This is a genomic window from Paenibacillus massiliensis subsp. panacisoli DSM 21345, assembly GCF_000426545.1.
In the GTDB taxonomy this organism is placed as follows: Bacteria; Bacillota; Bacilli; order Paenibacillales; family Paenibacillaceae; genus Paenibacillus; species Paenibacillus panacisoli.
This window is the reverse complement of the sequence record NZ_AUFO01000009.1, coordinates 230686-288356: the sequence shown is the minus strand read 5'-3', so window position 1 is coordinate 288356 and position 57671 is coordinate 230686. Positions and strand designations below refer to the sequence as shown.

Below are 57671 nucleotides of genomic sequence, written 5' to 3'. Positions count from 1 at the left end.
TTATTGGGTTGACTCTTTCTTTCTCTGTCCCATCCTATGCTCAAAATAGTTTTGAGGAAGTAAATGATATTCAAAGTCAAGGTGTTATTGATCTTAATAATCTTGATGAGCTCGGTGATAATGTAACTGTAAAAGATGTTAGTTATGAAGAGGCAATGTTTAGTATAGCAGAGTTGCAAGGAATTTCCGTAGAGGAAGCCAAAAGTTTATACCCTGATAAAACAGCACAGAAATTACATAAAGATTCAGATATTCAACTGGCCAACTCATGGATTACGGAGATTAGTATTACGCAAAACGTTACAAGTGTATATAAACCCGTCTTGAAAATATATGCGTATTACTATAGTTCGGGCTCTTTTAGACAATTCCAAGAGTTGGTTAGTGTCCAGCTTGATCGAACTTCTACAGCTATACATTTCTTGACAAAACAGTTTGAGGGGAGTATTGAAGCAGAAATTAACTCTCGAAATGAAACGCAGATGTGGTGGCTTGTTAATGGTGATTTTTATGACAATGGTACGACCACGTTTTCAGGAAGTATTGAAGCAGGAGGCCTCGTTTGGAAAGGGACTGGTAGTATACAATATGCCACCAATCATTATGAATACTATTATAAGTCGGGAACTTATTCCTTGTATTAAAGTTCAATATAATAATTAGACACCATAAAACAGCGATCTTTTCTCGACATTTACTGAGGGAAGGTCGCTGTTTTATGGAATCTCTGGGCATTATCAATAATTATTTATTTCTGTATACCAGGTTAAAATACGTACTTTGGCCAATCTCCCGGAAGGGAGGTGATGCCTGTGGAGGTTTATCAAGCCCTGTCATTTGCGCATCCGAACGATCTGAAAAAGAAATAGACCCGCCTAGGTCAAGGTTGACGGTCTAATTCATAAATTACCTTAATACAGCCTCCCCCCTTAAAAGCGGCTATTGTGCCGAGGAGTTGTGATTCCAACACGGCTCTACTTTCTGTCCTCATATATCCCATATATAGCTTCTAATCAATTGATTAGCGAATGAACGAAGACTAATAATTGGAATTATACTACCTCCTACATCTATGTATCCTTCTTCATAACCTTAGATAATCAGGCCCGATGAAGGTGATAAATGGATTCTTTCAATTCGTTTCAATATATTTTCGAAAAATGGGATGTATTTTCAGGAAGACTGTGCTAACATACGGTTGGCTTATGAATTTACGCGAAGAAAGGTGACATCATGACCGCGAAAGCAGCACAGCCTGGATCGGCAGCGTCCGGCTCCAACCAGCTTAATATTGTTCATTTGACGTGGCCGATTTTTCTGGAACTATTCTTATTTATGCTGATGGGAAGCGTGGATACCTTCATGCTCAGCTCGGTATCGGATAATGCCGTATCGGGTGTAGGTGCTTCCAATCAGATTCTGTCTATTGCCATTCTCATTCTCGAAGTCATTGGTCATGGCGCAGCTATTGTCGTGGCTCAATATATTGGCTCTAAAAAACTACTGGAGGCCGCTCGGGTCACAGGTACAGCCATCACGCTGAACCTGATCGTCGGTCTGATCCTCAGTGTGATCTTCCTCGTCTTCGGCACACACATGCTGCAGCTACTGAATGTGCAGGGCGAGATTCTGGTGTATGCCAAATCCTACATGAGTATTGTTGGTGGAGCGATCTTCCTGCAGGCACTTATTAATGCTTTGGCTGCGACCATTCGTACTTATGGCTTCACAAAGGAAACGATGTACATCTCCGTCTTCATGAACGTTATTCACGTGGTCGGGAATTATATTCTGATCTTTGGTCATTTTGGTGCGCCTGCACTGGGTGTGGAAGGTGCTGCGATCTCGACTGTAGGTAGCCGGTTCATCAGTCTGTTGATCTTCTTCTGGCTGCTGTATCGGGTGACACCGGTTCGTATTCAAATAGAGCACTACCTGAAGCTGTCGAAGGATTATATTGTGAAGATTCTCCAGATCGGAATTCCATCTGCCATGGAATCCATCATGTATCAGTGCTGCCAGCTTGTGTTCACATTGTACGTGACCTACCTCGGAGCCGAAGCGATGGCGACACGTCAATATGCCGTGAACATCTCCAGCTATATCTATCTGTTCAGCATGGCCGTAGGCATGGGTACAGCGATTATCGTCGGCAGGCTGGTTGGTGCCAGACAGCCGGACTCCGCGTATACTCGCGTACTGACAAGTGTGAAGTGGGCCCTGGTGGTCACACTGGCCATTGATGCGCTGGTTATCTTGTTCCGTGTACCGCTCATGGGGATCTTCACCACGAATGAAGAAATCATTCGCTTGGGTGCACAGGTGCTGCTGCTCAGTATTATTCTGGAGAGCGGACGTACGACGAATATTGTCATCATCAACTCCCTTCGGGCGGCCGGGGATGCCAGATTCCCGGTATACATGGGCATCCTGTCCATGGTCTGCATGAGTCTACCGCTTGGCTACCTGCTCGTATTCCAGCTTGATATGGGATTGGCAGGGATCTGGCTAGCGATTGCTGCGGATGAGTGGACCCGTGCGATCATTATGTACTTCCGCTGGAAGAGCCGCTTGTGGGAGAAGCATGCATTGGTCGAGCCGGAAAAAGAAGAACCCGTACCTGCTCCAGCCGCAGCTCTGTAAGGGCTAGGTAAATAGGACAGTTCACAACCTTGAGTAGCGATATGCTACGATGAGACAAGGTGTGAGCTGTTTTTTTTATGAAATCAGGCCGATTTTGTGATCCTTGATTGTTATATAGAGTAGAACGGCAGGAGGTGAGGGTGACGGCACAGGAGGAAGCACGTATTGAAGCATGCAACGATTTGCGCAAAGAGGTAAGAAACGAATTATGCAACGAAGCATTCAATAAAGAACAGAATGAACAACAAGTCGAACAGCAGCATTTGGAGCAGATTCAAGAACCCATAGAAGAGGTTGTTGCCAGAGTCCAGCGCGGGGAGAGCGAGCAATTCGCCTACATTGTGGATAGCTATCAACAGCAGCTATTCCGGTATTGCTGCAGACTACTCGGCAATCAGCAGGATGCGGAGGATGCGGTGCAGGATATTATGGTGAAGGCCTATCAGAGCATTCGCAGGTACAAGGCCACTGTGAGCTTTAGCGCTTGGTTGTACCGTGTAGCCGGGAATCATTGCTTGAATCTATTGCGGAGACGGCGTGTATACCGGCAGGTGCTTCAATTGTTTGGATCAAGGCAAGTAACAGCCGGGCCTGAGGAGGAGCTGGCGGCACAATGGTACAGCTATCCGTTGGAAAAGGCACTAGCTCAGCTAACACTGCAGGAGCGAAATATTCTGGTGCTACGAGCACTGGAGCAGCGGTCTTATGAGGAAATGAGCGACATTCTGAACATTAGCGCTAATGCCTTGGCGAAAAGGATGCGCAACATCAAGCTGAAGGTACGTACAGCCATGCAAGCAGAGGAGGGGGTGACCACATGTCACGACACGGATTCGGTGATGAGCACCAAAATATGATAGATCAGGATATCCTGGATGATCATTGGTTGAGAGCTGCTGAGGATAAGAGACCTGTTCCAAAAATTGATGTTACGGCCCGAGTCATGGAGCGAATTCAGCATCAGCATACTTCCAGTTACACAGCCTTGCGGCGCCTGACTACCCCAATAGGAGCAGTGATTGCATTGTGTTCTATGCTATTTGCTGGAGTATCTGCATATGCGGCCGTGGAGTGGATTCAGATCCGCAATGCTGAAGGTGAGATCCAGGTCGAATATACCGCGCCCGAGCCTCGTGAGACGGAGACGAATGAGGACATATACAACAAATATGGGCGGCAGTCATTGATAGCGGCTAGCTACATTGCCAGCTACAATAAATATGAGCAACAGGCATTGGCAGCAGCCAAGCCAGGCGAGCTCATGGCTTATTACGTAACGGGGAAGAAGGAGATCCCGACGCGTGCCACATCCACAAATGCAGCGTCTCCACAAGCCGCTCCACAGCCTGCGCTGTACTTTGCATACAAGGAACGACTTTATACAGAATATGATAGGTTCCTGCAGGAAATGAAGCGGGTCGGTACGCCGATCCTTCCGGAACAGGCAGGGGAGTATATTTTTGATGTAGGCAGGGTAGGCCCGAGACACAATGCTTACTACACCACAAACACAGATGCTAGCAACACGGTCGAGGTCTTAGCCCGCGCTACATTGGCTGAGCTAATGACCAAGGCATATCAGGCTCCTGATGGTCAGATCTTCATGAAGCCGATAGCCTGGACGGAGCCTGGATTCTTCGAGGGGACCTACACCTCCAAGAGAGGGGACCATGTGGGAATTAGTGCTGTTTTTCTGTCTGGAGACAAGGTGCAGGTCTATCAAGAGAAGGGGAATTCCCCGGACGTCATCCAGGTTGCGGGGCGTAGTGTCATTTATAATGATGTTATGACGGACATAAGCAATACTAGGAACGAGAAGGTCACTTATCATTATCTGAATTGGTACAATGAGCAGCAGGATGCTTACTATACTATTAGTACTTATGGCGATCATACTCTTGATAAGGCAGGGCTACTTGAACTGGCGAGAGAACTAATACAAGCTGGATTGTAGAGCGCTACACAAGATTACGTGGCCTGTATTCTCTTCTTGGAGTGTAGCCCTGATGTGCGTTATGATAGGAGGCATAATTCAGGTTCTTACATACAGGGGGGCATCTTGATGGTCAAGCCAGCCATTGTCGACAATGTCATTCGCACACGTACCAAGCTGCGCCGGGATACGCTCATCTCGGTGCTGGAAGAGTTCGATGAGAAGCTTATGGAGCTGGATCGGGAGAAGCGAGCTGAGAAATACCGTAAAATGATGCAGACGCCGTTCTCTTTCTTCCGGGGAAGTGCCTATCTGTTCTACTATGATGCTACACGTCATTATTTTCCCTATCACACATCGGTAGAGCAGCCGACATGGATTCAGGGCGATCTGCACTTCGAGAATTTCGGGGCCTTCTGTGATGAATCGGGTCAGATTGTGTATGATGTGAATGATTTTGACGAAGGCTACATCGGCTCCTATCTGTATGATGTACTGCGGATGTCTGCAAGCATTGCGCTGGTCTGCCGTCAGCTCGGTTATGACCAGGAGCGCCAGTTCGCCATGCTGGAGCATTATGCGCTGGCCTATTACAAGCAGATTCGCCGTTATGCCAAGCACAAGGCTGATCCTGGCAAATTCGTGATGGACAAGCAGCATGCCAAGGGCTTGATCCGCAAGCTGCTTCGCAAGCTGGAGAAGCGTCAGCAAGGGCATTTTCTGGAGAAGGTGACCGCCGTCATGCAGACCGATCGAGTATTCCTGGAGAATAGTGAGCTGGTCGTGCCCACGCCAGAGGAGCAGCAGCAGTTGGAGGGGGCTTGGCCGATGTATCTGTCCACACTTCGTTCTTCCATGGAAGAGACAGGGTACTACCGGATCAAGGATGTTGCGATCAAGCATGGCTCAGGGACCGCTTCGATCGGGCTGGATCGGTATTATGTTCTTATTGAAGGGGGTCAGAGTCAGCGGGGAGAGGATGACATCGTGCTGGAGGTCAAGGAGGTACGCGTGCCCGTGCCAGCGTATTTTCTGCCTTATGCCGACGTGTTCTGGGATAGCTTCGATCAGCAGGGTAAGCGAGTGACTGCGACTCAGCAGGCGATGCATCACAAGGCAGATCCTTATCTCGGATACCTGACGCTGGAGGATAGGGACTTCTATGTGCGGGAGCGCTCACCATATAAGAAGCGGCTCAAGCTGGAGCAGATTCAGGATACGGAGGATATGGCTGACATCTTGTCTGCTATGGCGTGCCTGACCGCCAAGATGCATGCCCGCGCGGATGCGGATGTGGAGCAGGGAGTCCTGGCCTATCATAGCGAGTATGCCATCTATGAGGCGATGGGTAACAGTCCTGAAGGCTTCGTGAAGCACATTTCTCGCTGGGCGTTCGGCTATGCGAATCAGGTGGAGCAGGACTATCAGCTATTCTGCGAATGGGTCGAGAACTTCCAGACGGGTGAATAGAGGCTCTTTTAGCGGTAACTGTGGGGATCGGGTGCAACCGGTCCCTATTGCTATTCTTATGTTACCATACACGAATAACGTGATTACTACATTAATGAAGTTAGAGACGGGTAGCAGTATATCCAGTAGCCACATATTCACGTATGAAATCACTGGGCGCGGATCGCCTTAAACGGTGGTTTTTTTTGTATTTCTGAAATCATCTCTTATATATAAATCAATATATGGGTAATTTTGTTTTTATATGGTGAATTAAGGTATAATAATAGAGTTGGTATATACATATAATTTCCATTACATCATAAAAAAAGAAAATGGGAAGGAGGATTCCGTTGCATACAGCTACAATTCGAACAGAGGTCAGAGATTATCTGCTGGAGCATGACCTGAACATGAGTGAGTTCGGCGGGGTGGCGGGTCTGAATCCAGGTACGGTGAGCGGCATTGTGATGACGAACCGTTCGATCTCTGTGCACCAGATGGACCGCATTACCAAAGCGATGGATAAGCCTGAGGATTATTTCTACAGCCGATATGTACAAGAGTACATGCGGGATACCCCTTTGAATTGGCGAAGGGTCAAGCCTTTTTTGCAGCGTTGTATGGAGCTTAACAGACTGGATTGTATGGAACAGGTTGTAAGCATACTTATGGAGAACGTTACCTACTATGCTCCGCTGGTGTTCGAGCTGGCTGAGGATTTTTTTGGGCAGGAACGGTATGAGGCAGCGGCACTATTATATAAGAATATAGCATTTAGCGAGAAGAACCAGCATTCCGAGCGATTGGCAATATGTCAGTACAGGCTGTTCAAGATTCGCATTGGCGATGATCAGATACAGAATTTGAAGGCGGCTGTGGAGTTTGGTCCATATGCAGAAAGACTAGGTGAGCTGGAGCAGCTCGACGCCCTGAAGGATCTGGCGAATCTCTATCGTTCATTGGGGCACTGGGATACGGTCTTTGAACTGGCTCAGGACATGGGACAGAAAGCGAGAATTCAGTATGAGTTGAAGCAGAGATCTGATCGAGGAGATATGGATGCTCTATCAAGATTAAGCAGGCCATTATTTGTATATATTGCTTATGCCGATTTTCTATCAGCAAGTGCTTGTGATGAACGTGGAGTTTATGCAGAAGGGATGAAGCATATCCAAGCCTATGCCGATTTAAGTTGGGTCAAGGAGCAGGATGAGGATACCAAGAAGTGGATTGTATCCTTCCAGCAATGGACTAAAGTAAACCTGTGTGTGAATCGTCTGATGGCAGGGGAGATTCATGTACTACCTGAATATGTGGATTACATCGAAGGGGAAAATGAAATTTTTGCAGAACTTTTGAATGTGGTTGAAGCAGCTAACAAATACAATATAAATATAGATTCAATTCTGAAGAGGTTTGAACAGCAAATTGTTGATCCTCAGCGGCATAAATTTAATGATACGTACAATCAACAAGTTCTTTCTATAGAAGAGGCGCGTTTCTGGTATGAATTGTCTAAGTACTTTTTATGCAGAAGGGATTATTCTCATGGCTTTAAATGTTTAATGGATTGTTTGGAACTAGCGCATAAAATGAACAATAAGGTATTATTAATGAATTGTGTAGGTCTATTTGAAAATTTTAGATCAGTTGCGACAGCAGAAATGAAGACACAGTATAACGCTCTGATACGAAAGGTGTGGGAAGGGAATGATCAGAAAGGCGGCGTGCTTCTTAGTAGTTCATAGCCTGAACCTAGCATGTTTTTTAGCTCTAATGGAGCCACTCCAATTAATTAAGACAATTCAAGTTATGGGTCATATTGGTGGTGCATAATTGAGTTGACAACTTTTTGATTTTCTTAAAAGTAAAGACGCTCTATGTATATGTGATTTTGAATGAGCAAAGTCACTACATAGAGCGTTTCCTTGTACAATGGGGTTCTCTCTGAAATTTTCAGAGTCAGCTTATGTTTGATGGAAGGTGGTTTTTGGAATGAAGGAATGTCCTTTGTGTAATCTTGACTTGGTGGAGCAGCAACAAGTAATAATGCAAAATGAACATTGTATTTTCCTGCAAACTCCACAAGAAGTTTTAATTGGTTCAGGACTCATAGTTCCTATTAAACATCGTGAAACAGTATTTGACCTAACAGAAGAAGAATGGTCTGCAACATACTCATTATTACTAGAAGTAAAATCTATCTTGGATGAAAAACTTCAGCCTGAAGGATACAATATTGGCTGGAACTGTAATGCCGTGGGAGGTCAGCATATCATGCATTCACACCTACATGTTATTCCACGTTTTAGTGATGAACCTTATGCCGGAAAAGGCATCAGACACTGGCTAAAAAAAGCAGATAACAAGCGAAGTGTAGCATTCCGTTTTAAATAATTTTATAATATTGAAATTCGGTCCCTAGCAGATGAGAACAAAGAATTGCATTTCACATCAAAGGATTAAATTTATGGCTTTCAAGTAACAATAAATCTAGTAATGATATACGTGTAAGTCCAGCGGTGGCTCGAAGATCGAATCTCGGGTTTTGTAATTTGATAGAGGTAAACCATACCTGATCGTGCTTGGTCAAGGCGGTAACAGATATCCTATCAAAGCTCGATTGGAAATACTGAACAATATTCATAACTAGCTCATCATCCAGCACACACAAGGGCGTAGTGAAATATACGAAATCAGTCCCGTTCTCCTGTCTCACCCAATAATTCAACAAAAGCAGTTTAATAAGAGGATTGCCTATATTGCTGGAAATGGGTGTGTGCCCTCGATCAGCCTGTACTCTGTCATAAATAACGATATCTGTGTATCTGTCGTCAAAAGGATCATAGTCCTCTAATTTATCAAACTGTGAAAATAACTTAGCCCAATACACATATTCTTGTGGTAACTGTCTTGAGCGTAACAGGTCTTGAATGATCTGCCTGATCTCTTGCCTCAGATTAATAAGACTGATCTGATAGCAGTCCTCGTGCTTGTGAATTTGAACCTCGTTAAACAAACTTTGATAGCTTGTTATATTAAGTCTGTGTAGATCACTTGGTTCAATGTACAGATCGGTGCTATATTCATAAGTCTTATTGTTAACAAAATAGTGACTCATGATAATGTGAAGTGGATAAGAATAGGCGGAGAAGAGTGAAGTACCCAACCGCTTACCTCCTTCGTTAATAGCTATTATGTAGTTGGAATTATTATTGTCCATTTGAGAGTCCCTTTTTCCTTCTAATAATCAGTAACGTGCCCGCAACAATGCCAACCTCGGTGGAAGACAGTATTGCAATGGTGCTAGCCTTCGGTATAGATGACGAGATGTTTGCCAAACTCCCGCCTGATCTTGACTCAGAAGGATCGACATCGGCATTGCTCGCATCAACCTCGGACTGGTAAGCATCCAGCATTTCTTGAAACTCATGTATGTTTTATACTAAAAGGCTTTAAATCGGTCAATGCGCCGCTTTCTCTCAGGAGAACAGCAACATCCCTTCTCTCAGTGCCCGGCTTTTTCATTAATGAAGGGCTACGAATACGAACAATTGAAATGGGTCAGATTGTCAACTTCGCATAAGGCCATTCTTTCATAAGATTGCCTACACGCTTCCACATCTTCAACATCCACATAACCCTGACTGACCAGACGACTCATCAAGTTAAGTCCGATATGCCGAACACATCTGAAATAACCAGGTTTTCAGTTGATTTCAATAGCCAAATGAGTAATAGGCTTGAACTCAAGCCACCCGAGCATATCGGACAATTGCTTGGTTAGTGTACCGAACGTACGAACCTCGATTAGTATGTTGCCTTCCACATGACAATCGTTTTCTGATGAACATCCGTGCCTACACAGTTCTTCAGTAGTACATCCATGTTTTGAGCTTCCATTTGAGAATCAGAAATGATTCGATCATTAGCATTTTCTGTTCGCAGTCCTCGGAAAAAGGTTTTTCCGGGCTGCGGCGGTTTGTGCAGAGAGCCGGCCCCTACGGTTTATTTGACGGGTAACTCCACCCCAAAAGTAACAAACTCTATAAGTAAGGAGTGCTTCTTTCTGGTACAAACCTTTGCTACCATTTTCATGCTAGGTTTGCGAACGAGAGATTATCGATGATTATTCGTACCATTTAACAACCTATTGCACTGATTAATTCAGTTTTTGCGATTTTTCATCCATTTTCTGATAATGATAAACAAATAAGTAAATACGGCTAAGAATAAAATCATGCCAATTATGACTGCAAGCGAAGCACTATCAAACATTGGAAACAGCCCCTTTCATTAATTGACTACTTAATATAGTAAACCTTGATTTCATTTTATGATGTTTTTCTAGAAATATATAACATAACTAAATATATTATATGAAATAAAATGCCCCTTTGGTCAAATGCTCCAAAGGGGCACAAGGTAGGTAATTCTCCGCATTGGTATAAGCTTTAATCCCAATGAAGTGTCATTGTTCCACCACTAGTAACTTGGGTATACATAACCCCCTGCCCATCATAAATCTTAACCCACTGATTATCAAATAATGTCATTTCAACGGATGCATTAACTTCCGCTGGAAAACTTGCTGTAGATGTAGCGCGAGAGATATACAAGCGTGGGTTTCTGAATGATATAAATATACCAGTGTATGCGTGATTACGAGCGTTGGATATTACCCACTGAGCACCTGACTTGGATAAATCAAATTGATAGCTATGACTAATGATCCCATTATCATAAGAAGAGGTCCACGTGCCTACGCTGGCAGGATTTGTAGATGATCCTGCTTGGGGAGCTATTGTATTAGGTGTAAATTTCATCTCTAGGGTGTATGGATTACCTTCTGCATCTTTATATTCTTTTATTTTCGTATAAGGTTTACTCAAATCCAACGAGTCGAGATTAACATCAATGACAGCTTCTTGAGTGATAGCTACAGAAGGTGGCGTCTGACTTTCGTTAGCTTGAGTAGCAGTTGGGTAGAACCCGATAAACATTGCAAATACGAGAGCCAAACATGAAACATTCTTTAACAGTTTTTTCACGCGATCATCTCCTGATTATTTTTGTATTTGCTTATTGTGTTATTCTTGTTGCTAGTTCGTATTTGAAAGCAATCTAAGTCCTCCTTTCACTATTTGTGAAAATGACATCCAGTTCATGAATCATTTTCTAGTTTATATTTCTGAAAAAGAATGATAAATCCTTTGGGCAAAGCGAGAGCATACTGACAGCAACTTAAGGACAAATCGAGGACATACCAAGGACACAATATTTTCCAAAAATATAGAGAGGCTTATTTTTTTCATAACCCCTTACCTTGAAGGCTAACAAGGAGGGATGAGGCCATGATGACAGGCATCCTATCTCAGATCGAGAAGGAACGGCGGCAATTGCATAAGCTCCAGTCACTGTTCGGTATGCGTGATGAATGCGTGCTGATTCAGTCCATGCGGCTCGATGAATTGATTAATCAGTATTATAGAGTGAAGGGTCTGAAGCAGTCTTAATCCTCGTTCCCCTAGTAGAAGATAGAAGAGCTCCGTATATATGTCTAAATTAGTAAGCCCACAGATGTTGTCATGTGAATACAAAATAGAGATTAATATAGCTGATAGTGAACTCAACCACACGTGGTTTGTCACGAATATGGAGGAGAGGCCGTGATGAATGTTGCTCTATTTACGGATGAGGAAAGCATAATTCAGTTTTTCAAGTATCTGTTGGCGAAAGTTCCTTTCTCTATATATCCAATTGAAAGTTTGAATTCTTCGGTATGTAAGAGCTATAGCTATGTGATCGTGGGAGCAACGCAGATCTATGAGGAGGATACGAAGAAGCTTCATGAAGTTTTAGCATGTGGGCCCAAAGTATACTTGGCGACTTATAAAGAAATGACCAAGAGCGAAGAAGAGCATATCGAGCAGCTTGGCATAAGTGGCATTCTAAAGGCGCCTGATTATCAGCACCTACAGGAAAGTGATAGTCATTGGGGTCAGGTCCTGACTCAATTGGCCTGTTCAGTACATACAGCAAGTGAGAATAACGATACCATACCCGTACCTGTGCTCGTGGAGATTGGACGAGATACGTGGTACCACCCCGAACAGCTGTGGGTGCAGTCTGATGGAGTGAAGAGGGATTTAACAGAGAAGCAGGCGAAGCTCTTGCAGTATTTTCTGGATCATGAGGGAGAAGTAGTGACCAAGTATGAGCTGGCGGATTACATATGGGGAGGGTATATCAAGCCCGAGGGGATTCCGAAGTTCATAGCTCGGCTGAAGGATAAGCTTGGCCCTGCGGGAGCTCTTATTACTTCTAGGGCTATAGGCGGGTTTCTATATGTCCGTGATTCGTGATTCTTGAGCTGTACAAATGTTCGGAGTGTGGCACCCGAAGCTATATTTCAAGTGTAGCAAGCACGGGTTACGAGCGGAATAAATTCAATCGTTCCTGCAGGTCCTTTAAAATTTCCTCTGGTGCCTCTCTGATCTTCATATCGTTACCCAAGAAAAGTAGCCAACTGGTCCATTCGCTTAATTCTTCGGGATGATGGACAGGGATGAACGTCTCTAGAGTGGCTGTAGTCTGGTAAGGATTCGTATAGAATAGGGATACCTTTAAGGGATGATACTTTTTGAACTGGGCAATCGCTGCTGGACCAAGCTCCAGGACAAGATTAGTTGCCGCTTTCTCTTTATTTAGTTTCTCTAGAATCTTCTTCTTACTTATTCTATTTTTCGCACGGTATGGTTCAACATCTGTAAGGTTGTCGACAGGAATCATCCGTCTCTTCTCCTCATGTAGGTCATAGCCTTCAATGAACCACAGACTTTTCTCACGATACAAACGCAAGAGGTAGATGGGATAAGACCTTATTCGCTTCTCATCCTGAATGGAAATCAACAAATAATGGTCTACAAGCAGGACTCGAATGAGTTTGTCTAACATAGGGTGGGGAAGATCGGACAAGTCCAGAAGATCGGGATTGTTAGGATTGGTCCCTTCGAACAGCAGAATTTGATTTAACAGCACCAGATCATCCTGCTGATGGTCTGACAGGAGGCCAAGTAACTTTTCGGCCAAAGATTGACGACTCTTCAAATAGGGGAGCTGTTGATTTCTCGTGGCCATAAAAGCAATAAAGAGAGCTTTGATCTCATGATCGGTAAATTGAACGTTAGGCAAGACGGAGTTGTTCATCACAAAATAACCCCCATCCCTTCCTACCTCAGCGACAAGTGGCACTCCCATCGCTTCAATTTCTCTGACATCCCTAATCGCTGTCGAACGTGAAATGTTGAATTCGAGCATGATTTCAGAAATGGTAAAATGGGCACGATTATTGATATACCGCATCATGGTATTAATTCGTTCAACTTTTTTCATGCGGCCTCCCTAAATAGTATCACTTTTTGACATGGTTTAAGGCTATTATAAGACCATCAAGTGAAAATACAAACTCATTTGATCAATCTAATGAAGAGGTAGGTATTAAATATGGCGGAGTATACTTTAGAAAAAAAAGACAGCTTTATCGTTGTTGGTCTGGGTACAGAGCTTAAGAGCAATTACACAGATTATGCAGGCATTAACAAGGAAAAGTCAGACTTCTGGCATGCCGTCCAGCAGGATGGAAGGCTCGCTACTTTAAAAGCTATAGCTACAAATGACTACGTGTTTGTTGTGAATGAGGCCGTGAATAACAAGATGATGCACTATGCTGGTGTCATGTCAGAGGCCACCCTGCCCGAAGAGGAATCAAGAGTTATCCAATTTCCCAAGGGGTACTACGTAGTGGTGAGAGGGGAAGCGCAGACAACAGAAGAGTTAAGCAATCAGCTCTCGGGTATTGCCTTTAGTCAGGTCTTACCTGGAGCGAAGGATGTTGCCTATGTTGGTGGGCCCAATGCAGCCGTGCAGATGGGAGAGCGAAATGGATTGGTGTATGGTGAAATGTGGATTCCGGTCGTTAAGAAATAACACTTCAAAAAATAATAGGTGGGATGAAGATGCCCTATATTGTTGATTTCAAGAATGTGTCTACGGTTGGTCTGGAGTCTTCACCAGTAGCTGAAGCGTTAGCTGGTCTGCGTGCTAATGAAGCTCGTTACTTTATGAATAAATATAAGCATGAATTTACGGTCGTACCAGCGAGCGAATCCCAAGATACCCTTGATTATGTGAATCAGATTTTGAAAAAAGAACGTGATATTGAATTTGCTGCTCGTCCCTTAGAGACGTCGCGCTTTCAAGTAGAAAATATCGACTGGGCTTATGTCTTTTTTGAGGACGGTCTTGAAGTTAACGTCTTGTATACGGTGGACGAGTCCAAGAAGCGTGCCGTTGGTTTTAAGCTGTCTGAGGGGATGGAAATCCCCAAGGAGCTAGAGGGCAAATTTAAATTTGCTCGGCAAAAGTCCAAGCTTGCAGGAACGATTCGAGGCTCATTTTTTGTCATTAAAGGGGAATATTAAAGTCAGCGCATGTGGAGCAGCTCAGCCATAAATACAACTTGTTCAATCAGGATTGTCTCACACACTCCAATGAAGCGAATCCTGATTGAACAAAAAAGACGACGTCAACGAGGGTCGTTCTGCAAATCAATCCGTTGACTATTAATCCGGATCGTGTGGTTATTCTCCCATTCCACATTCACCTGATCTTGCCCTCTCTCATAATGGAGATGCTTCTTGAACCAAAGTGGCCCTTGTTGTTCGGCTAGAATCCCATAGGAGCCCATAGCGCCAGCGTCCATTTTATAGATATGTATGGTATATGCCCGATCTGGGGACAACGAAGTGGTCATCAGCTCTTTGTGTCCTGAGAACATGTTCGTGAATGAGACCACAATGAGTAAAGCGAATAGTAGTAGGAACGAAAGAATGGTGGATAACCAGCTCCTTAACCTTGCGAATCGGCTGGAGGTATCTTGAAAACTGAGGATGGACGCAAGGAAAACTAGAGTAGAAGAAATAAGAGTCACGTAGTTAGGTGGGGTGATGACCCACTGATTATACATACTGGAATAGAGCGAGTACAACGATATCGTAATTAAGATTAAGACTAAGATAAGTGCAAGCCAACTAAGCCTTCTTACCATTATTCAATCACCTCAACGAATGAATTAACGAAGATCAATTATATCAAGTCTTATAGGTGCGATTTTAAAGGACCAATATTAATACTTCTAGAGCCCACTGTGGATTCCTGTATTTTCGTGAGAATTGACAGGTAGAGAGAATTATTTCTACGTTTGTGATCGAGATCAAATACGTCCTCTCCTTGTTGTGTTATGTTACATGGACAGCGAGAATTCAGGCAACCGCCTTTCGGGTTAACCCGGTCGGGTTGCTTTTTGTTATTGGATAGAAAGGAGAGCTGACCCATGGATAGCTGCCAGCATTGCAGTGACGCACTGTGTACACGTAAGGTTCCGATTTTTGCATCATTGACAGATGAAGACCTTGGCAAGATTAGCAAGATGGTCAAGCATCGTAAATATAAAAAGGGCAATGCACTCATTCTGGAGGAGCAGCCTTCGGAGACGCTGTTTATCGTTAGGAAGGGCTATGTTAAGCTTCTGAAAATTACTGCACTGGGCAAGGAGCAGATTCTGCGGGTGCTGTCCACAGGGGATTTCTTCGGGGAGCTAAGTATATTCAACAGCGAGGAGACCAGCAATTTTAGCGCCTATGCGCTGGAAGACACGGATATTTGCTTGTTGACCAAAAGCGACATGCAGCAGATCATTCAGGAGAATCCGGATATCTCCTTCAAGCTGCTCCAAAGTATTACAAGACGGCTCGCAGCCACCGAGAATCTGGCTCAAAGTCTGGCTACGAACGATCCCGAAATACGTATTGCCTATATGATTTTGGAGCTCGGTCATAAATATGGCCGTCCTGATCGAGATAAGCTCATCATTCACCTGCCGTTGTCACGGGAGGAGATGGCCAACTATGTAGGGGTCACACGGGAAACGATCAGCCGTAAATTCAGGAAATTCGAGCAGGACGGCATCATTGAGATCAACGGCACCAGAGAGATTGCGATCCGTGATATGCAGAGACTGAATGCGTATGTAGACTAAATCGTGAATAGGAAGGGTTCCCCGTTTCTCGGTATGTGGTAACAGAGAGAAGCGGGGAATACAGAAGCTGTTCAGGAGCTATTTTTCCTATTATGGAAATCACGTGTGGCTTTCATGATATGAGCGCTAGCCATTACATCTGACCCTATTGCTCAAGCGGCAGGAAGTGACTCTGGTCATCGCCGCACACGGGACATACCCAATCCTCGGGGAGATCCTCGAAGGCTGTACCAGGCACGATATCCTCATCAGGATCACCTACAGCCGGATCATAGATATAACCGCAAGGCTGACAAATATACTTTTTCATATATAACATCTCCTTCTTTGATTGTACTCGCCCTACTACATAACTCAATCAATTATGAAACTCGATCTATTACGTAACTTAATCAATAACGGAATCTGATATCAGCGCACTTAACATCAAATAGACTAGATGGAATGCACCTGTAACCCAGCTTCCTCAAGACTTAGACCTTGCTCTATGGCTGTCTTATAAGGCAAAGCTGCACTTACATTATCGAAAATGATTGCCCCGCAAATCGAGCCATCCCTCACAAACACACGAGTATATGTCTCTGTATCCGAGCGGCGTCCACTATGATCACACTCCTGCTCATCCACTTGTCCAATGGAGACGAGCGGCATATCAAAGGCGCCCGACACTGTCATGGGAATGGGTCTTGCGTAGACAGCCATGTCATCAGCCATATTCGTACCAGCAACTCTTCCCTGCTCCATGGCACTATTCCACAAGCCCTCTACCTTCCCCTGACACTCTGCTGCATCGCCTGCGGCATAGATATTTTGTGCACTAGTCTGCATCTGCTCATTCACGAGAATGCCTGTATTCACTTCAAGGCCGCTCTGTCGTGCCAGCTCTGCATTGGGAACTACGCCAATCGAATACACGACATGCACGCACGGCACAATTGAGCCATCCGCTAGCTCCACCCCCTCTACCGAGTCCATGCCTACAATGCTTCGTACGGCTTGCCCCAGTCTGACCTCGTTGCCAGTTGTCTGAATACGCTCTGCCAGCAGTGTACTAGCTTGCTCATCCAATTGACGAGCCATCAGTCGTGGAGCTTGCTCTATAATCGTCACGGGATGGCCTGCTTGAATCAAAGCCCAAGCGGTCTCTACTCCCTGGATACCGCCCCCGATCACACATACGGAATCTCCGCTATGCAAGGACTGCTTTAGCTGATCTGCATCATTTCGGGTGCGGATATGATGCACTTGGGACAGGGACGCCCCCTCCAGCGCTAACGTCCGGTTCGTGGCACCGGTACAGAGGAGGAGCTTGTCGTATTTCACATGCTCTTCCTGCCCGGTCAGGATCGTGTTGCTTAGTGGGTCGATGGAAATAATAGGCGTCTCGGGATAATAAGCGATCTGGTTATCGCGGAACCATTTTTCCTTTTTAATGAGGACCTTGTCGCTATGCAGATCGGTAAATAACCCTTTGGACAATTTGACCCGGTTATAAGGAAGACCGGATTCATTGCCGTAGATCGAAATGGTAGCCTCCGCGAGTCGATCACGAATCGCCTTCGCGGCACAGATACCAGCCACTCCTCCTCCGACAATGACGAAATGTTGCTCGGACATAATTACTTCTCCTTCCGTATGGCCCACAGCTATTTTGTATCTTGCTTGTATTTTTGTATTTCTGTATTTCTGCATTTCTGTATTGCCTGTGATTGACGTATGACCTCAGATGGCGCTCAGCAGCAGATCCGACACGAAGTTGGCTGCATGCTTGATTTTTTGTACCTTCACCTCATCATTGGGGGCAAACCGTACGCGAACCGGGAACTCTACATGGGTCATACCGGTTGTCTTGATGACATTGGAGGTGCTCTGTACGTCCATATTGGTGGCATTCAAGTAATCCTGCACGACTTCAATCGCCTCGCCGCTCCATCCGTAAGAGCCAAAGGCTGCCGCAAGCTTGCCTTCCAGATTCATATCCGCGAGCTGCTTCAGGAGACTCTCCAGCTTGCCGGTCATGTCTGCATACTTGGTGGAGCTGCCGATCCATACGGCGTCAGCGGCTGCAATGCTATTCAGTACATCCTGCTCATTCGCCTTGTCGATGTCCCACAGCTCGACACGGATCTGATTGTGCTCGAAGGTGTCCTTTAGCATATTGGCAATCTTCTTGGTGTTGTTCTTGAGCGTCGTATATACGATAGCGACCTTCTTGTCCTCTGTCGTCTCTGTGCTCATGTCTGCATACAAGGAGATGAAGTTATTAATATTGTGGCGCAGGATATACCCGTGTGAAGGGGCAATCATCTGGATATCCAGATCCTTGACGGCCTCAATCAGTGTCCGAACATATCTTCTGTGTGGGTGAATGATGGCCTTGTAGTAACCAATGAAGTCTTCTGTGACATCAAATCCGGCTTCGTCGGCGAACAGGCTGTTTACCGCTACGTGTGTACTGAAAATATCGCAGGGGAACAGGATCTTATCCTCCAGACAGTAGGTAATCATCGTTTCCTCGGTATGGAGGTAAGGGGTCTCCTTGAACAGGAGTGTCTTCCCACCAATGTCGAGCGTGTCTCCATCCTTGACAACCAGATAGGAACGGTGCTGTAGCTTGTACATTTGTTGAATCTCGGGTACGGCGACCTCGGTGCAGACGATCGTGGCATTGACGGCCCGAGCAGCCAGTGCAGCTAGCCCACCCGAGTGATCCGGCTCCGTATGATTGATGACAATGTATTGGATATCGAGGGGATCGATAAGTCCTGTAATATGCTCAGCGAATTCTCTGCCGAATTCCATGTCCACCGTGTCGATTACGGTAGGCTTTCCTGTCTTCAGTAAATAAGAATTATAGGTTGTGCCCTTCGTCAGCAGCAGTCGATGGAATGGCACCTCACGATCATCAATTTTCCCGACCCAATAGATATCCTTGCTGATCTCAAATCCTGGTTTCATATAGCGATGACCTCCTGAGTGAAATGTAAGAACAACTTCATTGTAGTCCTTGAAGGCCGCTGAAGAGAGGACCCAGGTCAAGCGATAATGGAATCTGAGTGCTTGTATCATGTGATTACAATCCTTGTTTCGGAGATGGAGATGGGCATGGAATATCACAAGCTGCATCACAAGTTGCAACTCTTGCACGCAAAAAAGCCCCTTGGTCTCCAAATGCTTGAAGGCCAAAGGGCTATGAGAAACCAATAACAGCGATAGGGGGATACGAACCTCCCCTATTGTGCTGATTATCTTAGTTGTCTATATAAGCAGAGATACCCTAGCTACAGCTGGAAACGCTCCAACTGACGGTGCATCTCGGCACTGATATCCCGGAGCTCCTTAACCTTGCCGGAGGCTTCCTCGAAGGACCGCTGCTGCTCGGCTGCAGATGCCGTAATCTCTTCACTGCTGGCGGCAGACTGCTCCGTAATGGCACTGATATTCTCAATAGCCGTCTGTACCAGAATGCTGAGCTCATGCGATTGCTGCATCTCCTCCGCTACGTTCCGGATTTGCAGACTGATTCGCTCGACGCTGTCGCCGATCGAGGAGAAGGTCTGTCCTGTCTGCTCAGTAGCCGCTTCCTGCTCCGAGGATAGAGTGATGCTATTCGTTACCGACTGCTTCACCTTGTCCATGGCGGCTGTGATCTCCGTAATAGCTGTGTAGATATGCTGTACGGATTGCTCCGATTGCTCAGCAAGCTTCTTCACCTCACTGGCGACGACGGTGAATCCACGTCCAGCCTCACCGGCACGTGCGGCTTCAATCGAAGCATTGAGTGATAGGAGTGTCGTCTGGGCAGCTATGTCGGATACGAAGGCTGTCATTTCCTTGATCCGAACCGTACTGCCCTCCAGCTCCTGGAAGGTCTGCTCCATCTCAACCATTGCCCTGCGATTGACCTCACTCAGCCGCTGCTGTTCCTGCATGACCGTGCGGCCTGCAGTTACGGTGCCTAATACCTCATTACCATAATCTACGGATTCGGTGGTAGCCTGCAGATTGCTCTGGAAGGTCTGCTGCATGCGATCCACGACCGTCACCGTCTCGCTCAGATCCTCCGCAATCTTCTGGCTGCCCTGAGAGAGCTCTTCTGTCGTGCGTGTCACCTGCTGTACGATGGCCTGCATGGTCTCATTGCCACGATCAATATCCTGAGCCATCGAATCCACGCGATATCCGGCCGCACTGATGGATTGGATCATCTGGCGTATGCTGTCGATCATCTGACGGAAGGAGACGTTCAGCTCAGCCAATTCATCCTTACCCTGTGCAGGTGGGAGCTGTACCTTCAGGTCGCCTTGGGCAATCCGGCTGGCGGCATCCTTTAGTGTCTGAATACGTCCAGCCAGCTTGCGCGAAGTATAGATGTTGAACAACGTGCTTGCAATGAGAAGGACGAGTGCGCCTGCAAGCGCGAGCTTCCAGGTGTTCTGGATGTCGTTCTCCAATGTAGCGGTGAAGGTATCATATTGTTCACGAGTCAGCTCATTCAGCATGTAGATATCGTTCTGAATGCCTTTGACCCGGGAGCTATAACGCTTGGCTTCCGAGCTATTCATCTCCGTCATCGCTTGGGTGGCCCCCGCAGACAGCTCTGTCATTTTCTCCTGAATGGAGCTAATCAGGCTCATCTGACGTTCATCATGTATGAGACTCGTCGCGAGCTGGTCGGAAATCTGCTGGCCTTCCTCTAGTAGCTGTGCTACAGCGTTCTGATTCGCTGCCGACATCGAGGTGGAATAGACGTCTAGAGCCTGCTGTACCTGCATCTGGTTGGCATTCAGCTCGGATACCTTCAGCATGGCAGGCACGAGATTCTGGTTCCCCGCGTTCATACCGAGCAATTGAAATATGATGTAGGCCACCAGCATCAGGGAGGCTAGCAGCGTAATTAGAGCGTAGCTGATTAGTTTGCCTTGTAGCTTCATGGATGTGCTCCTATCTCTGATTGTGATTAGTCTTCCGTGGACAATGCTGCATTACTTCTGTAAGTTCACCTTCACTTCACCAGAAGCGAGCTTGGCCTTCAGGTCCTCGAACTGCTGCTCCTGTGCATCCGTCAGCTCAATGTTGTGAAGCTCCGTGAGTCCCACGCCATTCTCAGCCATGCCATAGACCATCACCTTGTCAGGGAAGCTATTGTTATTGCTCTTGAAGGTATCAACGGCATTTCGCATGGCGACATCGACATTTTTGAGCATCGACGTCAGGATTGCTTTTTCCGCGAGGAAAAATTGATCCGTGTCCACTCCTATAGCGTGCTTGCGCAAATCCTGAATTTCCGAAAGGGCTCCGACGCCAGTAAGCCCCGCAGCTACATAGATGACATCTGTACCTTGCTCGTTAATCATCTGTGAAGCGAGCTCTGCTCCAAGCTCTGAGTTACCGAAATCACCTGCATAGACAGCCTCGACGCTGGCATCAGGATTCACAGCCTGTACCCCTTGCTCGAAGCCCTGCTGGAAATCACGCAGAACCGGGATGTCCATGCCACCCAGGAAGCCGACCTTGTCTGCCTTGGTAGCGAAGCCTGCAATTATGCCGGCCAGGAAGCTACCGTCTTCGGCTTTGAACAAAATGGAGTGCACATTAGGAAGCTCGGATTGACTATCTACAATTAGAAAGGTCTGCTCGGGATATCGCTCTGCAACCTTCTCCAGATCCACCTTAACGGTATCACTGAGTCCGATAATGAGATCTACCTTGTCTTGGGCAAAATGCTCGAAGGCCTCTTCTGTCGTCATTCCCTTCCCAGGCTCTCTATAATCAAAAATAATACTGTTCTCATTGCGTTCCTGCGCCAGACCTTCAAATGCAGCGTCGTTGAAGGAACGATCCCCCAGTCCTACATCAGTCAGGACGATGCCGACGGTAATTCGCCCATCCTTGCCGTCCTTGCCTGCTTCACCACCAGGTGCTGTGCATGCCGACAGGAGCAGCATGACTAGAGCAAGCTTGAAGATCAGCAGCAGCATTTTACCGTGTGTTTTTTTCATGTACGTGTGCCCTCGTTTCTTTCAATAATGTCGTTGTCGTTTTATATAAGAAGGTATGTACCACTTCACATTTATCGGAAAGGTGGAGGGGGATTTTCATATGTTCAGCTGAAACTTTACTGAAATATAACATTATTCATGAAATATTCACTGTTTTCAATATTGGAGTTTGCCTTCGTGTTAGCCTCATGAGCCTGCCTCGTTGTTAGTGCACTGGGAAAAATATGCATAAAAAAAGTCTATTCCGAACCGCTTATTACGCTATTCCTCCAGCACGCTAGTACCGATATAAAAAGCATAGCCATAATAAAACATAACAACATCACAACAGAATAAGGGGAATTCATATGTCCACACTCAAGATAAAAATCCTTCTGATGGTCCTTTCCATGTGTATCCTGCTGTCGATTCCACTATCCGTGGTCTCTTTGATCAACATTGAGAAGGAAGCGACGAGGGCCGTACATTTTGAATTGCAAGGTACTGTACAGAAGGCATCAGCCAATATTAATGGCTGGGCACTTGCGCAGGCGAAGGTCGTCGAGACCCTGGGTACGACAATTCAGAATACAACTCCGCTTCATGATATTACATTAGAGCACCTGCAGGCCTATCAATTGCCTACGAACAATGAGGATATCGCTACGATCTATTTCGGGCTAGAGGATGGAACCTATATGGATGGTGCCGGCTTCATTCCTGATGCTTCATTCGATGCTCGGGAGCGTCCATGGTACAAGGCCATCAAGGCTTCTGATCAGCTTACGATCAGTGATGCTTATGTGACGCAGGCAGGTGTGCAATCCATATTCATCGGGGTTCCGTTGCATGACGAGAACGGCCAATTCCAAGGAGCCATTTCGGAGAATATTTCCTTGACCTCCATTAAGGATGAAGTGAATGCGTTGAACACGGAGCATAGCTTCAGCTTCTTGCTGGATACCGCTGGTGTGGTTCTCTCCCATCCTGACGAATCCTTGCTCAATACTCCTCTAGTCGAGCAGGAAGACTATAAGGATATTGTACAAGCGATGCTGCGTGACCCAAGTGGTATGTCGGAGTATACCTATAATAACGATCGTCAGCTAATCTATTTCGAGAAGGTCCCACAGACGAACTGGGTTATAGCTACTTCGATCTCGAAGGCTGCGGCTTTTGCAGAGTATACCAACGTCAGAAACTTCGTCATAATCTTCGTGATTCTGTTCTCGCTGTTGATGATAGCCATTGTGTACTTTTTGTCCTATCGGACCATTAAGCCTCTTATTGAAATGAGGGATAGTGCTGCCAAGCTGGCTGCTGGGGATGTTACTGTACGAGTCTCCATAAAGGGCAAGGATGAGATTGCGCAGCTAGGCGCCTCCTTCAACGAGATGTCAGCTTCCCTGAATGGCCTGATCAAGCAGGTGGATCATTCTGCACGACAAGTGCAGACGTCATCGCAATTGATGTCTCAGGATGCCTCAGGAAGTAATGAGATCGCCATGCAGGTATCGACCGTTATTGAGGAGATTGCCAAGGGAGCGGCAGAGCAGGCAGGCTCCATTCAACTGGGTGCGGAGAGAATAGGCGAGATTAATGAAACGATCAACCAGATTTACAGCCAGACTGATCATACGCGTTCCGTAGTCGGTGACGTCACACAAGCTATGGACAGTGGGAATGAAGCATTTGAACGGTTGATTGCGTTGTCGGATTCAAGTCGGGAGTCGACGAGCAGGGTCGAGGCTGCCAATGAGCTGTTATTGAATAAAATTGTTGAAATCTCATCGATTACGGAAAGCATCAAGAACATCGCGGCGCAGACGAATTTGTTAGCCTTGAATGCATCGATCGAAGCGGCACGGGCCGGGGAGCATGGCAAGGGCTTTGCCGTGGTTGCGGGGGAAGTGCGCAAGCTTGCTGAGCAATCGGCACAATCCATCGGTGGAATCAATCAGTTGTTGGGTGAGCTTGATCAGGCAGGGAATCAGAGCTCGGCTGAGTTGGAGAGGTTCCGTCTGAACAGTGCCTCCCAATTGGAGTCGATTCAAGAGACGTCAGGCTCCTTCACCCGTATTCGTCACTCGGTTGACGTCATTATTAATGCGATCAATGCTATAAGCTCCGCTATGGAGGAATTGCAATCAGGAGCTAATCAGGTATCCGAGGTCATGACAGGGCTGGCGGCCGTAGCAGAAGAAAGTGCGGCGTCAACTGAAGAAGCGGCCTCCTCTACGCAGGAGCAGTCCCGAACGATTAGCAACATTTCAGAGGCAGCCAGTGAACTGCTGCAGCATGCTGATCAATTGTTGGCTGAAATCAGTCGTTTCCGTACAGATGATAAAAGATAAAGATAAACAACAAAACAGCGATTCTCCTTTGCTCGGAGAGTCGCTGTTTACATTTCTGGGTCCTATGCAATTTGCTGTATTAATTCTGTCTAAGCTGCGAAGAGAACGGAGGTCATACAGCCTTCCGTTTCTCAACCATGTAATAGCTCAAGATAGCTCCAACCGTGCCGATCGCGGCAATCAATCCTCCGACAAGTGGTACATAGACCAGTCCAGCCTGTGTGAGCACTACACCGCCAATGAAGGCACCAGCAGCGTTCCCCAGATTGAGTGCGGAATGACTGGATGTAGCCGCCAGGCGTGGAGCTTCATGGGCCAGATTCATAATGCGCAGCTGAATGCCTGGCATAATGCCGAAGGCCGCCATTCCCCATAGGAAAATAAAGATCAGCGCCAGCGCCGGAATATGCAGCACGCCCGACAGGATCAGTAGCAGTGCGGACAAAATGATGAAGATGGTAATCACCGACGGCATCAGCTTCCAGTCCGCAAGGCGCCCACCGATGAGATTCCCCAGTGTCACACCGATTCCATACATGACCAGAATCCAGGTTACGCTGCTCTCCTGAAAGCCGGCGACATCTGTCAGCATGGGGGTAATGTACGTGAACACTGCAAACATACTGCAGCATCCAAAGGCGCCTGTAGCCAGAATCAGCAGCACCTGAGGCTGAAAGAGGCTGCTAACCTCCTTGGATAGGCTTGGTTGCTCCGTCTGTTCAATCTTGGGAATCATCGTAATAATCCCGATCAGAGATATGATGCCCATAATTGTGATGGCCCCAAAGGAAGCCCGCCAACCGAGCTGCTGCCCGATCAAGGTACCGAATGGCACGCCGATAATATTGGCAATGGTCAATCCTGCCAGTACCATGGAGACTGCGGCAGCTCGTCTATCTGGACGAACCAGTCTGGCCGCGATCAAGGACCCTGTGCCGAGGAAGGTGCCGTGGGCCAACGCGGTAACGAGACGAGAGCCCATCAGCAATCCATAACTAGGGGCCAACGCTCCAACCAGATTCCCGATGATGAAGATGACCATCAACAGGCATAGCAGCTGCTTTTGGGCGATTTTACTGGTGGCAATAGTCAGGATGGGCGCACCCAAGGCTACGCCAAGTGCGTAACCAGTGATCAGCTGTCCCGCCTGTGCGATCGTAACGTCCAGGTCTCTGGCCACATTGGGCAACAGCCCCATGATGACGAATTCCGTCATCCCGATGGCAAATGCCCCAGCCGTGAGGCAGAATAAAGCTAATGGAAAGCGGCCGCTGCTGCTCAGGGCTTGCTCTGATGTTTCTACTTTTTGCATGGTTTCTCTCCCGTTTTCTGAAATCTCTATCTTTTTAATATGTACATCCTATCATCTAAAATTAAAAATGAACATGGTTTCTCTTTACCATGCTCTGGACAAGCTTAATAATAGTTTTATAAAACGTTATAGAAAATTTACTAAAAAAAAAGTATACTTCTAATACAACTGTTGCGGGGATGGGAGACAGGCTAATAATGACCCGCAGGTCGGACTTGTCCGACTTACCATATTCCGCGGCGTGTAAGGAGATTAGGCATGAAAAGGTTAACGATTGAGGATGTGGCCCAGAAGGCCGGTGTATCGAAGAGTACCGTATCGCAGTATCTGAACAAGCGTTATAAATATATGAGCGATAGCACCAAGGAACGAATCGCACAGGTGATCAAGGAGCTGAATTACCAGCCCAACGGGGCTGCTCGTAGTCTGAAGAATAACCGTTCCTTCATGATCGGTATCATTGTGGCGAATCTGGACTATACGCTGTCCATTCAGGGCATCCGGGCTATCGAGAATGAGCTGCAGCAATATGGCATTCAGGTTATTATTTGCAACGCTGATGAGAATCCTGACAAGGAGAACAAGCACATTGAGATGCTGATCGCCAGACAGGTGGATGGACTGATTATTTTCCCGACAGGCAAAAATGCAGAGGCCTACAACCGCTTGGTGGATGAGAAGTTCCCACTGGTCTTCCTGGATCGTCTGGTAGAGGGAGTCACGACGCAAAGTCTGCTTCTCGATAATGACATGGCTGTCAAGATCGGTATTCAGGAGCTGGTACAGCATGGTCATCAGCGTATTGCTCTCCTGACGCCTCCACTGGGAGTGAACCGGATCACGCCCCGTGTCGAACGAGTCAGTGGTTATAAGAAGGTCATGGAGGAGTATGGCTTGCCGATCCGTGAGGACTATATTCGCAGTGTATCGCGAGACGAGATCTTCTCCACACTGGATGAGCTGTTCGCGCTCGATGAGCGGCCTACCGCATTACTAGCCGGGAACGATATTGTGCTGGCGGAGATTCTCCAATATATGAATGCAAAAGGCATGCGCATCCCGCGTGATATCTCGATTATCGGTATAGATGATGCTCAGTTCGCACATATATACAATCCGTCGATTACGACGATTCGGCAGCCGATCGCCGAGATGGGCAAGCAGGCAGCCAAGACGCTGCTGTCCGCCATTGAGGAGGAAGGCGACGCGGTGCCGATCATTTATCGCTTCGTGCCGCAGCTGATTCAGGGCGAATCCGTCAGCAAGCCAGAGAACTGATCAGAGCGAAGTGACAGGCAGTGAGGCTCTGGAAGGGCTTGGGGATTAATTGTTATTGTAGATACGAGAAGCTCTCCGGCCATGCAGCTTGCTGCGGCTTGAGAGCTTTTTCTCGGTGATTAGCTCCGGAGATGACCTTTGCCCCCTGTTTATCTGCTGATGGAGCTGTCGATTGACCTGTTAGGCGGAAGTCTGATGCTGGAGGGAACTACTTAGCGGCGTTTTTCAAAGATATACCTTTTGGAACACATCATAGTCGTAGCTTGCACTTAGTCCAATGGAGTGAGTAATAAACGGTATATGGTTGATGCATACTGATTACATATGCTCAGCCAGTTGCACCTCGAATCCGTCGGGGTCAGCGATGTATATAAAATGCAGATGGGGATTCGGCTGGACGGGGCCGCGTATAATCGGAATCCCCCATGTTGTCAGGCGCTCCATAGCTTCCTCTAGTGACCCCACCTCATAACCTATGGACACGCCCGCTTCTGGTTTGAGAATGACTTCGCTGCCCTCAATCAGTTCAAGTGATGTTTCATTTTCCATGCCCAGCATGGCAATTTGCCGTCCACGGCTTTCAAATCTGCGCTGTATCTGCAGCCCAAGCTTTCCGTGGTAGAAGTCGATGGATGCCTCCAGATTGCGTACACGCAGCGTGATCCAGTTGAGTCTGATCAACACGGTGAATCTCTCCTTTTTTCATCATATGGACAAGTGATTTCAACTTTTTCGTGGTTATTCCTATTCGTTCCGTAGACTGCACTGCTTAAGCTGTGACCTCACTCGTACCTTTCCCGATATTCGAGAGGGGACAGCCCCGTCCAACGCTTGAATTGTCTGCTGAAATGAGAGGCGTTCTTGTAACCAAGCCGCTTACTGATGGACTGGATCGAGAGACCGGGTTTCTTGATCAGCAAGCGCGCTTCCTTCAGCTTCAATTGGGATAAATATTGACGGGGCGACAAGCCGTATACCTTTTTGAACACCTCATATCCATAGCCTGCACTGAGTCCGATAGATTGAATAATGCGCTCAATATACAGTCCCTCGTCCGTCTCTGCTGATTCAGGGTGGAGCACCTGCTGCTTGAACGACGTCTTGATCATCTCGGCGATTTCCTTAGCGTACTTGGTGTTGTTGATGCCTGCGGGTTGGAGGGGAGAAGGACTGCTCTCCAGCATCCGATCCAGGGCAATCAGCAGCTCCGAGAGGATGATCTGCACCTCCATCTTCGTTCGGAAGGAATAAGGCGCTTCCTGGTCGGTGAGAGCAACCCAGCGCTGCAGAATCTGCTGTAATTCAGCGTTGTACTCGTGGTCCTGGCGGTACAGAATCTCGCATTTCTGAATCATGGTAGTCATGAATACAGGGTCATCAATGTCAAAGTGAGCACAAAAATACGTCATGCCCTGCGGATCGGTACAGTGAATCTCATGCTGGAAGCCGGGCGGAATGATCAGGATATCGCCTTGCTTGACTTCATAGCTGTCCTGCTCAAGCTGTGTGGATTGGCTGCCCTCCAGCACCCAGATCATCTCGAAGGCCAGATGCAGGTCAGACGGCACATGCCAGCCCCTATCCACCTTCTGGGTATGGGCCCCGAAGAAGCTGATATTCCAATCCAGCACCGGAAGCCGCCGGGCATTCGTTAAGAGCGGGTTATCTATGGAATGATGCTCATTCATCTATATCACCTTTGATTTGGGTAAATTGTCCCCCAGGATTGACTATATTCATTCTACACGATTATCTACATAATGAATAATAAGCATGATTGACGAAGCGCTTACATGAATCCATTCGAGGAGGAGTCGCAAGTGAGCTACAAGCCCGAAAAATTATATTATGGTGTTGCCTACTACGATGAATATATGCCGTATGACCGCTTAGAAGAGGACATTGCGCTGATGAAAGACGCGGGGATCAATCTGGTGAGAATCGCCGAGAGTACGTGGAGCACACATGAGCCACAGGATGGCATATTCGACTTCAGCTCTGTCGATCGCGTACTGGAAGCTATGCACCGCGCTGGTATTGATGTCATTGTCGGGACGCCGACCTATGCTGTGCCTACCTGGCTCGTCAAGGCCTACCCAGAAGTGCTGGCCGTTACGAAGAATGGACCGGGACGCTATGGTGCCAGACAGATTATGGACATTACGAGTCCGGTCTACCTGCGCTACGCAGAGCGTATCATCCGCAAGCTGATTGCCCGTGTCGCCGAGCATCCAGCCGTCATCGGCTTTCAGGTAGATAATGAGACGAAGCATTATGGAACGGTCGGTCCCAATGTACAGTTCATGTTCGTCAAGTATATGAAGGACAAGTTCAATGGCGACCTGGATCAGCTGAACCATGAATACGGGCTGGACTACTGGAGCAACCGCATTAACAGCTGGGAGGATTTTCCGTCCGTTGTCGGCACCATTAATGGAAGTCTGGGCGCGGAATTTTCCCGTTTTCAGCGGCAGCTCGTAACGGACTTCCTCGCTTGGCAGGTGGAGCTGGTCCGCGAATATGCGCGGGAGGATCAATTTGTCACCCATAACTTTGATTTTGAATGGCGGGGCTATTCTTATGGTATTCAGCCAGACGTGAATCATTTCGAGGCCTCCAAGGCACTTGATGTGACGGGGGTAGATATCTACCATCCGAGCCAGGGCGAGCTGACCGGGCTGGAAATATCCTTCGGCGGAGACATTATACGCTCGACCAAGCACCAGCCATACTTCGTGCTGGAGACCGAGGCGCAGGCGTTCAAGCAGTGGGTTCCATATCCGGGACAGCTCCGCCAGCAGGCTTATAGCCACCTCGCCTCTGGGGCAGTCATGGTTGAATATTGGCATTGGCACTCGATTCACAATTCAGCGGAGACGTATTGGAAGGGCTTGCTCAGTCATGACCTGCGTCCGAATCCGGTATATAACGAAGCGAAGGTCATTGGGCGCGAATTCGCTCAGATCTCTGGCCGACTGACTGGCTTGCGGAAGCAGAATAAGGTAGGTATGGTCATCAGTAACGAGAGCTACACCGCACTTGAATGGTTCCCATTCGCAGGAAGACCGTTCAGCGGGCAGACGCCTTACAATTACAACGATGTATTCCGTTTGCTCTATGACCAGCTCTATCGCATGAATGTCGGTGTCGACATTCTGAACCCGGAAAATGGACAGCTGGAGGACTATGACCTCATCGTTGTACCACCGCTGTACACCGTGCCTGATTCATATTTGCAGCGCTTGAACCGCTATGTGGAGCAGGGGGGGCATGTCGTCTATGCCTTCAAATCCGGCTTCACCGACGAGAACGTCAAGGTGCGTACAGTCATGCAGCCCGGGATTATCAGTGAGGCGTGCGGAGCGACCTATCAGCTGTTCGTTGAGCCACGGGGCACCCGCCTGAAGAGCGGCGTACTAGAGCTGGCAGGGCTGGATACAGAGGTGAAGGAATGGATGGAGCTGCTGGTGCCAGAGGGTGCAGAGGTACTGGCCTCTTACGATCATCCGCATTGGGGTGAGTATGCAGCCATTACAAGGAATCGCTATGGCAAAGGCAGTGCGGCCTACATCGGGTGCTTCACGACACCGGAGGTCATCCGTGCGGTGCTGGAGCACATTGTAAGGGACATCGGTCTATGGGGCGCGGATCAGGAGCTGTCGTTCCCGGCTGTTGTGAAGCATAGCGTGAATGAGCAAGGCCAGCAGGTGCATTTCTACTTTAACTATTCGGATGAGCCGCTATCTCTGAATTATACGTATGGTGCTGGACATTCTCTTTTGAGTGACGAGCAGATTACACAGGGGCAGCAGCTTACACTGGAGCCATGGGGAACGGTTATTATCGAGGAGCAGTCGTAATTGCTCGGATATTAGGAGCAAGAATGCTTGTTTGATCTCGGCAAGTCTTGCGGCATAAGTAAAGCATATTGCATATCTATACTCTGTTCAATAATCGTCATACTACCTCCTCTTGCTACAAAGAAGGACCACCGCCCTCCAAGAAAATTGGAGAGCGGTGGTCCTTAACTATTTCAGCCAGGAATGCTGCCCGTATGGTCCCATACGTCTAGTAAAGGTATAGCACCAAAGTATAGTATCTTGTTTGCTTATGAGCAGCAAATGAGTAGTAAAGTTTACTTATGAAGGACAAGTATTACTTATTACCGACAAAAGTATGCCCCTGCGAATTATAGAACGCTTCCAGACCTTCGCGTGTCGGCAGTCCATCCATATCCCCCGGAGACATGACAGCCAGGGCACCAATGGCATTACCACGGCGTACCGCGTCCTCCAGTGCCAGATCCTCCAGCAATGCGCTGATGACACCAGTCGCGAATCCATCACCTGCTCCGACAGTATCGGCCACCTTGTCTACCTTGAAGCCCTTCACGAAGCCAGAGGTCTCCGCCGTTCTGTAGTAAGCTCCCTCTGCGCCCATCTTGATGACGACGAGCGATACACCACGATCCAGATAGAAAGCCGCTACGGCTTCAGGATCAGAATACCCTGTCAGGATCTTCCCTTCACCGATGCCCGGCAGGAACCAGTCGCAATGAGCAGCCAGCTCATTAATCGTCTTGGCCATCGTCTCGGTATCCGGCCACAGCTTCGGACGCAGATTCGGGTCAAAGGAGATCGTCTTCCCTTGCTTGCGCATGAACTTCATCGCGTGCAGGGCGAATTCATGACAGCTCGCGGAGAGTGCTGGCGAGATTCCTGTCATATGCAAATGACGGGCCGAATTGAAATAATCATCGTTAAAGTGAGCCAGACTCAGCTTGGAGGCGGCTGAATTTTTGCGGAAATATTCTACCGTTGGGTCCCCGGTCTCCACCTTGGATTTCACCAGCATGCCTGTTGGATGTTGGTCTGTAAAATGAACATTCGAAGTATCAATGCCCTCGTGCAGCAGTGTATTTTCGATAAATTTACCGAAGCTGTCCTGACCCAGCTGTGTAACCAGGCCGACCTTCTTGCCAAGGCGGGACAGACCTGATGCTACATTCGTCTCAGCCCCGGCCATCGCCTTGGAGAAAGAATTAACTTCATGTAAAGGACCCACTTCATTGGCATAAAACATGGCCATGGGCTCTCCGAACGTAATGGCATCCAAGGTATTATTCATCCTTATGTTCCTCCTTGATTTTAGTTCCAGTTTATTAAACGTAGTAGGGTGTACCTTATTCCTCATGAAAATAACACATAAATCGGTTTTTAACAATAAACGATTCAACATCGCCTGAAATAAATATAGTGCAACGTTATTTTTTCTTTATATTGTAAATAAAACGTTACCATTTCGCCAAATTTGCGTAAATTGTGTAGAATTGCATTGACATTAGTTCTAATTCTAATTAGTATTTGCGGTGTAGACATAATTAAATTAGTAAATAAAGAATAAAATTTTATCTAACGGAGGCTTTGAGACATGGACAAACGTTATTCCACTCATCCCGAGCATGCCAAGACCTTTACCACGGAGGAGCTTCGTGAGCACTATTTGATTCAAGATCTATTCGTAGCTGATGAAGTGAGAGCTTGCTACTCACTGGAGGATCGTCTGATTACTGGTGGTATTCTGCCTGTGAACGGACCAGTCGAGCTGAAGGGCTATGACGAGATTAAAGCTGATTATTTCCTGGAGCGCCGGGAGATTGGTATTTTCAATGTTGGCGGACCGGGTTCGATTCGTGTAGATGGCGAGACTTACCCGATGGTGCTGAAGGATTGCCTGTATGTGGGCCTGGGCAGCAAGGAGCTGATCTTCGAGAGCGAATCCTCCTCTAACCCTGCGAAATTCTATTTCGTATCTGCTAATGCTCATAAGACATATCCGATTCAGAAGCTTGCCTTCTCCGAAGTGCCTGCTGATGACCTCGGCTCTCAAGAGACTGCTAATAGCCGTGTGCTGCGCAAATACATTCACGAGGACGGCATCCAAAGCTGTCAGCTGTGTATGGGGATGACTGCCCTGAATGCAGGCAGCGTGTGGAACTCCATGCCTACACACGTGCATGACCGCCGCACAGAAGTATACTTCTACTTCGAGATGGCTGAGCAAGTTCGTATGTTCCATATGATGGGCGAGCCGACTCAGACGCGCCACATTGTCATGAAGAATGAGGAAGCTGTCATTTCCCCGCCTTGGTCTATCCACTGTGGATCGGCGACAGGTAACTATACCTTCATCTGGGCTATGGCCGGAGAAAACTACACTTACAAGGATATGGACGCTGTAGCCATGGATGAGCTGCGTTAATCCGGGAAGGATGCAACAATGAACAAAATGAGAGTGCTGAACAATCTTCAATCCCTGGGTGTCGTGGCTGTTATTCGTGCCAATGATCCGGATTCTGCCTTCAAGATGTCTGAAGCTTGCATCGAGGGTGGTCTGACCAATATCGAGCTGACGTTCACGACGCCAGAGGCAGATCAGGTCATTCGTAAGCTCAAATCCATATTCAAGGATAAAGCTGTGATCGGTGCAGGAACGGTACTGGACCCGCTCACGGCTCGGATTTCCATTATTGCTGGTGCAGAGTTCGTGGTGAGTCCTTCCTTTGACGAGGAGACTGCCAAGATGTGTAACCTGTACAGCGTGCCTTACATGCCTGGTTGCATGACGCTGAATGAAATGAAGGAAGCCCTGAAGCTGGGCGTGGATGTGCTCAAGCTGTTCCCGGGTAGCGCACTGGGTCCTGATTTTGTAAAAGCGGTCAAAGGTCCGATGCCTCACGTGCAAATCATGCCAACAGGCGGCGTAGACCTGGACAACATTCAAGAGTGGCTGAACAACGGCTGTATCGCTGTCGGCATCGGCGGCAATCTGACGGCTCCGGCCAAGGATGGACGCTACGATCTGATCACCGAGACGGCTGCACAATATGTAGCCAAGGCGCAGCAGGTCATTAGCAAGAAATAGCTTTATGTGCTGGTAATCAGGCAATATTGCTTTGATTTTGTATAGCGGGCGGGCTGCCGGGAGCTCTGGTGACCCGGTTCGTACATTAATTATTGGGGGAATCCACAATGAGTCTGGAACAATTTTCGTTAGACTTTTTTAGTCTGAAAGGCAAAGTGGCAATCGTGACTGGCGGTAACAGCGGCCTTGGTCAAGGATATGCTGTAGCATTGGCAAAAGCAGGCGCCGAGCTCTTCATCGTTACGTATGATCAGAACTGGGATGAGACGCGCGAACTAATCGAGAAGGCAGGCTCCAAGGTAGCGTTCCATCAAGCTGACCTGACAGACAAGTCCGCTCTGGACGGTGTAGTACAGGCATGTCTGGATGCCTATGGTCGCATTGATGTGCTGGTGAACAATGCGGGTACAATTCGTCGTGCTCCATTGCTTGAGTACAAGCCAGAGGATTGGGATGCAGTTATGGAGATCAACCTGAACTCCGTATACTTCCTGAGCCAAGCGGTAGCTAGAGTCATGGTTGAGCAGAAGAGCGGTAAGATCATCAACATCGCTTCCATGCTGGCCTTCCAAGGTGGTAAATTCGTTCCTCCTTACACAGCAAGTAAACATGCGGTTGCGGGGATTACCAAAGCCTTCGCTAATGAGCTGGCTGTACACAACGTACAGATCAACGCGATTGCTCCAGGTTATATCGAGACAGCCAACACGGCTCCGATCCGTGCAGACGAAGCACGTAACCAAGAGATCCTGTCCCGTATTCCTGCGGGTCGCTGGGGAGCTCCATCCGACCTCATGGGCGTCGTAGTATTCTTGGCAAGTCGTGGTTCTGACTACATGAACGGTCATATTCTGGCCATTGATGGCGGCTGGCTCGTTCGTTAATAGCTAGTCAACTTCAACCCGAGGGTTGCTGTGGATCAAGCCTTATGAGTTATAAGCCTTAGCATCATTCGCATCAAATGAAGAAATGCTGTAGCAGCAAACATAGCTTAAGAGATCAGCTTAAGGTAGCTTTCGACGTGCAGTGTAGGCATTTGATATGCAGTGTAGATTTCATGGATGGGGTCCGTGATCGTAACTGTTGGTAAGGATCGGAGAAAACGTAATGTCTGTGGTGATAATAGCGCAGGCAATTACGTTTTTTCTTCATTTATTAGGAAAGTCCGCTTGCTTCCCCGTTATGGGAAAAGTCGGCTTGCATCACCGTGCTATACTGGAATGGATGACGGGCTTCTGTGCAAAGGCTTCAATACTATAGATATGATCAAGCGTGAAGCATGTAAGCAAGCCTCAAGTACAAAAGAATTCAAAGGATGATAGACAGATGAAAGCTGGAGTGGAAGAACGAACAGCCCGGACCTCCCGGCAGCAAGCCGGAGCCGGGCTTCTGATAGTCGGAATTATTCTTATTGCTATGAATTTGCGAGCTCCCTTCATCTCGGTGGGGCCACTCATCGGGCTGATTAGGGAGTCGCTTGGCTTGTCCAGTGCCATGAGTGGCATGCTGACAACTTTGCCGCTGCTCGCCTTCGCCGTGTTATCTCCGGTTGCACCCCGATTCGCAAAGCGTTATGGCTTATCCAACGTGCTTGGTGCGGCCTTGCTGCTGCTGACCATCGGTATTGGAGTCCGCTGGTTGGGCGGCGTAATTCCGTTGTTCACAGGCACAATTCTTATAGGTGCGGCAATCGCAATATGTAACGTGCTGCTGCCAAGCTTAATCAAGAAGCGCTTTCCCGGGAACATTGGTCTGATGACTGGAGTATACAGTGTGTCTATGAACATCTCGGCTTCGATTGCTTCGGGAATCAGTGTCCCGCTCGCGATGCTGCTTGCTCAGGGCTGGAGTGGCTCATTGGCTATCTGGCTTTGTACAGCGGGGGCAGCTCTCCTGCTATGGGTTCCACAGCTGCAGAGCACCAAGTCCCCTGTCGTACAGATCTCCACTACTCGCAGTGCAGGCATGTGGACGAGTCCTTTAGCCTGGCAGATTACGATTTTTATGGGGCTGCAGTCGATTTTGTATTATGTCTTTGTTGCCTGGTTCCCGGAGATGATGGCTGTGAGGGGGATTTCCTCTTCTGCCGCAGGGTGGATGATGTCACTAATGCAGCTCTCCCAGCTGCCATTGACATTCCTGGTGCCGATATGGGCTGGAAGGATGAAAAATCAGTTACCGCTCGTATGTATAATGAGTCTCCTGTATATAAGTGGACTTAGTGGTCTATGGCTTGGGGGAGACGAATGGATTGTGTTCTCGGTCATTAGCATAGGGATTGCAGGCGGCTCGGCATTCGGGCTTGTCCTGATGTTCTTCACGCTACGCACGCGCACAGCCCAAGAGGCAGCAGAGATCTCGGGTATGGCTCAGTCTGTAGGCTACATACTCGCAGCCGCTGGTCCTGTCCTGTTCGGCTATTTGCACGATATGACCGAGAACTGGTCGGTGCCGCTAATTCTGTTGATAGGCCTCAGTCTCTGCTTACTCATGGTGGGGATAGGAGCTGGCAAGAACCGATATATTCGTTGATACACAGCTGCAAGTCATTTGCCGCTCGATTGGAACAGCAATGGATAGAACTGGAGGCTTGAAGTGATGGCAGTACTCAGCTTCGATCATACACAACGGCGAGTCAGTGACGGGGAGAGTACCGTGGAGCTACTGGCCAAGGAATATGCATTACTGCAATGCCTGTATCGGCACCGCGGGCAGGCTCTGTCACGAGAGCAGCTGCTTGATCTGGTATGGGGGCTGGAGAGTCCTGTGGAACGAACGGTGGATGATCATGTGTATCGTCTACGGCGCAAGCTGAAGCGGATCGGCAGCATACAGATTTATACGATTCGGGGCTACGGGTACAGCCTAGCGGTTGACCAGCCAGAGCAGATATCTGTTCCATCCTGGAAGGACCAGGAGATGCAGGACGCTGTCCAACAAATGTTGCGCAAGTATCATTTGTTCGGGCAGGGGCATTCACTGTCGATGCTTGCCGCTCAGCAGCAAGTGCTTGGCGTGGAGATCGACCCCTACTACCTGATGTATATTCATTTCCTGGACGCGGATGCGGCATGGTTCCTGGAGCAGACCCAGCTACCTCCTGAGGAGCGAATGTACTGGATGTTGCTGATCTATGCTGCGACAGCTCCGGCTACTGCTGAAGGGCTGGCGATGGGAGAGCGAGCACTTGCTGATCGGAGGCTGTTCCCCGAGCAGCATCGTGAGCTACGAATACTGAATATTCTTGATTTCTATATTGAATATGGAAGACTTGAAGAGTTGCCTGAACGGCTCAAGGAAGCCTATGAGGTTGTACAGACGGAGCAATTGGAAGGCTTCCGAATGCCTGTCGCTCTCGTCGAGATGAGCCTGTATCTCGCCCAAGGCGATCTGGTCCGGGTAGCTGTTGTAGCCGAGCGACTGGAGCAACAGCTGCAGGATGCCCCTTACCTGCGTGAATTGGCTGGGTATCGTGTGAACCAGGGACTGTGGCGTCTGTTGGAAGGCCGGGAAGCGGAGGCGGAGGCGCTATTGCAGGAGGGGATGGGTATCTTCGAGATGGCTCGGCAGAGCCTGCTACAGATCAAGGCAGTGTGCAGAATTCAATCCTTCTTACAGCGCTATGCTCCTCATGAGCGCTTGGAGAAGGTATATGCAGAGCATTATCAGATGCTGGACGCAAAATATAACATCACCGAGCAGCGACCTCGGCTGGAGCAGTGGTTGAGGACACATCTACGCATGGGCTAGTATTTTGACTAGATCAACTGTGCGTATAGAGTCGCTATCCGCTAACCACTGCGCTCTTTAGTTTTTTCACCTGAAATCAGTTCTGGTAAGACTGGGGATGTACTCCTGATTGCCATGAATGCCAGATGAGCTATTCCTTCTGATAAACCTCTGACATAACGCAGTTATACTGTCTCTACAGATCAATGAAGAGGTGGAGACTATGCCATTTTTTGCTCGACGAAAAGACACATCAGGACTGCTGCGTAATCGCTCCTTCCGCTTGCTATTCTCCGCTCACGCCCTGGCCTCGCTAGGGGAATGGTTCGACGCTATCGCTATTCAGGTGCTGGTGGTCTACCGCTGGGGAGCGGACCCCATGATGATTGCCCTCATTCCGGTGGTGATGGCCCTACCGGGCTTGTTGCTCAGCTCGCTGGCGGGGACGCTGGCCGATCGGCTGCCACAGGCGAGGCTTATGATGCTGAGCGATCTAGCTGCTGCTTGCTTGACGCTCGCGGTACTGTTCGCTCCAGGAATAGCCTGGCTGCTGCCCCTGCTCGCTCTTCGTGCCTGCGCGTCTGTCTTCCAATTGCCCGCTCAGCAAGGGCTTACCCGGGTCATTGTACCTTCGGACCAATTGCTGCAGGCAGCCTCGTGGAATGGCCTGGTAGGACAGGGGTCCAAGGTGGCTGGTCCCTTGCTGGGAGCGATGCTGCTAGTGTTGCTGTCGCCCCAGCTGTGCATTGCACTGAATGCGGTGGCCCGACTCTGCTCGGCTGCACTGCTGTGGCCGCTGCGCGGACTGTCCAGCAAGCTGGCGCCTGCGTCATCTGGCATGTTGACGTCGAACGGAGGCGGAGGACAGAGCACTCCTCATCAAGCTGCCATAGATGCAAATACAATAGCTAAACAGAATGAAGAGGGCTTTCTGGCGCAGTGGCGTGAAGGCTGGGCATATATTGTGAGGACGAAGCGACTGCTGCATACCCTGATCTTCGGCCTGTTCGGCATTATGGCTATCCTGATGATTGATTATCAGTTCGCTACATTGCTGAGAACCATCTATCCAGGGGATGAGTCATTGGTAGGCTGGCTGATCTCGGCGATCGGCATTGGGGCGGTGGCTGTAATCATGGTATTGAACCGGATGAATCATATTGGGGCAGGCTGGGGGCTTGGCGGAGGTTACCTGTTCATTGGCGGTGCTATTGCTGTGTTGGGCGTACTGCCGCCTGGCAGTCCGATCTGGCTCCTGCTGGTTGCTGGTGTCCTGATCGGGCTGGGTAACGGACTCTATATGGTGACGCAAAATTACATCCTCCAATCCGAGACGCCAGCTCATCTCGTAGGCAGAATATTTGGAATCCAGAATACCGTGCTAGGTGCCGTGATGATTGGCGCGCCACTAGCTGGGGGTGTACTTATTCAGATGGCAGGGCCGGGTATCTCGTTCTTGGCGATTGGCAGTGTTGTAGGGCTGCTTGGCGTTAGCGGCATGCTGCTTCAGTCCATGATCTGGGGTCACGAGCCGAAGACGGATGCAGGACGTTATGTCGAACGCGGCGAACTGTGAAGGCCTGTTTTATTAAAAGAGTTACTCTTTCTCCCACTCTGTCTCAGTGAAATCGGCATGAAGCCCCTGATCGTCATTTAGATGATCAGGGGCTTATATTTGCTTCTGTATACTTAACCAAGCGCCTGACTAGCGATGGCGAAATAAGTGTCCTGTCTCGGTGGAAGCTGCTCGGAATTCCTGAGCATGACCGGCGGGTGAGAAGAGGACTTGAATCCTAACTGAAGGAGAAGATCGCGCAGCTCCTCCTGTCCCTCAGGAATATCTATTCTTAGAGTGCTTGAAGCGTCCTTGGCAAGTGCCTTGATGAGCTGTACTGCCATCGCAGCATCTGTACCCACGATAGGACCTAGCACGAGCTTGTCACTGACCGGTACAGCCATACCGTAGCCGACCAGTGTCCCATCGGACCTTGTTGCGACCATGACTCTGTCAGCCTGTTGTACGCGTGCTTCCATTAACTTCTTCCGGTCCGCTCCGATGGAGGACTCGTCCAGCCGCGTCAGTGCAGGAAGCAGCTCCTTAGAGAACGGAACGATGCTATATTCCATTGGGGCTTCGCGCTCTGGTAGTGGAGTGACAGTACTGTCTCGCAGCAGCTTGTACACGCTGGATACCGTCTGAAAGCCCAGCTTTTTATACAATGGTTCACCTTGCGTGGTAGCGATTAGCATAAGTGGGACGTGCTCGGGGATTGCCTCTATGCAGGCTTGCATCAGACTGGCCCCAAGACCAGCCCCTCTGTACCGTTCATTGACGATGACCAGTCCGATCGAGGCCAGTCGATCTCCATATGGAAGAATGGCCGCACTGGACACAATCTGCCCGCTGGGGTCGCGATGACCGAAGAGGGTACCGACCTTCAGTAAGGTGTGTACCTCCTGCTCGCTGTAATCCCACTGTACGTGGGTGGTTAGCTGCAACAGCCCATCTGTATCTTCTATACTCAGTTGTTCGAGTGTCAGCTCGGTCAAGTGGGTGCTCAATGTATGTCATCTCCTATCCGGCATGTGGTTATAATGGTATGAAGACATTTGGTTATCATAAATTATCGTTGCTGCAAGCGCTGAACGCAAGCTATCTCTCTTCCTGTCTCATTACGCTTCATTCATTAGGTGCCCCAAAATACCCGTTTACAGATCACCCTCTCTCTTAGCCATTCAGGCCATTCCAGTATCTTCTGTGATCCTACTCACATTTTTTCGATTTCTGCCGCCTATTTTGTGATTATTATCACAAATAAAAAAATAGGCTTCTGACACAATACTTTCAGAACGCATTTCGCGGAAATTGATGTGAATTTTTTCGCAAAATGTAAAAACGTTTAGACGAAAGGAAGGACAAGGTCATGGACCCGTTAATGCTGTCGCGTATCCAGTATGCGTCGACCACGATTTTTCACTTTTTATTTGTACCTGTATCCATTAGCCTGGCACTCTTCATTGCGATTATGGAGACATTGTATGTCATCAAGGGCAAGCCTGCGTACAAAGCCATGTCCAAGTTCTGGGGCAAGCTGTTCCTGATTAACTTTGCTGTTGGGGTCGTGACGGGAATCCTTCAGGAGTTCCAGTTCGGGATGAACTGGTCGGAATATTCGCGCTTCGTAGGGGACGTATTTGGAGCACCGCTGGCTATAGAGGCACTGCTGGCCTTTTTTCTGGAATCTACCTTCCTTGGCCTCTGGATCTTCGGTTGGGAGCGTCTGTCCAAGAAGCTGCACCTGATGTGCATCTGGCTGGTCTTCATCGGAACGTTGTTCTCGGCGTTCTGGATTCTGGTGGCGAACTCCTTCATGCAGCATCCGGTAGGCTTCCAGATTAATAATGGCCGTGCGGAGATGAACGATTTTCTCGCGTTGATTACGAATGGGCAGGTATTGGTAGAATTCCCGCATACGATCTTCGGAGCGCTCATGACAGGTGGTGCACTTGTAGCAGGCATTAGCGCATGGAAGATCATGAAGAAGCAGGACGCTCAGCTATTCGGTCATTCTTTTCAGATCGCAGTCATCATGCTTGTTATTTCCTTCTTCGGCGTGGCTTTCTCGGGGCATTTCCAGGCTCAGTATCTGGTCAAGACCCAGCCGATGAAGATGGCGGCGAGCGAAGCACTATGGGGGAAAAGTGGAGACCCTGCGGGCTGGAATGTCATTGCTTTCATTGATCCGGATGAACAAAAGAACAACTGGGAGCTGCAGGTACCAGGACTGCTGAGCTATCTGTCCTACAGCAAGTTCTCGGGTGAGGTCAAAGGCATCAACGAGCTGCAGGCCGAGTATGTGCAGACCTACGGCGAGGGCAATTACATACCCCCTGTACGCACGACCTTTTGGAGCTTCCGCATCATGATCGCGGCGGGCTGTCTGAGTCTGCTGCTGGGCGGCTACGGCATCTATCTGTCGCTTCGTGGCAAGCTGGAGCAGGCGAAGCCATGGTACTTCAAGATGATGGTATTCGGCATATGTCTGCCATTCATCTCGAATACTTCCGGCTGGATTATGACGGAGATTGGGCGGCAGCCTTGGACGGTCTTCGGATATATGACTACGGACATGGGCGTATCGCCAAATGTCAGCAGCGGCATGCTACTCTTCTCCATCATTGCGTTTACAGGAGCGTATGCTGCGCTGGCAGCGATTACGGTATTTCTGTTCGTGAAATATATCAAAAAAGGGCCGGACTTGAAGACTGAAGCCGAACAGCCGTTACATGATCCGTTTGGTGTAGAGGGGGGCGCTTATGCTGTCTTTAAATGAGCTGTGGTTCATTCTGGTGGCCGTGCTGTTCATTGGTTTCTTCTTTCTGGAGGGCTTCGATTTCGGGGTAGGCATGTCTACTGCATTGATTGCGAAGACAGATGGGCAGCGTCGTGTGCTGATTAACGCGATTGGCCCGTTCTGGGATGGAAATGAGGTATGGCTGCTCACGGCGGGTGGAGCCATGTTCGCGGCATTCCCGAATTGGTATGCGACGATGTTCAGCGGCTTCTATATTCCGCTCGTCTTCCTGCTGCTGGCCCTGATTGGGCGCGGCGTAGCCTTTGAATTCCGGGGTAAGGTGGATAGTGCACGCTGGCGCAAGAGCTGGGATATCGTGATCTTCTTGGGTAGCTTCCTGCCTCCATTCCTGTTGGGTGTTGTATTCGCGACGTTCATGCAGGGGTTGCCTATTGATGGCGACATGCATATGCGAGCAAGATTCTTTGACATTGTGAACCTGTATACCGTGGCTGGCGGAGCGGCGGTAACGTTACTATGCCTTGTGCATGGATTGCTGTTCACGACGCTACGCACGATGGATGACCTGCAGGAGCGCGCACGCAAGCTGGCAGGCAAGCTGCTCATTCCGCTAGCGGCACTGCTTCTGATCTTCGCGGTACTAACCTTCCTTTACACAGACGTATTTGCTGTCAGAGGAGGAGTACTCGCTGTAGTTGCCGTGCTGGGTGCAGCTGCTTATGTGCTGGCAGGCTACTTTATTAATCAGGGCCGGGATGGCTGGGCCTTTGCGATGACAGGTACAGTGATTGCGTTAGCTATTGCCTCTGTCTTCATCGGGCTGTTTCCACGGGTCATGGTCAGCTCGCTGGGAAGTATGTACGATCTGACCGTATATAATGCTTCCTCGGGACCGTACTCCTTGAAGGTCATGACCATCGTAGCCTGTAGCCTGTTGCCTTTCGTGCTCGGCTACCAAATCTGGAGCTACATTGTATTCCGCAAGCGGGTACATGAGAAAGGGCATTTGGAATACTAATGGGACACGATGTATTGCATTTGAAGGGTGCGCGGCTCACCTTTGCATGTATTGCCGTATTGATCATCATCCAGTCGCTGGCGATTCTCATGCAGGCCAAATGGCTGTCTGAAGCAGTCGTGGGGCTCTTCGATGGAGAGTCACTACGCCAGCAGCTGGAAAGGATTGATCTGTTCTTGTGTGCCTTTTTGTCCAGGCAGGCAGCAGATGCGGCTGTGCGACGGATTTCATTCGATTTTGCAGAACGCACAGGTTCGAGTCTACGGCGTGAGCTGCTCACACGGTTGTTGCATCAGGGTGCGCGTCGGTCTGCCAAGGAAGGAACAGGTCATTTGGTTACCCTGATTCGGGAGGGAATCGGGCAATATCGTGCCTATGTGGAGAAGACCTTTCCCCGAATGGGAGCTGTGGGGATCACCCCCATTTTCATATTGGTCTATGTATGGATGCAGGATCGCATGTCAGCGGTAATCCTTGCCGTTATGCTTCCATTATTGATCGTGTTCATGATTCTGGTGGGGCTAACGGCAGGGAAGCATACGCGGGATCAGCACAACGTCTATCGCAAGCTGTCGAACCATTTTCTCGATTCGGTCAGAGGATTGGAGACGCTCAAGCTACTGGGCAGATCCAAGAAGCACGCCGCCTCGGTAGAGAGCATCAGTGAGCGCTATCGGCAAGCGACGATGAAGACGCTGAGGCTGGCATTTCTATCCTCCTTCGCGCTTGAATTCTTCACCATGATGGCGGTCGCCATGATCGCTGTGGGGCTCGGATTGAGACTGGTTAACGGTCAGATGGAGCTGCTGCCTGCTCTCATCGTGTTAATGCTGGCACCGGAATACTTCATGCCCGTGCGTATGATGGGTGCGGATTACCATGCTACGATGGATGGTAAAGAAGCAGGCCAATCCATTCGCAAGCTTATGGACAGCTTGCAGGAGGTGGGTGATTCAGCAGTCTTCCAGCGATCCGCCGAAGACAGTCTGGATACGACTCCAGCAGAGAGAATTCGGCTACAGTCAGAACCGATGTCAGAGAGCCCCTTCGATCCATCAGATGTGGCACAGCCAGAGGGTATCTGGAACAAGACTCATCCAGATGACTCAGATAGGACTCAACAAGAACAACAAGAACAACAAGAACAACAAGAACAAGATAGACATGAAGAACATGAAGCTCAGAAAAAGCAGAGGACAGCTCTGCAGTCATCCGGCCCCAGGCTTTTGGACTTAACGATTGAGCTACAGGATGTCTGTGTTCAGCATCAAGATGCTGCTGCTCCTGCGCTGGCTGGAATTACGACTCGCCTGAGCGGACCGATGACCATAGGGATTATAGGCGAGAGCGGAGCAGGCAAGTCGACGCTTATCGAGCTGTTAGGGGGATTCATGACCCCTGACAACGGGAGCGCGATAGCAGAGCTGCGCTATGCCAACCGTGGTCGGATCGAGCCAGTTGCTCTATATGCTCAGGAGTGGAAGCGTCAGGTGGCCTATATTCCGCAGCACCCTTATCTGTTCAGCATGTCATTGGCAGATAATGTACGCTTTTACGCCCCGGATGCAGAGGATGATAGGGTGAAGGAGGCCATTGACGCAGTCGGCCTTGGGCCGTTAGTAGCCAGACTGCCTGATGGTATGCATACGCTGCTCGGCAGTGGGGGAAGGCAGCTCAGTGGCGGTCAGGAACATCGGATTGCGCTGGCTCGGGCCTGGCTGGCTGATCGCCCAGTGTTGCTATTAGATGAACCAACTGCACACCTGGACATTGAGACGGAATACGAGTTGAAGCAGATGATGTTACAGCTGTTCGAATCGAAGCTGGTAATTCTGGCTACCCACCGGATGCACTGGATGAATGACATGGAACGGGTGCTCGTCGTCGAGCAGGGCCGGATTGTAGAGGACGGGTCTCCAGCCCAACTGCTGGAGCGTAAGGGAGCGTACTGGCACATGCTTGATGCACAGTGGGAGGGGATCTTATGAAGCAGCATGGAGGATGGTTGAATCCACATGTCGCAGGCCTGAAGTGGCGATTGTCCCTGTCCGCCGTGCTTGGTATATTAACGGCCGCTTGTTCTGTAGCACTGCTATTCACCTCTGGCTACCTTATCTCCAAATCGGCCCTACGCCCGGAAAATATTCTGATGGTCTATGTGCCGATTGTCGGTGTCAGAGCCTTCGGTCTGGGTCGCGCTGCCTTACGCTATGCAGAACGGCTGAGCAGCCATGATGCCATCCTGCGCATGCTTGCAGGGATGCGAGTCCGCCTGTACCGTGTGCTGGAGCCACAGGCGCTACAGCTCCGCTCGCGGTTTCGTGCGGGGACGCTGCTAGGCTCGCTCGCTGACGATGTGGAGCACTTGCAGGATGTATACTTACGAACAGTTCTGCCTTGCATCACTGCATTATTCATGTATGGGGGAGCCGTAGCGTTCCTTGGCTGGTTCGACCTGTATTTTGCTGTATTCATGGGGCTATACACCTTACTGCTCGCTGGGGGACTCCCCTGGTGGTCATTGAAGAGGACCCGGGATACCCGTATTGCCCATCAAGCACAGCGTTCATCATTGTATAACACGTTGACGGACGGGATGCTGGGATTGACGGATTGGGTCATTAGTGGACGCTCGAAAGAGCTGGTTGAACGCTGCGAGACGGATGAGCGAGCGGCAATGGAGCTGGAGCGCAAGCTGGCGGACTGGGCGTCCGTGCGGACCTTTCTGCTGCAGTTGGGTATTGCTGGCTTGATCCTTATGCTGCTCATCTGGAGCGGGCTACGTACCGCTGATGGGCATCTGACGGTGACCTTCATCGCAGCATTCGTATTGATGGTGCTGCCGCTAAGCGAGGCGTTCATTCCTTTGCCAGAGGCGGTGGACCGAATTCCAGAATACAAGGAATCGCTACGACGACTGAATAACCTCGACTCAGCGAAGAAAAAAACGTTGCACGAGACCAAGGATACTTTAGTGAATGATGACACGGCCCTGTTTCAACCGATTCATGGACATGAACTCATGTCTGCTTCTAAGCAGGCGAGTGAACAGAATGAGGTGCAGGGGGCCATACAACAGGCTGTGAGCATGGAGAGTCCGCCGCTAGCGGGAGTGCTGGCTGTATCCCTGGAGCACGTCACCTGTGGCTACGAGGGCGAAGATGCGATATTGAAGGATATCTCTCTTCAGCTTGAAGAGGGTAGCCGGATCGCCATCCTGGGGCGAAGTGGAGCAGGGAAATCTACCTTGCTCAAGGTCATTCTGGGGGCTATCTCGCTGCAAGGTGGGCAGGCGAGCCTCTACGGAAGCCCCGCCGCTCAGGTGGGACGGCCCGAGATGGGAAGGGTAGACGTACTGCAGCAGAAGCCGTATCTGTTCGACACGACGATCGCTAATAACATTCGATTGGGTAGATCGGATGCGACGGATGAAGAGTTGGCTGCAGTCATTCAGCAGGTTCGCCTTGGACCTCTGCTGGACACGCTCCCGCTTGGTCTCGATACGCCGATGCTGGAAGCAGGTCAACGCTTCTCCGGTGGAGAACGACAGCGGATTGCGCTGGCTCGTATTTTGCTGCGACAGGCTCCTGTGGTGCTACTGGATGAGCCGACGACGGGGCTGGATCCCAGAACGGAACGCGCTCTGACCGAGACGCTGCTCGATACGCTGCAAGGACGTACAGTCATCTGGGTTACTCATCACTTGGGAGCAGCGGCCGCTATGGATCAGGTTGTGTTTCTGGAGGAAGGCTCGATTATGCTGCAGGGCTCTCATCAAGAGCTCCTGAGGAATTCGCACCGTTATCAGGCGCTATATGAGCTGGATCATCCTTATCGAGACAGGAGACGGAGACTGTCGGGAGCTCAAAGTACTGAGGAACCTGAAGCGATCAAGGCTTCCGTGGAACGGAATGAATCTGGAGAGCATGCGGATCTGACTAATGAGCAGCTTCGGCAGCCTGGATTCCGTCAACCTGTATAAAGAAGCGCTCCTCCGCTGGGTATGCCAGTTAATCATCGTCTGAATATTCTGTTGAATCTTATATCCTATTGTATAGAGAAGCTGCCAGACCGTATGAGAGACTACGATTTCAACTCATGCGGATCTGGCAGTTTTTCTGCATATTTACGTTAGTAATAACCTATGTTACCATTAACACAAGTTATCTATAACATTAGAGGTGCGAACATGTCTATTCAATATGCGATACTTGGCATTCTCAGCTGGAGGCCTGCTACAGGCTATGAGCTAAAAAAGGTATTCGAGGAATCCACCATTCTGTACTGGTCCGGCAACAACAATCAGATCTATAAGTCACTGGTACAGCTGCTGGAGGAGGGTATGGTAACCAACGAAATTCAGCATCAGGCAAGCTCACCCTCCAAGAAAATCTACAGTATTACAGAGAAGGGGCTTGCCAGCTTGAAGGAATGGGCTCTCTCGGAGCCGGAGGTTCCCGATTTCAAGAATGCCTTTCTCGTCCAATTGGCTTGCTCGGATCAGTTAAGCAACGAGGAATTAAAAGAGCTGCTGCTGCAATATAAAGACCGGATTAACGTACAGCTTATATACCAGCAGGAGAAGATCCGACGCGGAATGTCTTCCCCTCGTCGCAACGCACGCGAGGCTGTGGTGGCAGACAAAATAGCTGACAACCTGCTGTCCTTTTACCGCAATGAGCTTAAATGGGTGCATGAGCTTCACAGTGAGCTTGAAGAGCTGTACACCAGACAAAAGGAGGAGTCACAGTCCATGAACTATCAAGTAGTGCAGAATGGGGAAACAAAATATATCGAAGTAATCTCTGCAGAACCGCCGCTGAGTAAGGAACAGGATGCAGTTGATCTGGTTGCTCTAAGTATGGAGAATGATGTACACCTGATGCTGCTACACAGTCAGGCGTTATCGGAGGATTTTTTCAAGCTCGGCACGGGTGTGGCTGGGGGAATGATTCAGAAGTGGATCAACTATCAGCTTCAGGTGGCCGCAGTCATCCCGGGCGAGCTGATTCATCAAGGCAGATTCAAGGAAATGGCGATGGAAGCCAATAAGAGCAATCACTTCAGGGTATTTGAAACGAAGGTGGAGGCGGAGCAGTGGCTCTTACGGGGCTAAGGATGAGGATAAGCGGCAGGGTCTAAGTGAAATGTTGAGAACAGCAGTCTGCTGATCCTGCAATAAACGTGAAATCGAAAATCACGCTTGAAGTATACACTTTGTTAGGATGAACTCATAGCTGGATATATGAACTGATAAATATAAGAAACGGCCTGTGTCGATAAGCTCGATACAGGCCGTTGTGTGTATATTGAGGCTGAGTGTCGTCACTAGCATTACTATATACCTTTAGTACCTTAAGCGAATCTGATGTCAGGTCGAAAGGGCCTTAACCCTCGGACACTACCGTAAAACGAGCGTTCACATGCTGTGGCTTCTCAATCTCATCTACCACGGCTACAGCATAGTCCTCATAGCTGACATAGCTCTTGCCCTGAGAGTTCACAAGCAGGTTGTCCTTACCAAGCTGGTAGGAGCCTGTACGCTGACCAAGTGCGAATTCAGCAGAAGGACTGATGAATGTCCAGCTCAGATTAGCACTGCTCTTGAGATCGTTCAGGTTCTTGGACTGATTGTCTGCTGTCGGAAATACGAAGTCCGGGAAGCCAGGAGTATCCTTCACAAGAATTGTCTGGGCTTCATCTGCATACAGGCTGCCTGCACCGCCTACGACGATCAGTCGGGTAGACGTGCCTTGCAGGGCTTGGATCAGTACCTGGCCTGCTTCGACATGAAGCTGCTCTTGCCCCATCGGAGCGGCAAATGCGTTGACAACTACCTCATACCCGTTCAGGTCAGCAGCAGTCAGGGACAGGATATCTTTCTCCACTACACTGACTCCGTTCTCTGTAACCTTGGCGCGATCTCTGACGATAGCTGTCACTTCATGTCCGCGATCCAGCGCTTCCTTCAGAATACGGCTTCCGGCTTTACCACTAGCTCCAATTACTGCGATCTTCATAATTATTCATCCTCTCGTCTGTATCGAGTGAAGGTATCTGATGAGTACACCTGCACTCGTATATAAAATTAATGTAACTATTAATGTTACAATTACGTCTGTGATTGATTATAGAAGATGTAATTCCACCTGTCAAATGGTAACGGAAGAAACCCCTCGCAAGGGGGGCTTTGTGTATGCAGCAAGATCATGATATATGCTTGTGTTAAGTGGAGGGGAGGTGCTGATGCGGTCACATCATTTTCTTCCGAAAAATACGGCAAAATCATAGTATTTATACATACAATCAACATCTTGAAATCCTGCTTGCTCCATCCAATTGATTTGGTCATCTAATTTTGCATTGATATCCAACGTTCTTCTTTCTACAGATGCATCTATCGCTTCCTTGGTAAGTCCACTTTCGTTAATATGCTCTAGCCAACGTCGTTTGAAAAAAACATCGGTTTGAGAATTATTACCCGCTACTTGGTCTGCATTTACAAAAATACCGCCGTCATTTAATAACTGATAAACTGTAGAAAATAATTGCCTTTTGGCTGTATGAGTCAAATGGTGTATCGACAATGAAGAAATGACGATATCATAGGGTTGGGAAAATGTTAAGTTAGAATAGTCCCCAACTACATAGTGGATATTGTCTAATTGGTGGAATCTCTCACGTGCTCCCTCCAACATTTTTTCGCTTAGATCCACTAGTGTAATCTGCGAGTTAGGATACTTTTGGAGGGCCATACTAGAAAACAACCCGGTACCCGCACCAAGATCAAGAATGTTTGGGGAGCTATGGATGCTTTCAACCAAGGACAAGGCCACCCCATAAAACTCATCGAAGCAAGGAATTAGTTGCTTTCTTTGCCGGTCATAATCACTGGCGATTGCATCAAAAAGCTTCTCCACGGATAGATTCATAACAACGCCTCCTATAACTTTTCCTTCATTTTAACAACAGGACTTTAATTGGAGAAATATATAAATCATATGTAGACGATAGGGAATAACTATAATTGACGCATTGTTATAACACCGAGCTGGTCCTTCCGCATAAAATCGTGCTTTATATAATGGCGTTATATATAATGTAATTTGTGTGTTCTGTATATTGAATATAAGGAGGCGTGATATGCCATTTTACGGACAGCACATCGTGCCTGCGGCCAAGAATGTCAAGCAGTTCGAGAGTCTGCTGGAGAGCAACTATGAGGTAGCGGTGTTCCTGGATACGCATATTGGCCAACTGCGCATGCTCCATGATCTGGCCCGTCAGGGCAAGAAAAAAATGCTTCTGCACGCCGATCTGATCCAGGGTCTGAAGAACGATGAATATGCTGCTCAATACTTGTGTCAGGAGATTCGTCCCTTCGGGCTGATCTCGACCCGCTCCAGTGTGATTATGACAGCCAAGAAGCGAGGCATTCTGGCGATTCAGCGTGTCTTCATGCTCGATACGATGGCTCTCGAGAAAAGCTACACCTTGCTGAAGAAAACACAGCCGGATTATATAGAGGTGCTCCCTGGCATTATGCCACATATGATCGCGGAGGTCCGTGAGCGTACGGGTATACCGATTCTCGCAGGCGGTCTGATTCGTTCCACAGAGGACGTGGAGCGAGCCTTGGAGGCTGGGGCTGATGCGGTCACTACCTCCAACAAGGAGCTTATCCAGCATTATGAATAGTCCGTAGCTCTTCGAATAAGCTCTGATGGTACACACCTGAGGAGCAGGCCTTCTAAATATGTGAAACGAATCACTTATACTTCAAATTTACATATTCAAATTTGCAGGTTGACGACGCTTACAACAACATATTATATTTAAATTAAGTTAATACCCGTGACGGAGACGAGGAGAGCCACACAGACATTCCCTGCCTTGGGCAGAGGTGCGGGTTTGTGAGGGGTCTCCTTTTTTGTGCGTGTATTAGGAATGACTGCTGAGTAGGCAGGAGTCATTTTGAAGAACGTGTATGACATAGAGGGGGATCACGACATATGGAAAAATACATTTTGGCATTGGATCAGGGAACGACTAGCTCAAGAGCGATCTTGTTCGATCAGGAAGGGAATGTATTCTACTCTTCACAGAAGGAATTCCCACAGTATTTCCCGCATCCGGGCTGGGTTGAGCATAATGCCAATGAGATCTGGAGCTCGATTCTGGCGGTCATTGCCTCCTGTCTGTCTGAATCTGAGGTGAAGGCGAGTCAGATCGCAGGGATCGGCATTACGAATCAGCGTGAATCGGTTGTGGTCTGGGACAGAAATACCGGGCATCCTGTCTACAACGTACTCGTGTGGCAGTCGAGACAGAGCGCGGACATCTGTGAGCAGCTCAAGCAGCAGGGACATGAGAAGCTCTTCCATAGCAAGACGGGACTGTTGATTGATCCCTATTTCTCAGGTACGAAGGTGAAATGGATTCTGGACCATGTTGAAGGTGCGCGTGAACAGGCTGAGCGTGGAGATCTGTTGTTCGGGACGATCGACTCTTGGCTGATCTGGAAGCTGTCGGGTGGAACGGCGCACGTTACGGACTATTCCAATGCAGCGAGAACGCTGATGTTCAATATATATGAATTACGCTGGGATGAGGAGCTGCTGGACATTCTTGGCATACCGCAGAGCATGCTGCCAGAGGTAAGGCCTTCCTCGGAGGTATATGGGCACACTGTAGCGTATCACTTCTTCGGGGAGAGCGTGCCAATTGCCGGGGCAGCTGGGGATCAGCAGGCGGCACTGTTCGGTCAGGGCTGCTTCGAGCAAGGGATGAGCAAAAATACGTACGGCACCGGCTGCTTCATGCTGATGAACACAGGCGACCAACCTGTAGACTCTACGCATGGTCTCATCACGACCATCGCTTGGGGGCTGGAGGAAGGCAAGGTGCAATACGCCCTGGAGGGCAGTATTTTTGTGGCAGGCTCTGCGATCCAGTGGCTGCGTGATGGTGTGCGTATGATCAAGTCCGCCAAGGACAGTGAGACTTATGCCAGTCGTGTAACATCCTCCGAGGGAGTGTACGTGGTTCCTGCATTTGTAGGTCTGGGCAGCCCTTACTGGGATAGTGAGGTGCGTGGTGCTGTCTTCGGACTGACGCGGGGCACGACTAAGGAGCACTTCATACGCGCAACGCTGGAAGCACTGGCGTATCAGACAAGAGATGTACTGACAGCGATGGAGATTGATTCCGGGCTGAGCGTCAAGAAGCTGCGTGTCGATGGCGGTGCGGTGCTGAATAATTTCCTGATGCAGTTCCAGAGCGACATTCTGGATGCCCAAGTCGAGCGTCCGCTCATTCATGAGACGACGGCACTCGGTGCGGCTTATCTCGCCGGACTTGCAGTCGGCTTCTGGAAGAACACAGAGGAGCTGAAGAGCAGGGTCCGCGTAGAGCGTACCTTTACGCCAGAGCTTGCTGAAGAGGAGCGAACTGCTCTTTACGAGGGCTGGAAGAAGGCAGTCCATGCTGCGCAGGCCTTCAAGTGAAAATTTGGCGAATACGCAGTAGCGATAGTTCACTTTTGCAATATACTATGTTAAGATGTCACTAAGTTAATATTCCTGTCAGGAGATTTGGAGAGACCATGATGCACTCGGCTGTTGCCGTAGTGATTGTTCATGGTCTCTTTTTGCGTGTAGCTGCAGCAGATCGTATGTCATCGACATATGGTCCATGCGCAAGCAGAGTCTGGTCAATTGGCGGGAATTCCACTACAGAGATACCGGGAGGAATGAGTCATGACAACCAAAAGCTTTGCTGGTCATGCCAGAGGAGAGCGACTGCAATCCATGACAGAGAGCAATTATGATGTATTGATAATCGGTGGAGGTATTACAGGTGCAGGGATCGCGCTGGATGCAACGGCACGCGGTATGAAGGCGGCACTCGTGGAAATGCAGGATTTCGCAGCGGGGACCTCAAGTCGTTCCACGAAGCTGGTGCACGGGGGGCTACGTTACCTGAAGCAATTCGAGGTGAAAATGGTAGCCGAGGTCGGCAAGGAACGCGCCATCGTCTACGAGAACGGCCCGCATGTCACGATACCGGAAAGAATGCTGTTACCTATGCATAAAGGCGGAACCTTCGGCAAATTCAGTACCTCCATTGGCTTGCAAGTATATGATCGGCTGGCTGGCGTGAAGCATAGTGAGCGTCGCCGGATGCATAGTGCACGTGAGACCCTGGATAAGGAGCCACTGCTCAAGCGCGATGGCCTGAAGGGTGGCGGCAGCTATGTCGAATATCGGACAGATGATGCACGGATGACAATCGAGGTCATGAAGAAGGCTGCCCAGACTGGCGCAGATCTGGTCAATTACGCTCGCGTCGAGCGACTGCTCTATAATAACGGTCAAGTCGTGGGCGCTCACGTTCGGGATCAGATTACCGGGGAAGGCTACGATATTCATGCTACCGTCATTATTAATGCTGCGGGGCCTTGGGTGGATACGCTCCGTGAGATGGATGGCTCCAAGAAGGGCAAGATGCTGCAGTTGACGAAGGGCGTGCATCTCGTGTTCGATCAGAAGCGCTTCCCGCTCCGGCAGGCCATCTACTTTGACACGCCAGATGGGCGTATGATCTTCGCCATCCCACGTGAGGGCAAGACCTATGTAGGCACGACAGATACGGTATATAAGGAAGATACAGCTAATCCGCGTATGACGCTTGCAGATCGCAGCTACATCATGAATGCTATTGCATACATGTTCCCAGACGTTAAGCTGACCCTGGATGACGTCGAATCCAGCTGGGCGGGTGTGCGTCCACTGATCTATGAAGAAGGCAAGGACCCTTCGGAGATCTCCCGCCGCGATGAGATTTGGGAGTCTGCTTCAGGTCTTGTTACGATTGCTGGAGGCAAGCTCACAGGGTATCGCAAAATGGCAGAGATGGTCATGGATCGCGTAAGCACGTTGCTCAGCAATAAGACGGGTGAGAGCTGGAGCAAAGCGAACACGAAGCATATCACGATGTCGGGTGGCGATGTAGGGGGATCTGCTGGGTTCGAGGGCTTTGTACAGGATTCCATTAAGCAGGGCAACAGCCGTGGCATTGCTGCAGAGCTGTCGGAGCAGTGGGCCAGACGCTACGGCTCCAATATCGGACGCCTGTTCGAGCTGGCTGCTCGCCCACGTCAGCTTGCGAGCGAGCAGGAGCTTCCAGACGAGATCCGAGTACCGCTGCTCTATGCATTGGAGGAGGAGATGGCGGTGACACCTGTCGATTTCTTCATTCGCCGGACTGGAGCTATCTTCTTCCGAATTGATTGGGTGCGTAAATGGAAGAGTCAGGCAATCGACCTGATGGCAGAGCATTATCAATGGAGCGCTGAGGAGCGCCGACAGCATACGGAGCGTCTGGAGACAGAGCTGTATTATGCTGTTGAGCCTGTGGATGCAGATATCACCAAAGCCGCTGGTCATGCTGGCTAGGTCACACCTTGTTTTGCAGTAAATAATGTATTATGAGCAGGAAGAGCCTCTTCGTGAAGACCGTAACATTACGGCAGCGAAGGGGCTTTTCTGCAATACAGGCCTTAACAGCCTCCAGCTTATGGCTGAAATAGGCTCATCAGCAGTGGAGCACCAGCCAAGGTGAACATCGCTGCCAGCACCATGGATATACTGGATATCGTGCCTGTCAGCATGCTCCATTCGAAGGCTTTGGAGGTTCCGGTGCCATGCGCTCCTGTGCCCAGCAGCACACCGCGTGCGACTTCGTTATCAATACGGAGCAGTCGTACAGTCATGGGGCCGATCAGCAAGCCTGACAGGCCTGTCAGGATGACGAATACGGCGGTAATTGTCGGATTGCCGCCCAGCGTCTGCGATACACTCATGGCAATAGACGTCGTAATCGAACGCGGGATGATGCTATGCAGCAGGGACGCGTCTAGATGCATCCACTGTGCCATCATAAGGGATGACAGTACCGCAATCAGAGAGCCACTCAGAACACTGACGATAATCTCCAGTGCGTGCTTCTTGAGCACGTGAAAATATTTATACAGCGGCACGGCGAAGGCTACCGTAGCTGGTTGCAGGAGCAATGACAGCCATTTGCCGCCCTGATTATAGGATTGATAGGATACACCTGCCAGTAGCAGAATGATAATAATAGCCACAGGCGTAATCAACAGCGGAGACAAGTACACCTTTGGAAGCGTGCGATACATTTTTTTGGCCATAGCATAGATGCCCAGGGTGAGCAGCATACAGAGGATTGCGATCATGAAGCTTTACTCCCCTTTCTTTTCGAGATGAAGGTAGCCACAAGTCCTGTGACCGCCATGACAATGAAGGTGCCTAGCAATACAATGAATAATATACTCATGCCATCATGCTCCAGCAGTGGCAAATAATCCATCACGCCGACCGCGGAAGGGATGAAGAAGAGCAAGAGCTCGGCCAGTAGCCAGCTCGCACCGATCTCAATCCAGCTCAGGCGAATAACTCTGGTCTGCAAAAGAATAAATAACAGCAGCATACCGACGATGCTCCCCGGAATAGGCCAGTGCAGCCAGCCCATCAGCGCATTCATGCCGACTGAGAATAGCAGCAGCACTCCGATTTGCCATATACCTTGCGCTATTTTTTTCATAGGGCGGTTGCTCCTTTCCTGTCTTGTTTTCTGAGGTGTTATGAAAATTTTACAGCAGTTTCTTTCATAGGTAAAATGCATATTAAGAATGTTTTGTATTCCATTTGGCTATGGATGATAATGAAACAGTAACAGGAGAGCAGCAAAAGAGTAACAGGAGGGAAGCTATGGATATCCGTCATTTGCAGTATTTTTTGGAGGTAGCACGCCATAAGAGCTTTACCAAGGCCGCACAGAGCCTGTTCATCACGCAGCCTACGATTAGCAAGACGATCAAGAGTCTGGAGGAGGAGCTGGGCGTACACCTGCTGGACCGAATTGGCAAGCAGGTCGAACTGACCGACGCAGGAATAGCGATAGAGCGACAAGCGCAGGTGATCGTGAAATCCTTTCAGAATCTATCCTCCGAGCTGAGCGATCTGATGAACCTCAAACGTGGCCATATTCGGATTGGCTTGCCGCCGATGATTGGTGCCAGCTTTTTTCCCCAGGTTATTGGTGAGTTCCATAAGGCCTATCCCGAGATTACTCTGCAGCTCTTCGAGGACGGGGCGAAGAAAGTAGAGGTGGATGTCGCTTCTGGCGCACTGGATATCGGTGTCGTGGTGTGGCCGACAGGAGAGGATGTATTCGAGTATTTTCCCTTCGTTGAGGATAAGCTGAATGTACTGGTGCACCCGGAGCATCGACTGGCGGGCAGAACACGGATTACATTAAATGAGCTGGCGGACGATTCATTCGTGCTGTTCCAGGAGAATTTTGCCCTCCATGATCGAATTATCGAGGAATGTGTTCGTTGTGGCTTCCAGCCAAAGGTGGTCTATGAAAGCTCGCAGTGGGATATGATTGCCGAGATGGTGGCTGCCAAGCTAGGAGTGGCCCTGCTGCCTGATACCATGTGCCGGGAGCTGGACCCTAAGCGGGTTAGGGTATTACAGCTACAAGACTCTGTGATTCCGTGGAATCTGGCCATGATCTGGCGCAAGGATCGCTATCTCTCGTTCGCAGCACGGGAATGGATTGCGTTCACGCAGCAGTTACTGCGCGGCAAGAGAGGGAGAAGCTAAGGTGGTCATGAGCTTGCTAAAAAGGCGAATGCCGCGATCCTTCACGGATGGCGGCACTAAGTGATATATGGTATAGGCTCTGGAGGATATATGCTGAGATCATTGCCGTATTAATTGCTACGTGCTGATTGCTTCGTACGCTGGTATACATTTAGTATACGATCCAGCCTCAGGGACTTGTCCAACACCCGGTTGTCCCCTAAGCCATGCTGGTCTACCATGCGGTTAAGCTCCATGCGTTCTTTCTCCAATAGTCGCTGCAGATGCTCGAGCTTCATAATCCACCTCCGGCTATGGATTGAATTACCTGTATATCTAACCTTGCGATGACAGGTATTTCAAAGATAGTTATCGACAGATTACCCTAAATAATTAATATTCTAACATATATTTCATGGTTTTTATTTCAAATTTTATACAAATTCGTGATCATTTTGCCAATAAGCCTAGCATAGTTCGTTTCTTCCCCCTTCCTTATTTTATCCTGTGAACTCCTTACCTTTCCGTTCAGAACATGATAAAGTGAAGGGATAATAACCAGAACAGGTGATCTCGTGCAAATTCCCCCCGTGATTCGTATCTCTGTCAGGCCGCTTGTCGAATATGTTTATCGTAGCGGAAGTATCGTAGCTGGCTTTCGAACCGCCAGTAGCATGCAGGAAGGTACTCGCATTCATCAGGAGATTCAGCGGGATTATCAGCCAAGCGACAGGAAGGAGCTGCATCTGAATACCGAGCTGGCTCAGGACGGGCTGCTCTTTCAGCTCGAGGGCCGCTGTGATGGTCTGATCTGGGAGGACGAGCAGTGGACTGTGGATGAGATCAAATCCTATTCCGGCACTGCAAGCGCCCCCGGAGCAGATGGGCACACGGTCCATTGGGCACAGGCCATCTGCTATGCGTATATGGTATCGGTGTCTGAGCAGCTGACAGCTGTGCAA

50 protein-coding genes (2 of these 50 only partly in view) are annotated in these 57671 nt (G+C 49.0%); 31 read left to right on the top strand and 19 right to left on the bottom strand.

What is annotated here, in order from left to right:
- From K331_RS0108030 to K331_RS0108000, 7 genes are all read left to right on the top strand, one after another.
- Window positions 1-644, top strand: the 3' portion of a protein-coding gene (locus tag K331_RS0108030; RefSeq protein WP_028589885.1) for a hypothetical protein. Its footprint begins 49 nt before the window's first position; 644 of the gene's 693 nt are visible here — the last part of the coding sequence; the start codon falls outside the window, past its left edge; the stop codon is at window positions 642-644.
- A gap of 589 nt (window positions 645-1233) precedes the next feature.
- A complete protein-coding gene (locus K331_RS0108025) occupies window positions 1234-2643 on the top strand; it encodes an MATE family efflux transporter (protein ID WP_028589884.1) in 1410 nt (469 codons plus the stop codon).
- Between the two features lie 140 nt (window positions 2644-2783).
- Complete coding sequence (locus tag K331_RS0108020) at window positions 2784-3500, top strand: RNA polymerase sigma factor (protein WP_226383552.1); 717 nt, start codon at window positions 2784-2786, stop codon at window positions 3498-3500.
- Entirely contained in the window at window positions 3461-4597 is a 1137-nt protein-coding gene (locus tag K331_RS0108015) for a hypothetical protein (protein ID WP_028589882.1), read from the top strand. The genes K331_RS0108020 and K331_RS0108015 overlap by 40 nt, the downstream gene beginning before the upstream one ends.
- Before the next feature lie 108 nt (window positions 4598-4705).
- A complete protein-coding gene (locus K331_RS0108010) occupies window positions 4706-6046 on the top strand; it encodes a DUF2252 domain-containing protein (protein ID WP_028589881.1) in 1341 nt (446 codons plus the stop codon).
- A 332-nt stretch (window positions 6047-6378) separates the two neighbouring features.
- On the top strand, window positions 6379-7776 hold the full coding sequence (locus K331_RS0108005; protein WP_028589880.1) for a hypothetical protein: 1398 nt from the start codon (window positions 6379-6381) through the stop codon (window positions 7774-7776).
- Window positions 7777-8023: 247 nt separating this feature from the next.
- On the top strand, window positions 8024-8425 hold the full coding sequence (locus tag K331_RS0108000; protein WP_028589879.1) for an HIT family protein: 402 nt from the start codon (window positions 8024-8026) through the stop codon (window positions 8423-8425).
- Window positions 8426-8477: 52 nt separating this feature from the next.
- Here K331_RS0108000 and K331_RS0107995 read toward each other — a convergent pair whose 3' ends face one another.
- A complete protein-coding gene (locus tag K331_RS0107995) occupies window positions 8478-9197 on the bottom strand; it encodes a hypothetical protein (RefSeq protein ID WP_028589878.1) in 720 nt (239 codons plus the stop codon).
- A gap of 1285 nt (window positions 9198-10482) precedes the next feature.
- Window positions 10483-11079, bottom strand: coding sequence for a hypothetical protein (locus tag K331_RS0107980; RefSeq protein WP_028589876.1), 597 nt, complete (start codon window positions 11077-11079; stop codon window positions 10483-10485).
- Window positions 11080-11382: 303 nt separating this feature from the next.
- On the opposite strand from K331_RS0107980, the gene K331_RS31400 reads away from it, so the two are divergent.
- A complete protein-coding gene (locus K331_RS31400; RefSeq protein ID WP_084165390.1) occupies window positions 11383-11544 on the top strand; it encodes an aspartyl-phosphate phosphatase Spo0E family protein in 162 nt (53 codons plus the stop codon).
- A gap of 156 nt (window positions 11545-11700) precedes the next feature.
- Window positions 11701-12393 carry a winged helix-turn-helix domain-containing protein gene (locus tag K331_RS30920; RefSeq protein ID WP_028589875.1) on the top strand — a complete coding sequence of 231 codons (693 nt, stop codon included), beginning with the start codon at window positions 11701-11703 and terminating at the stop codon, window positions 12391-12393.
- Window positions 12394-12460: 67 nt separating this feature from the next.
- Here K331_RS30920 and K331_RS0107965 read toward each other — a convergent pair whose 3' ends face one another.
- Window positions 12461-13423, bottom strand: coding sequence for a helix-turn-helix transcriptional regulator (locus K331_RS0107965; protein ID WP_028589874.1), 963 nt, complete (start codon window positions 13421-13423; stop codon window positions 12461-12463).
- 111 nt (window positions 13424-13534) lie between these two features.
- Between K331_RS0107965 and K331_RS0107960 the strand changes: the two genes are divergently transcribed.
- Window positions 13535-14017, top strand: a complete 483-nt coding sequence (locus K331_RS0107960; RefSeq protein WP_028589873.1) for a GyrI-like domain-containing protein — start codon at window positions 13535-13537, stop codon at window positions 14015-14017.
- 29 nt (window positions 14018-14046) lie between these two features.
- Entirely contained in the window at window positions 14047-14511 is a 465-nt protein-coding gene (locus K331_RS0107955; protein WP_028589872.1) for a hypothetical protein, read from the top strand.
- Between the two features lie 104 nt (window positions 14512-14615).
- Here K331_RS0107955 and K331_RS32170 read toward each other — a convergent pair whose 3' ends face one another.
- Entirely contained in the window at window positions 14616-15056 is a 441-nt protein-coding gene (locus K331_RS32170) for a DUF5412 family protein (RefSeq protein WP_226383560.1), read from the bottom strand.
- 366 nt (window positions 15057-15422) lie between these two features.
- On the opposite strand from K331_RS32170, the gene K331_RS0107945 reads away from it, so the two are divergent.
- Complete coding sequence (locus K331_RS0107945) at window positions 15423-16127, top strand: Crp/Fnr family transcriptional regulator (RefSeq protein ID WP_018883972.1); 705 nt, start codon at window positions 15423-15425, stop codon at window positions 16125-16127.
- Window positions 16128-16272: 145 nt separating this feature from the next.
- Here K331_RS0107945 and rd read toward each other — a convergent pair whose 3' ends face one another.
- From rd to K331_RS0107915, 5 genes are all read right to left on the bottom strand, one after another.
- A complete protein-coding gene (gene rd, locus K331_RS0107940) occupies window positions 16273-16437 on the bottom strand; it encodes a rubredoxin (RefSeq protein WP_028589870.1) in 165 nt (54 codons plus the stop codon).
- Window positions 16438-16562: 125 nt separating this feature from the next.
- On the bottom strand, window positions 16563-17744 hold the full coding sequence (locus tag K331_RS0107935) for an NAD(P)/FAD-dependent oxidoreductase (protein WP_028589869.1): 1182 nt from the start codon (window positions 17742-17744) through the stop codon (window positions 16563-16565).
- Between the two features lie 105 nt (window positions 17745-17849).
- Window positions 17850-19085: an FprA family A-type flavoprotein gene (locus K331_RS0107930; RefSeq protein ID WP_028589868.1), complete on the bottom strand. Its 1236-nt coding sequence runs from the start codon at window positions 19083-19085 to the stop codon at window positions 17850-17852.
- A 323-nt stretch (window positions 19086-19408) separates the two neighbouring features.
- Window positions 19409-21061: a methyl-accepting chemotaxis protein gene (locus K331_RS0107920; RefSeq protein WP_028589867.1), complete on the bottom strand. Its 1653-nt coding sequence runs from the start codon at window positions 21059-21061 to the stop codon at window positions 19409-19411.
- 51 nt (window positions 21062-21112) lie between these two features.
- Window positions 21113-22129: a BMP family lipoprotein gene (locus K331_RS0107915; protein ID WP_028589866.1), complete on the bottom strand. Its 1017-nt coding sequence runs from the start codon at window positions 22127-22129 to the stop codon at window positions 21113-21115.
- A 347-nt stretch (window positions 22130-22476) separates the two neighbouring features.
- Here K331_RS0107915 and K331_RS0107910 point away from each other — a divergent pair, with 347 nt between their 5' ends.
- Window positions 22477-24462, top strand: coding sequence for a methyl-accepting chemotaxis protein (locus tag K331_RS0107910; RefSeq protein ID WP_028589865.1), 1986 nt, complete (start codon window positions 22477-22479; stop codon window positions 24460-24462).
- A 112-nt stretch (window positions 24463-24574) separates the two neighbouring features.
- Here the strand turns inward: K331_RS0107910 and K331_RS0107905 are convergent, their stop codons facing one another.
- A complete protein-coding gene (locus K331_RS0107905) occupies window positions 24575-25774 on the bottom strand; it encodes an MFS transporter (protein WP_036634389.1) in 1200 nt (399 codons plus the stop codon).
- Between the two features lie 258 nt (window positions 25775-26032).
- On the opposite strand from K331_RS0107905, the gene K331_RS0107900 reads away from it, so the two are divergent.
- The gene (locus K331_RS0107900) at window positions 26033-27052 is read left to right on the top strand and encodes a LacI family DNA-binding transcriptional regulator (protein WP_018883980.1); all 1020 of its coding nucleotides are present in this window, start codon (window positions 26033-26035) and stop codon (window positions 27050-27052) included.
- A 318-nt stretch (window positions 27053-27370) separates the two neighbouring features.
- Here the strand turns inward: K331_RS0107900 and K331_RS0107895 are convergent, their stop codons facing one another.
- Window positions 27371-27736, bottom strand: a complete 366-nt coding sequence (locus tag K331_RS0107895) for a VOC family protein (RefSeq protein ID WP_028589863.1) — start codon at window positions 27734-27736, stop codon at window positions 27371-27373.
- Between the two features lie 98 nt (window positions 27737-27834).
- Entirely contained in the window at window positions 27835-28740 is a 906-nt protein-coding gene (locus tag K331_RS0107890; protein WP_028589862.1) for a helix-turn-helix domain-containing protein, read from the bottom strand.
- Between the two features lie 132 nt (window positions 28741-28872).
- On the opposite strand from K331_RS0107890, the gene K331_RS0107885 reads away from it, so the two are divergent.
- Complete coding sequence (locus K331_RS0107885; protein ID WP_028589861.1) at window positions 28873-30912, top strand: beta-galactosidase; 2040 nt, start codon at window positions 28873-28875, stop codon at window positions 30910-30912.
- 295 nt (window positions 30913-31207) lie between these two features.
- On the opposite strand, the gene K331_RS0107880 is transcribed toward K331_RS0107885, so the two are convergent.
- Window positions 31208-32179, bottom strand: coding sequence for a sugar kinase (locus tag K331_RS0107880; protein ID WP_028589860.1), 972 nt, complete (start codon window positions 32177-32179; stop codon window positions 31208-31210).
- A 303-nt stretch (window positions 32180-32482) separates the two neighbouring features.
- Here K331_RS0107880 and kduI point away from each other — a divergent pair, with 303 nt between their 5' ends.
- The 6 genes from kduI (at window position 32483) to K331_RS0107845 (ending at window position 39281) form a co-directional block, all read left to right on the top strand.
- Window positions 32483-33313, top strand: coding sequence for a 5-dehydro-4-deoxy-D-glucuronate isomerase (kduI, locus tag K331_RS0107875; protein ID WP_018883988.1), 831 nt, complete (start codon window positions 32483-32485; stop codon window positions 33311-33313).
- Between the two features lie 18 nt (window positions 33314-33331).
- Window positions 33332-33976 (top strand): bifunctional 2-keto-4-hydroxyglutarate aldolase/2-keto-3-deoxy-6-phosphogluconate aldolase, encoded by a 645-nt coding sequence (locus K331_RS0107870; RefSeq protein WP_018883989.1) that lies wholly within the window; start codon window positions 33332-33334, stop codon window positions 33974-33976.
- A 107-nt stretch (window positions 33977-34083) separates the two neighbouring features.
- Window positions 34084-34860 (top strand): 2-dehydro-3-deoxy-D-gluconate 5-dehydrogenase KduD, encoded by a 777-nt coding sequence (gene kduD / locus K331_RS0107865; protein ID WP_018883990.1) that lies wholly within the window; start codon window positions 34084-34086, stop codon window positions 34858-34860.
- A 442-nt stretch (window positions 34861-35302) separates the two neighbouring features.
- The gene (locus K331_RS0107855) at window positions 35303-36508 is read left to right on the top strand and encodes a CynX/NimT family MFS transporter (RefSeq protein WP_028589859.1); all 1206 of its coding nucleotides are present in this window, start codon (window positions 35303-35305) and stop codon (window positions 36506-36508) included.
- Between the two features lie 66 nt (window positions 36509-36574).
- The gene (locus K331_RS0107850; RefSeq protein WP_028589858.1) at window positions 36575-37726 is read left to right on the top strand and encodes a winged helix-turn-helix domain-containing protein; all 1152 of its coding nucleotides are present in this window, start codon (window positions 36575-36577) and stop codon (window positions 37724-37726) included.
- A gap of 202 nt (window positions 37727-37928) precedes the next feature.
- The gene (locus K331_RS0107845) at window positions 37929-39281 is read left to right on the top strand and encodes an MFS transporter (protein WP_028589857.1); all 1353 of its coding nucleotides are present in this window, start codon (window positions 37929-37931) and stop codon (window positions 39279-39281) included.
- Window positions 39282-39394: 113 nt separating this feature from the next.
- Here K331_RS0107845 and K331_RS0107840 read toward each other — a convergent pair whose 3' ends face one another.
- A complete protein-coding gene (locus tag K331_RS0107840; RefSeq protein WP_051289711.1) occupies window positions 39395-40267 on the bottom strand; it encodes a GNAT family N-acetyltransferase in 873 nt (290 codons plus the stop codon).
- 362 nt (window positions 40268-40629) lie between these two features.
- On the opposite strand from K331_RS0107840, the gene K331_RS0107835 reads away from it, so the two are divergent.
- The 5 genes from K331_RS0107835 to K331_RS0107815 all read left to right on the top strand — a co-directional run bounded on the left by K331_RS0107835 (window position 40630) and on the right by K331_RS0107815 (window position 48155).
- Complete coding sequence (locus tag K331_RS0107835; RefSeq protein ID WP_028589855.1) at window positions 40630-42039, top strand: cytochrome ubiquinol oxidase subunit I; 1410 nt, start codon at window positions 40630-40632, stop codon at window positions 42037-42039.
- Window positions 42023-43039 carry a cytochrome d ubiquinol oxidase subunit II gene (gene cydB / locus K331_RS0107830; protein WP_028589854.1) on the top strand — a complete coding sequence of 339 codons (1017 nt, stop codon included), beginning with the start codon at window positions 42023-42025 and terminating at the stop codon, window positions 43037-43039. The genes K331_RS0107835 and cydB overlap by 17 nt, the downstream gene beginning before the upstream one ends.
- A gap of 14 nt (window positions 43040-43053) precedes the next feature.
- Entirely contained in the window at window positions 43054-45027 is a 1974-nt protein-coding gene (locus K331_RS0107825; protein WP_226383551.1) for an ABC transporter ATP-binding protein/permease, read from the top strand.
- Window positions 45024-47021 (top strand): thiol reductant ABC exporter subunit CydC, encoded by a 1998-nt coding sequence (cydC, locus tag K331_RS0107820; protein WP_028589852.1) that lies wholly within the window; start codon window positions 45024-45026, stop codon window positions 47019-47021. Before K331_RS0107825 ends, cydC begins: the two co-directional genes overlap by 4 nt.
- A 207-nt stretch (window positions 47022-47228) precedes the next feature.
- Complete coding sequence (locus K331_RS0107815; protein ID WP_028589851.1) at window positions 47229-48155, top strand: DUF4180 domain-containing protein; 927 nt, start codon at window positions 47229-47231, stop codon at window positions 48153-48155.
- 271 nt (window positions 48156-48426) lie between these two features.
- Here the strand turns inward: K331_RS0107815 and K331_RS0107810 are convergent, their stop codons facing one another.
- Both K331_RS0107810 and K331_RS0107805 read right to left on the bottom strand, forming a co-directional pair.
- Complete coding sequence (locus tag K331_RS0107810) at window positions 48427-49059, bottom strand: NAD(P)-dependent oxidoreductase (protein WP_028589850.1); 633 nt, start codon at window positions 49057-49059, stop codon at window positions 48427-48429.
- 237 nt (window positions 49060-49296) lie between these two features.
- Window positions 49297-49971 (bottom strand): class I SAM-dependent methyltransferase, encoded by a 675-nt coding sequence (locus tag K331_RS0107805; RefSeq protein ID WP_028589849.1) that lies wholly within the window; start codon window positions 49969-49971, stop codon window positions 49297-49299.
- A gap of 211 nt (window positions 49972-50182) precedes the next feature.
- On the opposite strand from K331_RS0107805, the gene K331_RS0107800 reads away from it, so the two are divergent.
- From K331_RS0107800 to K331_RS0107790, 3 genes are all read left to right on the top strand, one after another.
- Complete coding sequence (locus tag K331_RS0107800; protein ID WP_028589848.1) at window positions 50183-50737, top strand: glycerol-3-phosphate responsive antiterminator; 555 nt, start codon at window positions 50183-50185, stop codon at window positions 50735-50737.
- Between the two features lie 314 nt (window positions 50738-51051).
- Window positions 51052-52545 (top strand): glycerol kinase GlpK, encoded by a 1494-nt coding sequence (gene glpK, locus K331_RS0107795; protein ID WP_028589847.1) that lies wholly within the window; start codon window positions 51052-51054, stop codon window positions 52543-52545.
- A gap of 252 nt (window positions 52546-52797) precedes the next feature.
- Window positions 52798-54495 (top strand): glycerol-3-phosphate dehydrogenase/oxidase, encoded by a 1698-nt coding sequence (locus K331_RS0107790; protein ID WP_028589846.1) that lies wholly within the window; start codon window positions 52798-52800, stop codon window positions 54493-54495.
- Window positions 54496-54614: 119 nt separating this feature from the next.
- Here K331_RS0107790 and K331_RS0107785 read toward each other — a convergent pair whose 3' ends face one another.
- Window positions 54615-55295, bottom strand: coding sequence for an LrgB family protein (locus tag K331_RS0107785; protein ID WP_028589845.1), 681 nt, complete (start codon window positions 55293-55295; stop codon window positions 54615-54617).
- On the bottom strand, window positions 55292-55663 hold the full coding sequence (locus tag K331_RS0107780) for a CidA/LrgA family protein (RefSeq protein WP_028589844.1): 372 nt from the start codon (window positions 55661-55663) through the stop codon (window positions 55292-55294). The genes K331_RS0107785 and K331_RS0107780 overlap by 4 nt, the downstream gene beginning before the upstream one ends.
- 167 nt (window positions 55664-55830) lie before the next feature.
- Here K331_RS0107780 and cidR point away from each other — a divergent pair, with 167 nt between their 5' ends.
- The gene (gene cidR, locus K331_RS0107775) at window positions 55831-56730 is read left to right on the top strand and encodes a cidABC operon transcriptional activator CidR (RefSeq protein ID WP_028589843.1); all 900 of its coding nucleotides are present in this window, start codon (window positions 55831-55833) and stop codon (window positions 56728-56730) included.
- 110 nt (window positions 56731-56840) lie between these two features.
- On the opposite strand, the gene K331_RS31395 is transcribed toward cidR, so the two are convergent.
- Window positions 56841-57008, bottom strand: coding sequence for an aspartyl-phosphate phosphatase Spo0E family protein (locus K331_RS31395; protein WP_018884011.1), 168 nt, complete (start codon window positions 57006-57008; stop codon window positions 56841-56843).
- Window positions 57009-57284: 276 nt separating this feature from the next.
- Here K331_RS31395 and K331_RS0107765 point away from each other — a divergent pair, with 276 nt between their 5' ends.
- Window positions 57285-57671, top strand: partial view of an ATP-dependent DNA helicase gene (locus tag K331_RS0107765; protein ID WP_028589842.1) — the beginning only. It continues 1968 nt past the right edge of the window; the window shows 387 of its 2355 coding nt (coding positions 1-387); the start codon lies at window positions 57285-57287; the stop codon falls past the right edge of the window.

What these genes read in the sequence shown, in the direction of transcription:
- K331_RS0108025 (WP_028589884.1), top strand. Translation starts at nt 1,234, where the DNA reads ATGACCGCGAAAGCAGCACAGCCTGGATCGGCAGCGTCCGGCTCCAAC.
- K331_RS0108015 (WP_028589882.1), top strand. Translation starts at nt 3,461, where the DNA reads ATGTCACGACACGGATTCGGTGATGAGCACCAAAATATGATAGATCAG.
- K331_RS0108010 (WP_028589881.1), top strand. Translation starts at nt 4,706, where the DNA reads ATGGTCAAGCCAGCCATTGTCGACAATGTCATTCGCACACGTACCAAG.
- K331_RS0108000 (WP_028589879.1), top strand. Translation starts at nt 8,024, where the DNA reads ATGAAGGAATGTCCTTTGTGTAATCTTGACTTGGTGGAGCAGCAACAA.
- K331_RS31400 (WP_084165390.1), top strand. Translation starts at nt 11,383, where the DNA reads ATGATGACAGGCATCCTATCTCAGATCGAGAAGGAACGGCGGCAATTG.
- K331_RS30920 (WP_028589875.1), top strand. Translation starts at nt 11,701, where the DNA reads ATGAATGTTGCTCTATTTACGGATGAGGAAAGCATAATTCAGTTTTTC.
- K331_RS0107965 (WP_028589874.1), bottom strand. Translation starts at nt 13,423, where the DNA reads ATGAAAAAAGTTGAACGAATTAATACCATGATGCGGTATATCAATAAT.
- K331_RS0107960 (WP_028589873.1), top strand. Translation starts at nt 13,535, where the DNA reads ATGGCGGAGTATACTTTAGAAAAAAAAGACAGCTTTATCGTTGTTGGT.
- K331_RS0107955 (WP_028589872.1), top strand. Translation starts at nt 14,047, where the DNA reads ATGCCCTATATTGTTGATTTCAAGAATGTGTCTACGGTTGGTCTGGAG.
- K331_RS32170 (WP_226383560.1), bottom strand. Translation starts at nt 15,056, where the DNA reads ATGTATAATCAGTGGGTCATCACCCCACCTAACTACGTGACTCTTATT.
- K331_RS0107945 (WP_018883972.1), top strand. Translation starts at nt 15,423, where the DNA reads ATGGATAGCTGCCAGCATTGCAGTGACGCACTGTGTACACGTAAGGTT.
- rd (WP_028589870.1), bottom strand. Translation starts at nt 16,437, where the DNA reads ATGAAAAAGTATATTTGTCAGCCTTGCGGTTATATCTATGATCCGGCT.
- K331_RS0107935 (WP_028589869.1), bottom strand. Translation starts at nt 17,744, where the DNA reads ATGTCCGAGCAACATTTCGTCATTGTCGGAGGAGGAGTGGCTGGTATC.
- K331_RS0107930 (WP_028589868.1), bottom strand. Translation starts at nt 19,085, where the DNA reads ATGAAACCAGGATTTGAGATCAGCAAGGATATCTATTGGGTCGGGAAA.
- K331_RS0107920 (WP_028589867.1), bottom strand. Translation starts at nt 21,061, where the DNA reads ATGAAGCTACAAGGCAAACTAATCAGCTACGCTCTAATTACGCTGCTA.
- K331_RS0107915 (WP_028589866.1), bottom strand. Translation starts at nt 22,129, where the DNA reads ATGAAAAAAACACACGGTAAAATGCTGCTGCTGATCTTCAAGCTTGCT.
- K331_RS0107910 (WP_028589865.1), top strand. Translation starts at nt 22,477, where the DNA reads ATGTCCACACTCAAGATAAAAATCCTTCTGATGGTCCTTTCCATGTGT.
- K331_RS0107905 (WP_036634389.1), bottom strand. Translation starts at nt 25,774, where the DNA reads ATGCAAAAAGTAGAAACATCAGAGCAAGCCCTGAGCAGCAGCGGCCGC.
- K331_RS0107900 (WP_018883980.1), top strand. Translation starts at nt 26,033, where the DNA reads ATGAAAAGGTTAACGATTGAGGATGTGGCCCAGAAGGCCGGTGTATCG.
- K331_RS0107890 (WP_028589862.1), bottom strand. Translation starts at nt 28,740, where the DNA reads ATGAATGAGCATCATTCCATAGATAACCCGCTCTTAACGAATGCCCGG.
- K331_RS0107880 (WP_028589860.1), bottom strand. Translation starts at nt 32,179, where the DNA reads ATGAATAATACCTTGGATGCCATTACGTTCGGAGAGCCCATGGCCATG.
- kduI (WP_018883988.1), top strand. Translation starts at nt 32,483, where the DNA reads ATGGACAAACGTTATTCCACTCATCCCGAGCATGCCAAGACCTTTACC.
- K331_RS0107870 (WP_018883989.1), top strand. Translation starts at nt 33,332, where the DNA reads ATGAACAAAATGAGAGTGCTGAACAATCTTCAATCCCTGGGTGTCGTG.
- kduD (WP_018883990.1), top strand. Translation starts at nt 34,084, where the DNA reads ATGAGTCTGGAACAATTTTCGTTAGACTTTTTTAGTCTGAAAGGCAAA.
- K331_RS0107855 (WP_028589859.1), top strand. Translation starts at nt 35,303, where the DNA reads ATGAAAGCTGGAGTGGAAGAACGAACAGCCCGGACCTCCCGGCAGCAA.
- K331_RS0107850 (WP_028589858.1), top strand. Translation starts at nt 36,575, where the DNA reads ATGGCAGTACTCAGCTTCGATCATACACAACGGCGAGTCAGTGACGGG.
- K331_RS0107845 (WP_028589857.1), top strand. Translation starts at nt 37,929, where the DNA reads ATGCCATTTTTTGCTCGACGAAAAGACACATCAGGACTGCTGCGTAAT.
- K331_RS0107835 (WP_028589855.1), top strand. Translation starts at nt 40,630, where the DNA reads ATGGACCCGTTAATGCTGTCGCGTATCCAGTATGCGTCGACCACGATT.
- cydB (WP_028589854.1), top strand. Translation starts at nt 42,023, where the DNA reads ATGCTGTCTTTAAATGAGCTGTGGTTCATTCTGGTGGCCGTGCTGTTC.
- cydC (WP_028589852.1), top strand. Translation starts at nt 45,024, where the DNA reads ATGAAGCAGCATGGAGGATGGTTGAATCCACATGTCGCAGGCCTGAAG.
- K331_RS0107815 (WP_028589851.1), top strand. Translation starts at nt 47,229, where the DNA reads ATGTCTATTCAATATGCGATACTTGGCATTCTCAGCTGGAGGCCTGCT.
- K331_RS0107810 (WP_028589850.1), bottom strand. Translation starts at nt 49,059, where the DNA reads ATGAAGATCGCAGTAATTGGAGCTAGTGGTAAAGCCGGAAGCCGTATT.
- K331_RS0107805 (WP_028589849.1), bottom strand. Translation starts at nt 49,971, where the DNA reads ATGAATCTATCCGTGGAGAAGCTTTTTGATGCAATCGCCAGTGATTAT.
- K331_RS0107800 (WP_028589848.1), top strand. Translation starts at nt 50,183, where the DNA reads ATGCCATTTTACGGACAGCACATCGTGCCTGCGGCCAAGAATGTCAAG.
- glpK (WP_028589847.1), top strand. Translation starts at nt 51,052, where the DNA reads ATGGAAAAATACATTTTGGCATTGGATCAGGGAACGACTAGCTCAAGA.
- K331_RS0107790 (WP_028589846.1), top strand. Translation starts at nt 52,798, where the DNA reads ATGACAACCAAAAGCTTTGCTGGTCATGCCAGAGGAGAGCGACTGCAA.
- K331_RS0107785 (WP_028589845.1), bottom strand. Translation starts at nt 55,295, where the DNA reads ATGATCGCAATCCTCTGTATGCTGCTCACCCTGGGCATCTATGCTATG.
- K331_RS0107780 (WP_028589844.1), bottom strand. Translation starts at nt 55,663, where the DNA reads ATGAAAAAAATAGCGCAAGGTATATGGCAAATCGGAGTGCTGCTGCTA.
- cidR (WP_028589843.1), top strand. Translation starts at nt 55,831, where the DNA reads ATGGATATCCGTCATTTGCAGTATTTTTTGGAGGTAGCACGCCATAAG.
- K331_RS31395 (WP_018884011.1), bottom strand. Translation starts at nt 57,008, where the DNA reads ATGAAGCTCGAGCATCTGCAGCGACTATTGGAGAAAGAACGCATGGAG.